This is a genomic window from Sporichthya polymorpha DSM 43042 (assembly GCF_000384115.1).
Lineage (GTDB): Bacteria > Actinomycetota > Actinomycetes > Sporichthyales > Sporichthyaceae > Sporichthya > Sporichthya polymorpha.
The window spans coordinates 1,816,666-1,872,243 of sequence record NZ_KB913029.1 but is presented as its reverse complement, the minus strand read 5'-3'; the positions used below and the strand labels follow the sequence as shown (position 1 = coordinate 1,872,243).

The following is a 55,578-nucleotide window of genomic DNA, read 5'->3' as shown; positions in this document are numbered from 1 at the left end:
AGATCGCCGTATCGAAGGCTCGCGTGTCGCGGCCCCCCTCGGCGCGCGAGGAGCTCACCTTTATCTACGAGAGTCTTCGAATTCCGCTAGACGGGTCATCTCTCCCCAGAGAGTCCGGCTCAGCAGCGGCTCGAAGAAGCTCAGTAGACGTGGGGCGTCTCGCCGGAGTCGCTGACCATCGGCTTGCCCGCCGTGGCCCAGGCGAGCATGCCGCCCGCGACGTTGGTCGCCTGCCGGCCGTTCTGCTGCAGATACGCCGTGACCTGCGCAGATCTGCCGCCGCTCTTGCAGATCACGTAGATCTCGCCGTCGGCGGGAATCTCGTCGAGGCGCTGCGGGACGCTGTTCATCGGGATGTGCACGGCGCTCTCGACGTGGCCGGCGGCCCACTCGACGGGCTCGCGCACGTCGAGCAGATAGGCGTCGGACGGGATGCCGGAGATCTCGATCTCGGGTACTTGTGAGGGCATGTCGGCATTCTTCCGCCGCCCGTCGAAGGGCCCTGCGGCCGGGCCGTCCCGGCTTTGCCTGTTCTTGGAACTTTCCACGCGGAAGCGGCGGAACCGGACACCGTCACTCCGCGTCTCAGGTCCCATGCGGTACGTCAACGTGCTCGCCGCCGCGGCAGCTGTCGTGGTCGGCTTCACCGGCTCCCTCACGGCAGCGCACGCGCTGTCGCTCCCGGAGCCCGCGCCGATCCCGGGCCTGCTCGAGATCATTCCGGCCGGCGAGACGGCCACCGGCACGACGCTGACCGTGACGTACCGGGCCGACGAGAAGGCCGCTCCGGTCGTCATGCAGCTGACGTGCGACCCGACCGGCGGGGACCACCCCCGGGCGGCCGATGCGTGCGCGGCGCTGGCGAAGGCCGAGCAGGGTAGCTCGGACCCGTTCGCGAAGCCCGAGCCCGACCAGATCTGCACCTACATCTACGGCGGTCCGCAGACGGCCCGCGTCGTGGGGAGCTGGAACGGCCAGGGCGTGGACGCGTCGTTCTCGCGGGCCAACGGGTGCGAGATCGCCCGGTGGGACGCGATCGAGCCGGTCCTCTCCCCGACCGCTCCGGCGGCGGGGAAGAAGTGACACCACCGCACGACACAAGACTTCGGCACGCGTCTCGGACCCGGTTCGTGGGGGGCCGGACCGGGACGCGCGCCGAGGAACGGGACCGGGCAGTCCCGTGCACGGGGGATCGGTAAGACGCAACTCGGGGGAAAGACGGCGGCGTAGGTCTACGGGGCCTGCGCCGCCTTTCCGCGTCCGGGTGGCGTCCGGGCGGCCGACGAGGCCGCCGCCACCGCGATCATGAACGCCGATCCGGTGGTCGCGGAGGGCGTCGTTAGGGGCGAGTTGCGCCCGTTTCGTGTGGCTCTGCTCACCGGCCGCGACGGGTGAATTCCGCGCCCGGGGCTCACGTCTGACGTTCGTCCCGCCGATGGGGTCCTTAGTCCCACTCCCCCCGGCGGTGATCTCGTTGCAGTTCGTTCCGAGCCCCACCTCGCGGCGCGCGCCGCGCGTCGCACTCGCGGTCGCGCTGGGCGTCAGCGCGTTCGGTCTGAGCGGCCTGACCCCGGCTGCGGCGGCCGACGCGGGTGAGCCCGCGCCCCCCGGTCCGGTCGTGGGCGCGCCCGCGGACGTCGAGGCGACGCCCATCCCGGGGCAGTGGATCGTGACGACCGAGACCGCCACCGGAACCAAGGCCGCGAAGGCCGCCGCGGACGACCTCGGGGCCGACGTCGGCAAGACGTTCTCGAAGGCCGCCCGCGGCTTCGTCGCCGAGATGTCCGCCGAGGCCGCCGCCGAGCTCGCGCAGGAGCCGAGCGTCGTGACCGTCGAGCCCGACTACCTCGTCCGCGTCGCCGGCACGCAGTCGCCGACCCCGAGCTGGGGCCTGGATCGCATCGACCAGAAGGCACTGCCGCTCAACAGCAGCTACACCTACGGCGCGACCGGCGAGGGCGTGGACGCCTACGTCCTCGACACCGGCCTGCGCGGGAGCCACAGCGACTTCGCCGGACGGGTCGCGTCGGGCTGGACCGCGATCAACGACGGCCGCGGCACCAACGACTGCGACGGCCACGGCACCCACGTCGCCGGCACCATCGGCGGCACCAAGTACGGCGTGGCCAAGCGGGTCACGATCGTCCCGGTGCGGGTCATGAACTGCGACGGTGTCGGCAGCACCTCGGGAATCATCGCCGGCCTCGACTGGGTCGTCGCGCAGATGCAGTCCCGCGGCCGTCCCGCGGTCGCGAACCTCAGCTTGGGCGGCTCGCCGTCCACGTCGCTGGACTCCGCCGTCAACCGCGCCGTCAAGGCGGGCGTGAACGTCGTCGTCGCTGCCGGCAATGACAGCCGCGACGCCTGCGGGGAGTCGCCCGCCCGCGTCCCGAACGCCCTGACGATCGGGGCGACCACGAAGACCGACGCCCGGGCGAGCTTCTCCAACTACGGCTCATGCGTGGACCTCTGGGCGCCGGGCGACCGCATCGTCTCCGCGATCAACTCCGGCGACAGCGCCGCCGCGACCTACTCCGGCACGTCGATGGCCGCGCCGCACGTCGCCGGCGCGGTCGCGCTGTACCTGCAGGGCGCGCCGTCGGCGACCCCGGCGCAGGTCACCAACGCGCTCGTCGGCAACTCGGTCCTCAACGTGCTGAGCGGCCTGCTCGGCTCGACGAACCGCCTGCTGCGGACCGTCCTGGCGACCGACGCCCCGCCGACCTCGACGCCGGTGGAGCCCGCGCCGGCCGACACCCTCACCAACACCCGGATCACGCTGCGGGCCGACAGCACGAAGATCCGCTACGGCAGCCAGGTGACGCTGCGCGGCACGCTGACCGACGCCTCGGGTCGGCGCCTCGGTGGGCGCCCGGTCGTGATCCGCGCCGACGGCCGTGCGATCGGCGAGGTCACCTCGAACTCCGACGGCAGCTTCGGGGCCCGCGTCCGCCCGAGCCGCACGATGGCGTACACGGCCGGCTTCGACGGCGACGACACGTACGCGCCGAGCACGAGCTCTCCGGTGGCCGTCAAGGTCGCCACCGCCGTCCGGGCCCAGGTGAAGAAGAAGCCCAGCCGCTACGGCAAGCTCACGGTCCTCGGCATCGCCGACCCGAAGACCTCGGGTCTGAAGCTGCAGCTCCAGCTGCGCGGCAGCTCCGGCTGGAAGACCGTGGACGCGGCGCGCACCAACTCGCAGGGCAGGGCGACCTTCAAGGTGAAGCTGACCAAGCGTCAGACCTATGCGCTGCGCGTCTTCACGAAGGGCGGCGGTGCGCTGGTCCAGGGCACGAGCCCGACGTTCAAGGTCCGGGTGCGCTGACGCCGCTCAGGTGAGGCCCGGTCTGGTGAGCCGGGCCTGGTGTGCGAGTCCTGGTGAGCCACCGTCACTTCAAGAGCCGGGAGAGCCGCCGGTCCGCCAGCGGCTTCCCGCCCGTCTGACAGGTGGCGCAGTACTGCAGCGAGGAGTCCGCGAAGGACACCTCGCGGACGGTGTCCCCGCAGACCGGGCAGGGCTGCCCGGTCCGGGCATGGACCCGCAGACCGGCCTTCTTCTCCCGCTTGAGCTGACTCGTCTCCAGTCCGTCCGAGCGGGCGATCGCGTCGGCGAGCGTCCCCCGGATCACCGCGTGCAGCGCGGCCACGCCCTCGGCGTCGAGGGAGTTCGCCGGCTTGAACGGCGAGAGCCGGGCGGCGTGCAGCACCTCGTCGGAGTAGGCGTTCCCGATGCCCGCGATCACCGACTGGTCGCGCAGCACGCCCTTGATCTGGGAGCGCCCCGCGGCGGCGAGCAGCTCGCCGAGCTGCTCAGGGGTGAAGTCCTCCGACAGCGGGTCGGGCCCGAGGCGGGCGACGCCGGGCACCTCGGCGGGATCCCGGACGCAGTACGCGGCCAGGCCCTTCTTCGTCCCCGCCTCGGTGAGGTCGAAGCCGTACGCACTGCCGGGCGGGTCGTCGTCGCGCTCGCCGAGGTGAACCCGCAGCGCGAGCGGCCCCTTGCCCGGCTTCGGGGGTGCCGGCGGGAGGTTGTCCCGCCACTGCAGCCAGCCCGCGCGGGCGAGGTGGACGATCAGGTGCAGCTCACCGCCGACCTCGACGTCGAGGAACTTGCCGTGCCGCGCCACCGAGGTGACGAACATGCCGGCCAGGGCAGTGAACGGCGGGTCGTAGGTCTTCAGGACGCTGATCGCGGCCACGTCGACCCGCACCACGGCGCGGCCGACGGCCTCCTCGGTCAGCAGCCGGCGGAGTGACTCGACCTCAGGCAGCTCGGGCACGCGCCCAGTCTGCAAGAACTCGCCCGGATCCGTCGCCCCGCGTCGCTGAACCCCCGCCGTCAGAAAAGGGTGACACCCCCTACTGCGCAGTAAGGGGTGTCACCCTTTCTTGACATCACAGCCGTTCAACAAGGGGCGTCACCCCTTATTGAGTTCGTACGACCACGTCAACAAGGGGTGTCACCCCTTGTTGACCTCGGGCGACCGGTCAGGAAGCGGCCAGGTCGGCGCAGGCGAGCTTCGGCGGCTTCGCCTCGTCCTTCTTGGCGCCGGCGGCGCGCTTGAGGTGGATGACGACCGACTTGGCCTCCGGCCCGGCCTTGACCGGGTTGGTGGTCTCGCCCTTGCCCTTGCCGTTCTTGTTCACGGTCACGGGCAGGTGCAGCTCGTTCGGCGGCATGTCGCCACCGCCCGGCGTGTACTGGTAGTGGGCGCCGCCCGGGTCCTCCGCGTCGCACGAGTCGGCGTGGACGTGGGCGACGTACTTCGCCTTCGGGTCGAGGTTGCTCGCGGAGAGCGAGACCTCGGTGCCCGAGGCAGAGAGCACCATCTCGGCGGTGCCGCCGATCTTCTTCGTGCCCTTCGGGGCGCTCGCGACCTTGGCGAAGGTCCCGGAGAAGGTGCCGTCGGCGATCTCCGGCGTCTCGGCGGTGGCGTCTTCGTCGTCATCGCCGCCACAGCCGGCCAGCACCAGGGCCACGGCGATGGGAAGCGCTGCGAGGTGGATCTTCATGTGGGGGTGTTCCTCTCGGCGGGTTGGTCAGGGCGCGCGTCCTGCCGAGCCCAGGTTTTGCCCCGCACCGCCCGAATTCAACGCTGGCGCGCCGACTGTGGCCGGGTTGTGTCCTTGTGAGCTGCCTGGGTGCTCAGGCCGCCGAGGGGTGGCGGGGACCGCCGGGGTCAGTCGGCCCAGGTCGGAGCGGTGAGGGTGCCGCGCCGGACGCTGACGAGGATGCGCTTCTTGGCGTCCTTGAGGTCCACGGTGAGCAGCTCGGCGCCGTGCTTGGCGTTTCCGTGCAGCCGGGTGACCACGAGCGCGCTGGTGTCGGGCGCGAACGACGGGCCGTTGAACTGCTGGCTCCGGTCGACGACGAACGGGCGGACGTTGCCGAGCACGCCGTAGTAGAGCTCGCCGAGCCAGACCGTGGCACCCTTGGCGTTCCGGGTCACCCACGCCATCGTGAAGCCGTCGGGGGCCACGGCGGGCTGGGCGGCGAACTGCTGCGCGCCCGAGCCGCCGACGAGGCGGTGGACGTTCGTCCCGTCCGCGGCGACGTTCCAGATCGACGAGGAGACCGTGCGGTCCTTGCGCATCTTGGCGCGGGTGAAGACGACCTGCGTGCCGTCCGCCGCCCACGACGGGGAGCTGTCCTCGAAGCCCTTGGGGGTGCGCAGCAGGCGCTTGGCCGGGCCGCCGTTGGCGGGGACGACCAACAGGCCCTTGCGGTCGTCGACGACCAGGGTCTTGCCGTCACGGGACCAGGAGACCGCGCCGGTGCCGGCGCCGAACGTGAGCCGGCGAACCTCGGCCGTGTAGACGTTGATGACGTACAGGTCGGTGACGCCCGCGCGCCGGTTCGCCCGGTCGCTGGAGAAGGCGACCTCGGTGGAGTCGGGTGAGAAGGCCGGTTCGATGTCGTTCGCCGGGCCCTCGGTGAGGTTGATGCCCAGGCTGCCGTCACCGGCGATGACCCGCAGGTCGCCGGGGCCCTGGGCGTTCTTCCCGGCCCGCGCGCCCGTCGAGTAGCGGCTCTCGGAGAAGGCGATGTAGCCGACGACGTCGGCGGAGACGCGCTCGGCGCCCGCGGGCGTCAGCGGTGCGCTCGGCAGCGACGCCGCCGGGCTGGGGGCAAGAGCAAGGGGCACCATCAGCGTCGCGACCAAAGCCGGGACCGCCAGTCGCTTACGCATGAATCCTCCGACGCGGGCGGGACTTGCCCTGTTGGGCGCACCTTAAGCCCGAAGATCGCCCGATAACCACCCGTCCGGGCCAACTGTGAGACGGCTGGTCACATTTCGACGACGAGCGTCACACGTCAGCGGTAATTCGGGTTGTTGCCCGTCGGCATCGTGATGTTGATGCGCTGCCCGTCCCCGAGGAAGAACAGCACCGCGAGCCGCAGGAACTCGTCCTGGGCCCAGAACACCGATCCCGGCACCGGCGCCCCCACCAGGGACTCCCGGAACGTGAGGAAATGTGGCCATCCCTGCGCGACCGCCTGGTCCGGCCCGGGCTCGCGGGGGATCTCCAGCCAGTCGGTGATCCGGTCGCCGAGGCAGTACCGGATGAAGGAGTGCAGCATCGGCCGGCTCATCCCGCCCTGGGCGCCGGCGAGGTCGAGGAGGCCGTGGGCGAGCTTCACGCCCTCGGACGTGGGCGCGAGGACGGGGTCGAGGATCTGCCGCGACTGCCGGCTCGCGGAGTCCCAGGTGCCGGGGATGTACTCGTCGTCGACGCCGAGCACGTGCGCGGTCACCTGCCACAGGTGCAGGAACGCGTCCTCGTCCGCGCTCGTCACCGGGACCTGCCACGCCGTCAGCTTGTTGCGGCTGAAGGTCGCGAGGCTGTGCCAGGTGACGAGGATGTCGGCCTGACTGATCGGCAGATGTTCGGTGGCGCCGGACTTCCAGTGCCCGGATCGCGGGAGCAAGTGACGCACGGCGGCGTGTGTCAGCCGGGTCTTGAGGGCGGTGACGATCATCTGTCCGCTCGGGCCGAACGCGTCGGGCGCGCCGAGGTCGTAGCCGAGCTTCGCGGTCTTGGCGATCCGGTCCTTCAGGTCCGCGCCGCCGGCCGAGTAGTAGACCGCGCGCGCCTCCCGCGGGATCGCGCAGCTCATCATGCCGCTGCCGAGTCCGTAGAGCAGGCCGAGATAGAGGCCGCGCCGCTCGTAGAAGGAGAAGGCCTGCGCGAGCGCCGCCTCGTCGGTCCAGGCCGGGAGTACCCGCGCCCGGTCTAGGAAGGCGCGCAGGTCCCGCGGCAGCCCCGCCGGCAGGGCCTGACCGTTGGTGGTCCAGTCGGCGAGCAGGGCGTTGACCCGCTCGACCTGCCCCCGCGCGAACAGGTCGGCGACGAGCGCGTCCGCCTCCGGGTCCCAGACGCGACGCGGGTCGACACCACGCCCGGCGCCCGCGACGGACGCCTGCGCGCTCCACGTCCACGCGTGGGCGGGCGAGACCAGACCCAGAGCCCCCGCCGCTCCGAGCGCGCCCGCCCCGAGCAGCACCGTTCGACGGTTCAGATCGCCCATGGGTGCCTCCTCGCTCCGCCCCGCGTGATACCTACCCAGTGTCGGGTTGATCCGGCCGGCGCGCACCCCCGTAGCTATAGCTAGTGCGCGACACCGTGGCGCGGCTCGCGCTCGACGATCCCGACGATCCCGACGATCCCGACGATCCCGACGATCCCGACGATCCCGACGATCTAGCAACAACAAGCCCCGGACCTGGAACTAGTTCAGGGGCCGTCTTGCTCACGTGCGCGAGGGGGAGGTCGACGGCGGGGACGCGTCAGGTGACCTGACACGTCCCGTCAACGTGTTAGATTTCGACGAAATACTCAACACGTCGTGGTGATCAGTCAAAGGAACGAACTCGTGCCCTGGAGCGCGGACGTCCCCTACAACGACCTGCCGGAGCTGCCGCCCGCAGGCGTCGACCTCGAACCGAAGCCGGTCCTCAAGGCCACCATCGAGGCGCGCGCCGCGCTGGCGACGCTCGCGCAGGCCGCTCGCCTGCTGCCGAACCCGCACATCCTGATCCACGCCATCGCGCTGCTCGAAGCCCAGGCCAGCTCCGAGATCGAGAACATCGTGACCACGGCCGACGAACTGTTCAAGTACGCCGACTCCGACGGTGGCGACCACGCCACCAAGGAAGCCCTGCGCTATCGGATGGCCTTGTTCGCCGGGGTCGAGTCCCTCCGGACCCGTCCGCTCACGTCCACCACAGCCATCAAGGTCTGCTCCGAACTGCACGGCCGGGAGATGGCCGTGCGGTCAGTGCCGGGAACCCGGATCGCGAACCCGACCACCCGCGAGATCGTCTACGCGCCACCCGAGGGCGCCGACCTCATCCGCGACAAGCTCGCCGCGTGGGAGCAATTCGTCCACGCCCAGGACGACCTGGACCCGCTGGTGCGCATGGCGCTGGCGCACTATCAGTTCGAGGCGATCCACCCGTTCCACGACGGCAACGGCCGGACCGGCCGCGTCCTCAACATCCTCATGCTCATCGAGGCGGGCCTGCTCGATGCGCCGATCCTGTACCTGTCGCGCGCAATCATCGCCCGCAAGAACGACTACTACCGCCTGCTGCGCGCAGTGACGGCCGAGGGCGCCTGGATCGACTGGACGCTCTACATGCTCGACGTCGTCCGTGAATCCGCGACCTCGACGACGCGGAAGATCAGCGCCATCCGAGAGTGCCAGGACGGCATCGCCGAGCGGGCGCGGGCCGCGACGCCCGGTGCCCGGCACGCGCAGTTCCTCGACCTCCTGTTCGAGCAGCCGTACTGCCGCATCGGCACAGTCGTGGATCGTTGCGGTATCTCACGCCAGACCGCCTCCGCCTGGCTGCATGCCCTGGTCCAGGCTGGCCTGCTGCACGAGATCAAGGCCGGCCGCGAGCTGCTCTTCGTCAACGTCGAGCTGCTGGATGTTCTGACCCGGCCGGACTGATCTCTCCCCTCCGGGCGCTAGCGCAAGTTGTTGAAGACCCGCACCAACAAGCCCAACGCGGCGCGTCGCGCAGATCATCGCGAGGAGCCGAACATCTCGGAGACGTGGCTGCGCGATCTTGTCTTGAATCTCCGACGCACCCCCGAGCGGTGACGATGACCGGAACTTGTAACCGCCTGGGCACCAGTCCCTCGAAGTCAGCACTCGTCCTGCTCCTGCGGAAGTGCTGGTCGCGCAAGACCCCACCAGGGATCCCCGCCAGGGCTCGATCGACTTCGCCCGCAAGCGCTTGGCCGCACTACCGTCGGCGCATGTCATTCGACCTCGCGGTTTTGCTACGGCGATTGGCAGCGGCGGACGCCGGGCAACGCGCGCGGGCCGCCGACGAGGTCACCGACGGCCTGACGGGTAGCCGATCCGATTACACCGACGCCGAGGCAGGCGCGCTGATGCGTGCGCTCGCTCGCGCGCGGCTGGATGAGTCGGACCCGACAGCGAGCGAGGCTCAGCTCAACGCTCTGAGTGAGTTGGCCGTCTGGCACGCGCTCCCACTCGACGTCGTGGAGCAGCTCCGAACACTTGATCCGGCCCGGATCCAAGTTGGCGAGCGCCGGCATCTGGGCGACCTCCTGGACGGCGACTGACCGCAGGTGCCAGAAGAGTGCGGCGATCGACCGAGGGCTCACTCAGAGAGGAAACGGCAACCGTGGACCGGCCGTAAGCGCTCCAGTGTTCGGACTCACGACGATCGCCGACGGGCCGCCCTGGAGTAGCTCTGCCTCGCGTGAATCCCTACGGGATCGATCCTGACCACACGGAGCTCGTCGACGGGGAGACGGGGGGGGAGCGCCAGGCCACCCCGGCTGACCCGACAGCCAACAAGTCGATGTCACTAACGAGCAGGAGGAGTTGCGGATCCAAGACGTGAGCGACCTGCCGAACAGCTTCGTAAGCCACGTCGGCGCCCAGGTCCGGAGCGAGGCAGTCCACGACGTACGCCGTGCCGTCTACGACGACGCACAGGTGCCGCGCCAGAAGGCGTCGCGTACACGCCGGAGACGCCACCTAAGCCGCCCGGCGGAAACATTCCGACCCACTCCGGCCCGGCGAACGGTGCCACCTCGACGATCACAGGCGCACCCCACCGGACTGTGAAGTCCGCGCGGACGCGTCCCTCTCGGTCGAAGGCCAAGGTCGGACACGGCCACACGCCATCTGGCGGGAACTCTGGGTTGACCCGCACCCGGTACTCCGGCGCGAATGCTGATGCTTCGAACTCGACGCCGCTGCCCACCGGGCCATCGTGCCCGAAAGGAGGTGTGCGGCTGCCTCCGCGCCGATCTGACGACGCGGCCGAGGCGCCGGCGAGCTTGCCGTTGAGGCGGTCAGCGACTGCCTGTTCAGCAATCAGCAATGGTGGGCATCCGGAGGGTTCGTCCAAGCGGGGCGGTCGCGGCGAAGGCCGATCCGACAACCGCGTCGACCTGGTCGTCAGTGTCGGCAAGCAGGCCGCCGTAGACGTCGATCGTCGTCTGGATCGACTCGTGCCCAAGCCGCTGCTGAATCTTCGGGAGGGGCGTTCCGCCCGCGATCAGCCAGGCGACGTGAGTGTGGCGGAGGTCGTGGAACCGCGGCCGCTTTATCAGCCCGCGGGACCGGGCCAGCGCCACGGCCCGTTGCCACCGGTACTCGTAGAAGACGTTCTGCCGGAGCGGGTCGCCGTTGGTGTCGGCGAAGACGTACGTGTCGGCCGGACGGTCCAGGTAGGGCCCGAGTAGCTGGACCAGAGCCGGGGCGAGGGAGAGCGTCCGGCGCGACCGCTGAGTCTTCGGTGGCCCGATGAACCAGGCGCCCTGGCCGTCCCGCTTCCAGGCCCGCTTGACGGCCAGCAGTCGGCGGTCGGGGTCGATGTCCCCGACCCGTAGCGCGGAGATCTCGCCCCACCGCAGGCCGGTGTGGGCGGCGAGGGTGATCAGGTCCCGGTCCTCCCGGTACGAGACGCCGCACGACGCGATCTCGGCCTGAGATCGCCGCTCGCCCGGCCCGCCCGGCGGGCGCCAGTCGTACGCCGACGAGGCACACATCGCCTCCGCGACAGCATGAACTCCGCCGGCTCCAGGAAGCAGGCGATCGGCTCACCCTCAGCGTCGAAGGCCGAGACGCCACGCGACTGGCAATCGCGGACGCAGACGGGGATCGGCTCGTCGTCGACGTCGGCAATCGCGGCGAAGGTCTCCGCGAGCCGGGCAACCATGGCCTCGCACCGGGCCATCTGGTAGCTCGGCACCGAAGTCCAGGGCCAGGAGGTAACGCGAGGCGACCTCGGAGAAAGACGCTTCCGCGGAAGCGTCCGGCGCGGGCTCGGCGGAGTAGCCGTAGCCGGGCACCCAGCCAGCCGGCCATCGGTTCCCGGCGTCCTCGACGTCGCACTGGAAGCGCAGCGCCTGCCGCTTCGTCCCGAACGTGTCGGATTGCCACGTTCCGTCCTGCGCCAACGGACTTGGTACGCGACACCCTTGCGCCGCTTGCGCTCGACGAGGCTGGCCATCAGGCGGTCCGCCGGAGCAGAGAATCCACACCAATATGTAGGGGCGCAGGGGCACCCAAATCGGGCGCATGGCGGCCGCCTGTTCCCCGAAATGTTCCCCGACGATCTAGCAACAACAAGCCCCTGACCTGTACGTACAGGTCAGGGGCCGGTTTTCACATGTGCGCGAGGGGGGAGTTGAACCACCCAGTACACAACTCGCTGACCAGCGAGGACGACGTTTGTGCAGGTCAGCGCGATTCTACTCGCTCCGCGCAGGTCCGGGTTGCTCCGTCTTCCGACGTCCCAGTGCTCCCCATGGGGAGCAAGAACGATCTTCAGCCGGGTCCTGCGTAGGCTCGCCGGATGGTGGAGCCGGTCGGACTGGAACGTACCGCTGCGCGCGCTCGCGAGCTTCAAGTTCCGACGCGGCGCCACCCCGACGACATCGACCCCAGGCACGAGATCGCCCGGTCGTGGCACCGGTCGGGGGACGACGAGCGGGCGCTGCAGGTCCTCACGGAACTGGCTGCCGACGGCAGCGTGGACGGCGAGTACGCCCAGGTCTCGGCCGTGGAGATCCTCCTCGGTCTGGGCCGCAAGGAGCAGGCGCACGCGCTGCTCGACGAGGTCCGCGCCGCAGGCCCGCGGTATCTGTGCACCGCGCACCACGCCGGGGAGATGTTCGAGGCTAGGGGAGAGCTGGCCGACGCGTTGGCGTGGTTCGACCTCGGAGCCGAGCGCCTCAACCCGGACGACATGGTCGCCCTGTGGTCCTCCGGCGGTACGGCGTCATGGATGCTCGTGCACGGGCGACGGCGAGTGCGAGCGGCGATGGGGCTTCCCGCCGACGAGCTCGACGCGCTGCTCGACCGCGAGCCAGCCGCCGGCGGCCGCCCGCCGCTGGAAATGCTCGCCAAGAACACCGCACCCGACGGGAGCGTGCGCGTGCTGTTCTGGCCGCGTGGGGAACGGGCGGCCGCCGTCGCACGCTTCGGGGAGACCTTCCTGGTCGACGATCCCCGCCGCGAACGCGAGGAGCACGACCTACTCGAAGCGGAACTGCGGGGCCTGTCGCGGCGCGGGGCGGTGTCGATCTTCCTCATCCAGGCGACGATCACCAGCCTCGACGAGTGGCTGACCCGTACCGGCGCGGACCTGGACAAGCCGGGGACGCGGGCGGACTACTTGCACGAGCGGATGGCCAACGCGACGGCGACGCGCTGGCCACCGCCACGCAACGGACCGTGCTGGTGCGAGTCGACGCTCAAGTACAAGAAGTGCTGCGGCAGGGCCTCAGGGGTCTGATCCTCGCCCGGTCGGGCCGGCCCGCTCGTGCAGCTCCATCGCGGCGAAGCGCAGGAGCGGCCGTACATCTAACGGTCTGAACAGCCTCATTCGGACGGGGCATGCAACGCGGCCAAGGCAGCGGTGACCTCGTGGAGGTGGCGCGCGTTGCACGCGGCCCAGCGCTGCTCGTCTGCGTCGAGGTCGGCGAGGAAGGCGTAGCGGGTCCTGACCGTGGCGATCCACTCATCGATCCGGACCGGGGTCGTGAGGTAGCCGATGTCTTCGGTACGGAAGTCCGTCCTGGTCCGTGGCCTGAGCACGTCCGCGGCGGCGATCGGAGGAGTGCCACGCCCGTCGACTATGACGTCGCGGTAGACCTTGAGCACCCAAAGCCGCCGGGTCAGCCCCTCGTCCAGGCTCCCCGCGGAGGCGAACCATTGCAGGTCGTAGAGATCGCGGGCCAGCGACACCCGGCGGAAGCGGGCCAGCTTCTCCGCGACCGCCTCCTCGACCCGGACCACCGGGGTCGGCGCCAGCGTGAAGTCGTAGCGGTCATGGATGGCCAACCGCACCGGGGACACAAGCTGCGGAGCGAGGCTGAGCGGGTGCCGTGCGAGCTCGACCTTGGCGCCGAGCCGGGGACGGCCGAAGGGCGTGTCGACGCGCAGGTCCCCGCGTCGCCCGTCCTCGCCCAGGTTGTCGATCGCGAACGCGAACCCGTCGATCTCGACGCCGTCGAGGGCCTCCAGAGCGGCGAGCGCGAGTTCCTCGTCGGCCGCAGCGAAGTCGAGGTCGGTGGAGAACCTGCCAGCGTTACCCGCCCGAAACTTCCGCAGCGCAGTGCCGCCCTTGAAGACCAGACCTCGCTCGAACAGGCCGGCGCGGTGGAGCAAGTGCAGTGCATGGTCCTGGGCGATGTCCAGCAGCGCGGCGTCGCGGCCGCCTTTAACGCCCTGGTAGTGGCGGACCAGGTGACCCTCGGTGACGCGGGTCATGCGCCGGTCCCGACGGCGAGGTAGGGGTGCAGCGCCGTGTCGTTGACCTGCGCCTCAGAGTCGAACACGCCGGCACCGGCCACCCGAGGGCCGAACCAGACCGCGGACGTCGCCGGGTAGGCGGTGAGGATCGATGAACGGCCTTCGGCGTTGCCTCCCGCACCGAGGAGGTACGCCGCACGTTGCCGGGTCGCGGAACGAGCTCCTGCGAGCAGGCTGATCACGATGTCGGCGTTGACGCGGCCGGCCGCCTCAGGCAGCCACTGCCCGAGTCCCGGCAGGTCTTGATAGGACGAGGGGCGGGTGGCGATGCCGACGATCAGTGCTTCGAGTGTCCAGGTGGGCAGGGAGTCCAGCACCGTACAGCCGGCCACGGGCATGGCGAGTCGAATGAACCGCCACTGGCCCTCCAGCGCCTTGGGTAGAGCACCGGCGGCGTCGAGAGCGACGACCTCGCGCTCGGGGATCCGCTGAGCCAACCCGAGCACCGACGCCGCCGACTCCATCGCCAAGGTCCCGCTCCAACCCGGGTTCACCGCATGCTGGGCGCGGAACTCGATGAACCGGTCCCCCGAACCAAACGCCCCACCTCGCGCCCCGGGCAGGAACTCCCAGACTTCCCGGGTGCGCAGCGGACCGAGCCACCCGCCCTGCTGAAGGTCGTAGGCCATCCGACGGACCGCGGCCTCGTCGGGCTGTTGGCCGTCTTGGCGGAGCAGGGCGGCAAGGCGGTCGAAGGTCACGAGCAGGGCGCCATCGAGTTCGAGTTGCTCGACGACCTCCGCTGCGGACCGTCTGATCGTCCGCGCCACTGTCATTCAACCCCTTAGTTGAGCTGATGCTAGCAAACTAAGGGTCTGAATGACAGTACCTACTGGCCACTCACGTCGAGAAGGTGGCTATCGACAACGTGGGGTTGTCAACGCGAGGAGGTGTCCGAAGACCTCGTTGGCCAGGTCGAGCGCGGTGATGAGATCCAGGACCGGACCGCGGACATCGGGGTGGGCGTCCAGCCAGCCCTGTGCTGTCACATCCGAGGCGAAGAAGCTGACGCTCGCGCAGCAGGTGTCGGCAGCGATGCAGGTCTCGCCGTGCGCCCTCGCGCCGACCAGGACTGCGGACGCGGGCGGGTGGTGGTCGCGCAGCCGGCCGGCCGCGTCCAGGTCGACCCTGACCGGCTCGCCGGTGCTCGGGTCAGCGGCGTGCACGGACGTCGCGCGGCCGAGCATGCGGGCGATCCCGAGCGCGTCGATGGCGCACATGGCGTGCACGCTCGGCCCGCCATCGAGGTGCACCAGGTAGGCCGTTGGTGTGGCCGAGAGGGATAGGCCACGACGATCCGCCCGGCGTCGTCGAGCCGCAGGAAGTCCTCGGCGTGCAGACGCGCCAGGGCGGCCTCGACGTCGACACCGGCCACGGCGAGCGCCGCCGGCGCCGGTGCCCGTCCGGTCGTCGCGAAGGCGCGGAGCATGGCGGACTGGGTCGCCCGCAGCCCGCCCTCGGCAGGTGCGAGCCTGCCCCGGCCGGCGCGGGTCAGCGACGGCGGGAGCCCCGCCGGTGCGCTCACGGCGTGCCCGGACACCCGGGCGCGGCTTCGATCCGCGTGCAGGCGTCCAGCGCCGCGCCGTGGTCGGCGGCCAGCGAGTGCGCCGCGGCGATCAAGGTCGCGACCCGCGGGTCCGCGGCCCGGTAGTAGCTGAACCGGCCCTGGCGGCGGGCCGTGACATAGCCGCAGTCGGCCAGACAGGCCAGGTGGGTCGACACGCGGCTCTGGGCCAGGCCCACGTGCGCCACGCACTCGGTGACGGTGTGCTCGGCGTCGAGCAGGAACTCCAGCAGCCGCAGCCGGGTCGGATCGCCGAGTGCCCGGAAGAACTTCGCCGTGACCTCGACCGCGACGTCCCCGCCCGCTGTCGTCGCCGCCGCAGCTGGCTGCCGCATCCCGGTCCGCCTCTCTCTCGACGTATCTGTCCTGCCGGATACGATACGTATCTGCCTTTGCGGATGCGTGCGTTGCTGACAGGAGTCTCGATGGACGAATGCTGCACCAGCGACCTGGTCGTCATCGGTTCCGGCGGGGCGGCGATGGCTGCGGCGATAGCTGCGCGAGAGGCCGGCAGGAGCGTGACGCTGGTCGAGGCCGGGACGCTCGGCGGGACCTGCGTCAACGTCGGATGCGTCCCGTCCAAGACCCTGCTCGCCGCCGCCGGCGTCCGGCACTCCGCGCTGGCAAACCCGTTCCCCGGCGCGCCCACCCACGCCGGCCCCGTCGACCTCGCAGCTCTCGTCGAGCAGAAGGACGAGCTGGTCGCCCGGCTCCGCCAGGCCAAGTACGCCGACGTTGCCGAGGCCTACGGCGTGCCGGTCCGCTCCGGCGTCGCCCGGTTCATCGGCCCCGACCGGCTCACCGTCGACCGGCAGGTCCTGCCCGCGAAGGCGTACCTGATCGCCACCGGCGCCGCGCCGGCCACACCCGACCTTCCCGGCCTGCACCAGGTGGACTGGCTCACCTCCACCACCGCGATGGAGCTGGCCGAGCTGCCCGAGAGCCTCATTGTGATCGGCGGCGGGTATGTCGGGCTCGAACAGGCGCAGCTGTTCGCCCACCTCGGGAGCAAGGTCACCCTCGTCGGACGGATCGCGCCCACCGCCGAGCCGGAGCTGGCCGCCGTGTTGCGCCAGGTGTTCACCGACGACGGCATCAGCGTCATCGAGGAACACGCCATCTCCGTCGAGCCCGGCAAGCCCCTGACGGTCCTGACACGCTCAGGGCGCCGGGCGAGCGGCGAGCGTCTCCTCGTGGCCACCGGCCGCCGCGCCCGCACCGCGGCCCTCGACCTCGACGCTGCCGCCGTCAAGACCGACGCCGCCGGCTTCATCGAGGTCGACGCCCACCAGCGCACCTCCAACCCCCTCGTGTACGCCGCCGGCGACGTCACCGGTGGCCCGCAGTACGTCTACGTCGCCGCCGCGGCCGGACGCGCCGCCGCGCTCAACGCCGTCGGCGCCGGCGCCCAGCCCGTCAGCGTCGACTACACCGGCCTGCCCGGGGTGATCTTCACCCGGCCCCAGCTCGCCCACGCCGGACTGACCGAGGCCGCCGCCCGCGCCGCCGGCCACGACGTCATCGCCCGCACCCTCGACCTCGCCGACCTGCCGCGCGCCCTAGCCAACCGCGACACCCGCGGAGTCGTGAAGCTCGTCGCCGACGCCGCCACCCGCCGGCTCCTCGGCGCGCACGCCGCCGCCGAGACCGCGGGCGACCTCATGCTCGCCGCCACCTACGCCATCAAAGCCGGGATGACCGTCGAGCAGATCGCCGAGACCTGGGCGCCCTACCTCACCGCGGCCGAAGGCCTGCGCCTGGCCGCGGGCCTGTTCAGCGACAGCGACAAACCGCGATCCTGTTGCGCATGATCGCGAGGACCGACCGGTGACTGACACCGCGGCCGACCCGGCCGCCCCCCTGGCGTGCTGGTGCTGCGGCGCCGAGAAACCCGAAAGCCACCTGCTGCGCCTGGGTGCCCGGCCCGAGGCCGCGGTCTGCGGCGAATGCGCGATCCACCTCCGGCAACGGGCCCGAGCCCTCGGCAACCGGCGGGCAGTCGCCCGCCACCTGCACAACGCGGCCAACCGCTTCCGCGAGGCCGTCATCTCCGCCGGCCTGCACAACCGTCCCGGAATCGGCCCCGCGCTGCGGTGGATCAACCGCCGGTCCCCGTTCTAGCGACCCAAGCAGAGACCCACAGCGCGCCAGCCTCCGGTGGTGGCGCTGACACCGCTGCCGTCAACCAACGACAGCCGGCTGTCGCTGGCCACTGACAACAGCTGTCGTTCCGAGTGACAAACCCATGTCGTTCGACCGTCCCCCTGAACCTCGGTCCGTGTCGAGAGTCTCGTCACCAGGATCCCGATCCCTCACAGTGCCATCCCGCGCCGACATCGCGGAGATCCGTGGCCAAGATCCCGAAGCGCACTCGACGGCACGGAGTGCGACGGTTCGCTCTCGGCGGCTCAGCGGCCCCCGCCGATCCTTCACGAATCAACCGCGGCGGGCGAGCAGCTCAACCAGGTGTCGGGAGCACCGACGGCGGGAGCCAGGTCGAATTGGCTCACGGGCGCTGTGCTCGTCATCGCGGGGCCTGCCTCGCCAGCTGCGACGGGAGGGCGGTCGCGAGCAGAGTTGCCGACTTGCTTGCCACCGGGACGAACCTGCAGGTCACGCGATTGCCAGTCCGCTTGCCGGCAGCGAAATCTCCCCCCGGCGCCGACGCCGGCAAGCACTACGGCAATCGCCCGCGGCGAACCTGAGACCGGGCCCGGCTCCGGGTCTGAGGTCACGAGAGAGGTCGCACCATGACGATCCAGGAGATCGACCCGCATGACCCGGCGGTATCCGCGGCCGAACTTGCGAGTCACCTCGACCGGCTCGTCCGCACGTTGAACTACGCGACCCGGCCGGGTGACTCGCGCCTCGGCGGCGTGCCCGATGCGTACTGCGTCCTCGGAGCGCTGCGCGAGGCGATGTCCAAGTTGCCGCAGGCCTGCCACCAGCTCGCCGCGGCGATCCAGCACAGCCACTCTTCGGGCGAGCTGCGGGCCGTACCGGGCTTCCCGCACGCGGGTGACCCAGGCCAGGCGGTGTGGGTTGCCGCCACAGCGCTCGGCGAGGCAGCGGAGACCTGCGCCGCCGCCGGCGCGGCCTTCGGCCACGCCCAGTCCGCCGTGAGCGGCATCGCCCACGAACGCCCGGACCGCACCCGGACAACGCGCTACCGGACTCGGCCCGCTCCGTCCGGGTCGGCTCAGCGGACGCCGGGCCGAGGGATCGAACGATGACGCGCCTCTACTCGATCACCGAAGCCGCGGAGTTGCTCAACGTGCCTCGGACCTGGCTTCGGGACAAGGTGACGGCTCGGGAGGTCCCTCACACTCGGCTCGGCCGCCACGTCCGCTTCACCGACGCGCACCTCGCCGACATCGTCGCCGCTGGTGAACGTCGAACCGGGCCGGTCGGGCCACCTATCCCCTCGCAGACCGGACGCCTCCGGCGCCGCGCGGTGAGCTAACCACCGCGCGGCACCGAGTCACGAACCGGTCGGTTGCTCCGTACTCCTAGCTACCCGGCCACCGCGAGCACCGCGTTGAAGGCGGCGTCGATGACGGCATCGACCTGGTCGTCGGTGTCGGCGAGGAGGCCGCCGTAGACGTCGATCGTGGTCTGAATCGACTCGTGCCCCAGCCGCTGTTGGATCTTCGGCAAAGGAGTGCCTCCGGCGATCAGCCATGCGACGTGCGTATGGCGGAGGTCATGGAAGCGCGGCGACTTGTCCAGCCCTCGGGTCCGTGCCAGGGCGACGGCACGCTGCCACCGGTGCTCGTAGAAGCTGTTCTGGCGGATCGGCTCGCCGTTGCCGTTGCGGAAGATGTACTCCCGCGCGCTGCGGCCATCCAGGTGGGGCCGAAGCAGCTCGACCAGCGACGAGCTGATCGAGATGGTGCGCCGGGACCGGGCGGTCTTGGGCGGGCCGATCACCCAGTTCAGCTCCCCGTCCCGCTTCCAGGCCCGCTTGACGGACAGGCGTCGGGCGTCCAGGTCGACGTCCCCGACCCGCAGCGCCGAGATCTCGCCCCACCTCAGTCCGGTGTGGACGACCAGAGTGATCAGGTCGCGGTCCTCCCGGAAGGCGACCCCGCAGCGCACGACCTGCGAGGGAGCACGGCGCTCGCCGGGCCCGCCGGGCGGGCGCCAGTCGTAGGCCGACGAGGCACACATCGCCTCGGCGATCAACGCGAACTCGGCCGGCTCCAGGAAGCAGGCGATCGGTTCGCCCTCGGCGTCGTAGGCGGACAGCTTGGGCAGCCGGGTGTCCGCGCACGGGTTCGCGCCGAGCATGCCCTTGCGCACGCCGTAGGCGCAGATCGCGAAAAGCAGGCCGTGGTAATTCGCGATGGTCTTCGCAGCGGAACCGGTGTCGAGCATGTCCCGGACCCAGGTCGCGACCGCCTGATCGTCGATGTCCTCGACCACCGTGAAGTGCTCGCCGAGCCGGCGGACCATCCCGCGGTAGCGGGTCATCTGGTAGCTCGACACCGACGTGCGGGTGTTCAGGTACTGCTCCGCCAGCGCGGCGAACGCGGTCTCGACACCGGGCTCCGCCGCCGCGGATGTCGCCGCGTAGCCGTAGCCGGGCACCCAGCCCTCCGGCCATTGGTTGCCCGCGTCCTCGACGTCGCACTTGAACCGCAGCGCCTTGCGCTTGGTGTCGAAGATGTCCGACTGCCAGGCGCCGTCCTGACGCCATCGCACCTGGTAGGCGACCCCACCCCGCCGGTTCCGCTCGACCAGGAAGGCCATCAGCGGCTCACCCCCCGCAGCTCCGCGTGCCTCTCTGTGCGCGCGAGCGACACGCAGACCGGCTTCGCGGTCCGAAATGGGCGGATTTCGACCGGGGACGGCACCGTGGCGAGTGCTCCCCAAACTGCTCCCCAAAGATCTTGCATGACAAAGCCCCTGACCTATTGGTGCAGGTCAGGGGCCGTGTTCGTACGGTGCGCGAGGGGGGAGTTGAACCCCCACGCCCTTGCGGGCACTGGAACCTGAATCCAGCGCGTCTGCCTATTCCGCCACCCGCGCGTGCAGCGGTGGACAGGCTAACACCTGCCACACACTGTCTGAGCAGGTGATGTCGCAGTCCGGGGTTCCCGCACGGATAGCATCGGTCCTGCACAGTCGCCGATCCGACCTCCCGGACCGGGGTGGCCGGGACACCGCACTCCCGGCCGCGCGTCACCTGACCGGGGGAGTCTCCGCCAGGAGGTGGATGTGGGAGTTCTCCAGCGCTTCGAGCGACGCCTCGAAGGACTGGTGAGCGGGGCCTTCGCCAAGGCGTTCAAGGCCGACGTCCAGCCCGTGGAGATCGCCAGCGCTCTGCAGCGCGAGCTGGACGACCGCGCGGCGATCGTCGGGAAGGGCAACACGATCGTCCCCAACCACTTCGTCGTCGAGCTGTCGCGCCACGACTACGACCGGCTCTCCGTCTACGCCAAGACGCTGTCGGAGGAGCTCGCCGAGGTCGTCCGCGACCACTCGGCCGAGCAGCGCTACCAGCTGCGCGGCGACGTCCAGGTGATCTTCGAGGAGGACCTGGACCTCGACATCGGGGTCCACCGGGTCCGTAGCTCCGTCGTGGCGAGTGTGAAGTCGGTCAACCCGCCGCCGGCGCCGGCTCCCGCCCCGCGACGGGCGGCCCAGCCGCCGGCGGCCCGGCCCGCGCCGTCCCACGCGGCGGCGAAGACGGAGAAGATCGCGCTCGCCCGCGCCGTGGTCCCGTACCTGGAGGTCAACGGCGAGAAGCACCCGCTGGTCCGGCCGGTCACGGTCCTCGGCCGCGGGACGCAGGTCGACCTGCGCATCGACGACGCCGGGGTGTCGCGTCGGCACGCCGAGATCCAGCTCGGGGACGCCCCGATGCTCGTCGACCTCGGGTCCACCAACGGCACGACGCTCGACGGCGCGCCGGTCGGCCGCGCCGAGCTGACCGACGGCGCGCGGATCGGCATGGGCGACACCGTGCTGGTGTTCCGATTGCCGGCCGGGTAAGCCGCCTCCCATGTCCGAACTCACCATCACCGTCATCCGGCTGGGGTTCCTGGCCGTGCTCTGGCTGTTCGTCCTCACCGCCATCTCGGTGATGCGCTCGGACCTGTTCGGGCCCCGCACCGCGAGCGTGCGGCCGGCGCCGGTCCCGGCACCCCGCCCGGCCAAGCCGGTGAAGATCAAACCCAACCGGCGGAACACGCCGTCGAAGCTGGTTGTGACGGCCGGGTCGCTCACCGGGACGACCGTCGCGTTGACGGAGGCGCAGGTGACGTTGGGCCGGGCTCCGGACTCCACGATCGTGCTCGACGACGACTACGCCTCGAACCGGCACGCCCGGCTCTACCCGAGCAACGGCGAGTGGCTGGTCGAGGACCTCGGCTCGACGAACGGGACCTACCTCGACCGTGACCGGGTGACCCAGCCGACGCCGGTCGCCCTCGGCGTGCCGATCCGCATCGGCAAGACCGCGTTCGAGCTGCGCAAATGACCTTCTCCCTGCGCTACGTGGCGCGCTCCGACGTCGGCCTGATCCGTGAGGGCAACGAGGACTCCGGCTACGCCGGGCCGTCGCTGCTCGCCGTCGCGGACGGCATGGGCGGCCACGCCGCCGGCGAGGTGGCCAGCTCGGTCGCGCTCGCGACGCTGGCCACGCTCGAGGACGACGTCCCCAGCACCGAGCTGCTCGACGCCCTCGCCACCGCGGTCAACCAGGCCAACGACGCCATCAACGAGATGGCCGAGCGGCACCCCCAGCTCGACGGCATGGGCACGACGCTCACCGCAATGCTCTGGTCCGGCCGCCGGGTCGGCCTCGTGCACATCGGCGACTCCCGCGCCTATCTGCTGCGCGACGGCGTCCTGCAGCAGATCACCCACGACCACACCTTCGTCCAGCAGCTTCAGGACGAGGGCCGCATCACCGCCGCCGAGGCGGCGGTCCACCCGCAGCGCTCGCTCCTGCTGCGGGCGCTCGACGGCCGCAGCAACCCCGAGCCCGACCTGTCGGTGCGCGAGGTTCACCTCGGCGACCGCTACCTGCTCTGCAGCGACGGGCTCTCCGGCGTCGTGGCGGACTCGGAGATGCAGGTCGCCCTCACCGGCACCACGCTGGAGGAGGCGGCCGAGACCCTGGTCCAGCTGGCCCTGCAGGGCGGCGGGCCGGACAACATCACCTGCATCGTCGCCGATGTCGTCGAGGTGGAGGCCGGGTCCTCCGACCTCCCCGTCGTCGTCGGCGCCGCGGCCGGGCGCCACCGGCCGGAGTCAGGCTCCACGTCGGAAATCGACCTCTCCGCGTTGCCGGACCTGGAGAAAGCGAGCGGCCGCGGCCGGTGGTTCGGGACCCTCTGGGTCCGGTTTCTGATCGTCGGCGTCGTGCTCGCCGTGATCGCCGGCGGCTGGGGCGGCTACGCGTGGTCCCAGAAGCAGTACTACGTCGGCGCGGACGCGGACCGCGTGGCCATCTACAAGGGCCTGTCCCAGCAGATCCTCGGCATCTCGCTGTCGAGCCCGTACGAGCGCCAGGACATCGAGCTGCGTGACCTACCGCCGTACGACCGGGCGGAGGTCGAGGACACGATCTTCGCGGACAACCTCGACGAGGCCCGCAAGGTCGTCGACAACCTGCGCGCCGCCGCGACGGCCTGCCGCACCGCGCGCGCCGAGGCCGAGGCCGAGGCCGCCGCGACCCCCACCCCGAGCCCGGACGACGAGACCGACGAGGAGAGCGAGGCGAGCCCGTCGCCGAGCCCGTCCGCGACGCCGGAGCCCTCGCCGGAGGAGTCCGCGTCGCCCGACCCGTCCGCGGAGGCGACCCAGTCGGCGAGCCCCGGCGCGACCACCCCGCCCGAGATCGGTCAGCCGGTGTCGGACGCCTGCGGTGAGCCGCTGCCCGAGAGGGTGCCGACGGAATGAGCGCCTCGGCACCAGCCGCGTCCCAGGTCCACAGCCGACGGACCACCGAGCTGTTCCTGCTGGCCTTCGCGTGGGGCATCTCCGTCGCGGCGTACGCCAACGCCGGCTACGGCGTCACCGACGAGTGGCCGCCCGGCCTCGCCGGTTATGCCACGACGCTCGGCGCCTACTGCCTGATCGCGCACCTGGCGGTGCGTCAGTTCGCGCGGTACGCCGACCCGATCGTCCTCCCGGCGGTCATGCTCCTGCAGGGCCTCGGGCTCGCGCTGATCTACCGGCTCGACCTGGACGAGAAGAACCCGACCGAGCGTTCCTTCGGCCCGCTCGCCCCCCGCGGCGACTCGGGCATCCAGCTGATCTGGGCGGCGATCGGCATCGCACTGTTCGTCGCGGTGCTCGTGGCGATCCGCGACCACCGGGTGCTGCAGCGGTACACCTACACCGCGGGCGCGGCCGGCCTTGCCCTGCTCGCGCTGCCCGCGCTGCTGCCCGCGCAGTACTCGCAGGTCAACGGCGCCCGGATCTGGGTCCGCTTCTCCGGCTTCTCCATCCAGCCCGGTGAGTTCGCAAAGCTGCTGTTGATCGTGTTCTTCGCCGGCTACCTGGTCGTGAAACGGGACGTGCTGGCGCTCGCCAGCCGCCGGGTGATGGGGATCGACCTGCCCCGCGGCCGCGACCTCGGCCCGATCATCGTGGCCTGGGCCGCGAGCCTGATGATCCTCATCGCCGAGCGCGACCTCGGCAGCTCGCTGCTGTTCTTCGGCGTCTTCGTCGTCCTGCTCTACGTCGCGACCGAGCGCACGTCGTGGCTGCTGTTCGGCGTCGTCATGTTCGTGTCCGGGGCGTACTTCGCCTACGCGAACTTCGGGCACGTGCACCGCCGCGTGGAGATCTGGCTGCACCCGTTCGACCCGGACTACGTCTCGGACGCCTCCTACCAGCTGGTGCAGTCGCTGTTCGGCTTCTCCACCGGCGGGATCCTCGGCACCGGCCTCGGCCAGGGGCGGCCGAACATCGTCCCCTACGCGAACACCGACTTCATCCTCGCGACGGGCGGCGAGGAGCTAGGGCTCACCGGCCTGATGGCGATCATCGTGCTCTACGGCGTGATCGTGCACCGCGGTCTGCGGACGGCGCTGGCGGCCCGGGACTCGTTCGGCAAGCTGCTCGCCGCCGGTCTCGCCGTGATCGTGGCGCTGCAGGTGTTCGTCGTCGTCGGCGGCGTCACCCGGCTGATCCCGCTCACCGGCCTCACCACCCCGTTCCTGTCCTACGGCGGCTCCTCGCTGGTCGCGAACTGGGCGCTGATCGCGCTGATCCTGCGGGTCAGTGACGCCGCCCGCCGGCCCGCGCCGCCGCCCACCCCGTCGACGGAGGCCGAGACGATGGTGGTCAAACCGTGAACCGACCCCTCCGGCGGGTTGCCGCAGCCTGCGGGCTGCTGATGGTCCTGCTGCTGCTGAACCTGAACTTCATCCAGGTCATCAAGGCGGACGAGTACCGCAACGACCCGAAGAACGCGCGGGTGCTGCTCGAGCAGTACGACCGGCAGCGCGGGGCGATCCTGGTCGCCAACGACCCGATCGCGTTCTCCCGCGAGACCGGCGACAAGCTCAAGTACCTGCGCATCTACGCCGACGGCAAGATCTACGCCTTCGCGACCGGCTACTACTCGCACATTTTCGGCCGGTCGGGCATCGAGCGTTCCGAGGACAGCGTGCTCTCGGGCAACGACGACCGGCTGTTCGTCCGGCGGATCGTGGACCTGCTGACGCGGGAGTCCATCCAGGGCGGTTCGGTGAAGCTGACGCTGAACGCCGACGCCCAGAAGGCCGCGTACCGCGGGCTCGACGGGCGCCGCGGCGCGGTCGTCGCGCTCGAGCCGGCGACCGGCCGGATCCTCGCGATGGTCTCGAGCCCGTCGTTCGACCCGAACGACCTCGCCGACCACAACGGCTCGAAGGTGACCAGCGCCTGGCAGCGCTACAACTCCGACGACCAGTCGCCGCTGCTGAACCGGGCGTTCAACCAGACGTATCCGCCGGGGTCGACGTTCAAGCTCGTCACCGCCGCGGCGGCGCTGTCCTCCGGCCGGTACACCCCCAACGGTGAGGTGCCCGGCCCGGCGCGGCTGGACCTGCCGCTGACCAACGTCGACCTGCCGAACTACTTCTCCGGCACCTGCACGCCGGGCAGCCAGACGACGACGATCAAGCGCGCGCTGGAGAAGTCCTGCAACACGACGTTCGGCGCCATCGGCATGGACCTCGGCGACGACGTCCTGCGCAACCAGGCGGAGGCGTTCGGGTTCGGCGAGCGCTACGAGGTGCCGATCCCGGTGGTCGCGAGCATCTTCCCGAACGACATCAACGAGCCACAGACCGCGCAGTCGGCGATCGGCCAGTTCGACGTCCGCGCCACCCCGCTGCAGATGGCGATGGTGGTGGCCGCGATCGCGAACCAGGGCTCGCTGATGAAGCCCTACCTGGTCGAGGAGGTCCGCGCGCCGGATCTCGACGTGCTCTCCCGCACGGACCCCGAGGAGCTCGGCCGCGCCGTGCGTCCCCAGGTGGCGGCCGACCTCGCGTCGATGATGGTCTCCGTCGTCGAGAACGGGACCGGCGGCAACGCCCGCATCTCCGGCGTCCGCGTCGGCGGGAAGACGGGCACCGCACAGGTCGGCAACGGCCGCAACCCGCACGCCTGGTTCGTCGCGTTCGCGCCGGCCGACAACCCGAAGATCGCGATCGCCGTCGTGCTCGAGAACGGCGGCTCGGAGCGCCAGATCGAGGTCGGCGGCAACCTGCTCGCGGCGCCGATCGCTCGCGCGGTCATGGAGGCGATCCTCGGGCGGTGAACACTCCATGACCGGCGAGACCCAGCCGAACAACCGCCCCATGCTGGGCGGGCGGTACCGCTTGGACGAGCGGATCGCCCGGGGCGGCATGGGCGAGGTGTGGCGGGGCACCGACGAGGTCCTCAACCGCAAGGTGGCCGTCAAGGTCTTGCGACCCGAGTACGCCGACGAGGAGATCTTCCTCGAGCGCTTCCGCAGCGAGGCGCGCAACACCGCCGCCCTCGTACACACGGGTATCGCGCAGGTCTACGACTTCGGCCAGGCGCCGGCGGGCGGGGCGAGCGTCCCGTTCATCGTCATGGAGCTCGTGCCGGGCGAGCCGCTCTCCCACATCATCGAGCGCGAGGGCCGCCTCGAGATCGACCGCGCCCTCGAGCTCGTCGCCCAGGCCGCGCAGGCCCTGCAGGTTGCGCACACGGCCGGCGTCATCCACCGCGACATCAAGCCCGCGAACCTGCTCATCACCCCGTCGTGGACGGTCAAGGTCACCGACTTCGGCATCGCCCGCGCCGGGGACGCGCTGCCGCTCACGCGCAGCGGCACGGTGATGGGCACCGCGCACTACCTCGCGCCGGAGCTGATCTCCACCAAGTCCGGGGCCGCGCCCGCCTCCGACGTCTACGCCCTCGGCGTCGTGCTCTACGAGTGCCTGGCCGGCCGTCGGCCGTTCACCGGCGACAACCCGCTCGCGGTCGCGATGGCCCACCTCCACAACGAGCCGCCCCCGATCGAGGGCGTGCCGCCCGCGGTGAACCGCATGGTGGCGACGATCCTCGCGAAGGAGCCCGCCGAGCGCCCGCAGAGCGCCGCGGACCTCGCCCAACGCCTGCTCGCGCTGCGCATCGACCTGGCCAACCCGAAGACCGCCGAGGTCGTCGCCGAGGCGCTCGGCCCCGCCGTCGACCCCGCCGCCGTCGAGGTGGCCGCGGCGCGCTGGACGCGGCGCTCCCGCACCGGCAACCGGTCCGGGCCGGACACGCCGCCGGCGACGCCGCGTCCCGACACCCGGCCCGGGGGCGCCGCACCCGCCCCGGCGGGACCGGGCACTGCCGGATTGGGCACTGCGGAACCGGGCCGCCGCCCCGCGAGCCACCGCTCGCCCGGCCGCCGCCGCAAGCCGCCGACCCCGCTGCTCCGGCGACCGGCCGTGCTCGTGGGCGTCGCCGTGCTGTGCGCGGGCGGGCTGACAGCGCTGTGGCTGACCGACTCGGACTCGCAGACCGCGGTCGTGCCGCCGGTCGCCGGGATCGCGGAGTACGACGCCGGCCAGACGCTCAAGGCCAGCGGGCTGCGGGCCAAGGTGCTGCGCGAGGTGAGCGAGTCGGTGCCCGCGGGCGTGGTGCTCTCGCAGTCGCCGGAGGCCGGGGCCCGGATCTCCACCGGGACCGACGTCGAGCTGCGGGTGTCCTCCGGGCCCCCGAGCGTGCTGGTCGACCCCGCCGACTGGGTGGGCAAGCTCTACCCGGACGTGAAGGCGGCCCTGGAGAGTCGAGGACTGAAGGTGCAGGAGCAGCAGGTCAACGCGGCCGGGGCGACGGGTACGGTAGCCGACGTCACGCCGCACGGCCCGGTACCGGTGGGCGACACCGTCGTCGTGAGCGTCGTGGCGCAACCTCCCACCGTGGGAGCGCGCGCCGCGGGGCTACGTCCCGACGGGTTGCGGGCCGGTGACGACAGGGGAAGGAACGGTCAGTGACAGAGCAGGCTCGGCTCCTCGGCGAGCGGTACGAGCTCGGCGAGGTGCTCGGTCGGGGCGGCATGGCCGAGGTGCGCCTCGGCAAGGACGTCCGGCTCGGGCGCACCGTCGCCGTGAAGACCCTGCGCTCGGACCTGGCGCTGGACTCCACCTTTCAGCAGCGCTTCCGCAAGGAGGCCCAGTCCGCGGCGTCGCTGAACAACCCGGCGATCGTGTCGGTCTACGACACCGGCGAGGACTACGCCGACGGCGTCCCGGTCCCGTACATCGTCATGGAGTACGTCGACGGCCAGACGCTGCGCGAGCTGCTCGCCTCCGGGCGCCGGCTGCTGCCCGAGCGCGCGATGGAGATCGTCGCCGGCGTCCTCACCGCCCTGGACTACAGCCACCAGGCCGGGATCGTGCACCGGGACATCAAGCCCGGCAACGTCATGCTGACCCGCTCCGGCACCGTCAAGGTGATGGACTTCGGCATCGCCCGCGCGATCGCCGACGCCTCCGCGACGATGACCGCGACCGCGGCCGTCATCGGCACCGCGCAGTACCTCTCCCCCGAGCAGGCCAAGGGCGAGAAGGTCGACGCCCGCTCCGACCTGTACTCGGCGGGGTGCCTGCTCTACGAGCTCCTCACCGGCCAGCCGCCGTTCACCGGCGACTCCCCGGTCTCGGTCGCCTACCAGCACGTGCGGGAGAACCCGAAGCCGCCGTCGCTGGTCGACCCCGCGGTCACGCCGCCGATGGACGCGATCGTCCTGAAGTCCCTGGCGAAGAACCCGGAGAACCGGTACCAGTCCGCCGCGGAGATGCGCGAGGACATCGAGCGCGCCCTCGACGGCCGCCCGATCACCGCGCCCGCGGTCATGACCGATGCGGTCACCCAGCAGCTCGTCACCTCCCGCCCGCCGACCGCGGCGATGCCGCCGGTCGCGGCCGGTGACGGCGGCCGTCGCGGCACCCTTGGCTGGGTCCTGCTCCTGCTCGCGGTGATCGCGGTCGCCGTGCTCGGCGTCATCGTCGGCAAGGAGGTCCTGGGCTCGAAGGGCGAGAAGGTCGCCGTCCCGCTGGTCCAGGGGCTGACGCAGGAGCAGGCCGAAGAAACCTTGGAGGCGCGCGGGCTCAAGCCCGTCGTGAGCTTCAAGAACGACCCGAACGTCAGCGAGGGCCGGGTGATCTCGCAGGACCCGGCGGCGTCGTCGACGCTGACCCGGGGGGACGAGGTCACGCTCGTCGTGTCCCAGGGCGAGGTCCGGGCCACCGTGCCCGACGTGGTCGGGTTGCCGCTGGCGGACGCCCGTAAAGCGCTCGAGGCCGCGGACCTGGTTCCGAACAAGGTCACCAGGCGCAACTCCGACCGGCCCAACAACGAGGTCCTCGAGACCAACCCGAAGGCCGGCACCAAGCGCGAGCTCAACAGCCGGGTCGACCTCGTGGTCTCCAACGGCGTCCCGCTCGTCGAGGTCCCGAACGTGGTCGGCCAGCCGTACGCGACCGCGTACGCGACGGTCTCCCAGGCCGGGTTCGTCGTCCCGTCGCCGAGCCAGGAGGTCTCCGACCGGTACCCGCCGGGCTACGTGCTCCGGCAGGTGCCCGAGGGCGGCACGCAGCTGCAGAAGGGCAGCAACGTGACGTTCGTGCTGACGGCCGCGCCCAACGACCCGGGCCCGGAGCCGACGCCGATCCCGCAGGAGACGCCGGTCGTCGAACCGACACCCACACCGCCGGCGGGCGAGACCCCGGCCCCGCCGGCGGTCGAGGGCCGCACCGAGGACGTCGTCGGGCGGACCCAGGACTGACCCGGACGGGAGCTAGCCGGCCTGCGGCGGCGCGACGGGCGCCAGGCCGGCCGAGCGCTCGACCGCGCCCGGATCGCCGCAGCGGGTGAGCCAGTTCGCGAGCATCCGGTGCCCGCCCTCGGTGAGCACCGACTCGGGGTGGAACTGGACGCCCTCGACGTCGATGCCGTCGGCGAGCCCGCGGTGCCGGGCGGCCATCACGACCCCGGTCTCGGTGCGCCCGGTGATCTCCAGGACGTCCGGCACGGTCGGCGGGTCGATCGCCAGCGAGTGGTAGCGCGTCGCGGTGAACGGCGAGGGCAGGCCCTCGAGGACGCCGACCCCGTCGTGGAAGACCGAGCTCGTCTTGCCGTGCAGGAGCTCCAACGCCCGGTTGACCGTCCCGCCGAACGCAACGCCGATCGACTGCAGCCCGAGGCAGACCCCGAACAGCGGGATCCGGGCCTGCGCGCAGTGGCGCACCATCTCGATGCACACGCCTGCGGACTCGGGAGTCCCCGGCCCGGGTGAGATCAGGACGCCGTCGAACCCGGCCGCGTCCTCGACCGTGACGGCGTCGTTGCGCCGCACGTCGCACTCGGCGTCGAGCTGCTGCAGGTACTGGACCAGGTTGAAGACGAAGCTGTCGTAGTTGTCGACGACAAGGATGCGGGCCACCGGCACAGCGTAATTGGCGCGCCTACTGGCCGGCCCCGCCCTCGATCTCGACCTGGTTGAACGGCAGCTTCGGGTCGACCCACGGGAAGACGTGCTCGAAGAGCAGGTACAGCGCCACGAACGCGAGCACGATCGACAGCGCGAGCCGCACGAACCACGGCCCGGGCAGGTGTCGCCACAGCCAGATGTACATCAGCCTCAGGCCTTCTTGGCGGTGTAGGCGAGCTCGGCCGGCAGCGGACCCGGCTTCGGGTAGGCCTTGGTCAGGTGCCCGTACACGATCAGGCGGGTACTCGAACCCCACCGCGGGTTGCAGGTGACCAGCGTGATCAGTTTCTTCGTGGGCTTCACGCCGGGCTGCTCCGGCACCGGCAGGACGACCTCGCCGTAGCTCGGGTCGACGAGCTTCCAGCCCGGGTGCGCCGGGTTCGGGTTCTTCTGCTTGTCGACGACGTAGACGAACCAGTTCGTCCTGGTCTCGACGACCACCTTGTCACCGGGCTGGATCCGGTCCAGGTAGGCGAACGGCTCGCCGTGGGTGGCCCGGTGCGCGGCGACCGCAAAGTTGCCGACGGCGCCGGGCGCCGCGCTCTTCGGGAAGTGGCCGACGCCCTTGGCCAGGTCGTCGAGCTCGACGCCGGAGACGATCGGCTTCTGCCACTTCTTGCCGAGGCGCTCGATGTACATGATGCCGAGCGCGCCGTTCTTGATCGGCTTGCCGGAGACCCACGAGCTACGCAGGTCGTCGCTGATGCCGTCCGCGCGGCGCTCGGCCTCGAGGTTGGTCCAGTAGAGCTGGTAGACGACGAGCAGCAGCAGGATCACGCCGAACGTGATCATCAGCTCGCCGGTGCTGCGGACGGCGACGCGGAACGGCGACGGCTTGCGCCGCGGCGGCGGCGGGCCCTGGGGCGCGGCCTCGCCCATCGAACTCACTGCTCGTCCACCTCCGCGTAGCGCAGGTCCAGTGAGCCGCTGTACGCGGGGACCGTGATGCGCGCGTGCCTATCCACTTTCCACCCCAGACCATAAGCGTCCACGTACTCGCGGTAGTTCGAAACGGCCACAGACTCAGCCAACGCCTTGGAGAGGGCCGTCACATCCCCCACCGCGGTGACGGAGTAAGGGGGCGAGTACACGCGGTCCTGGAGGATCAGGACATTTCCGACGCACCGGACGGCGCTGGTCGAGATGATCCGCTGGTCCATCAGCTTGATGCCGACCGCGCCGCCGGCCCACAGGGCGTTCACCACGGCCTGCAGGTCCTGCTGGTGGACGACCAGGTCGTCGGCGGTCGGCTCGGGCAGGCCGGGGTAGGCACGGTCGATCGCCCCGGGCGGGGCGTCGTCGAGGGTGACGGTGATCCCGGCGCCGGCCACCGGGGTGAGGCCGGCGGCGGGGGCGATCGCGTCGCCCTCCTTGCGGACCTGCTGGACCAGCGGGTCCTGCGCCTGCACGGAGAGGCGCTCGACTTGGCGCCGCAGGCGGTTGCCGGTCGTGGCCGCCCGGTCGTTGCGCTCCTGCGCGGCCTGGATCAGGTCCACCAGCCGGGTGTTCTCGCCCGAACGCAGGTTCGTCCCGCGGGCCGTCGTGCCGGTGATGGCGAACAACAGGCCCGCGATCGCGAGGACGACGGGAACGGCAAGTCGCCAGCCGGAGCGGGCCATGCGGTTACGCTAGCCGACGACTGACCCCGATGACTGAGCCGACGACTCAGCCCGTCGAACTGCACCGCACGTCAAGCGTCCACCGGGAGTGCTCCTCATGCCGAAGTCGCGGATCCGTAAGAAGGACAAGCCCGCGCCGGAGCCGAAGCCGGCGAGCCTCGGCCCGAGCGCGCCGTGGGTCGCGCCCCTCATGCTCGGCCTGTTCCTGTTCGGGCTGATCTGGATCGTTGTGTACTACGTCTCGAACGGCGACTACCCGATCGGCAGCCTCGACAACTACAACCTGCTCGTGGGCTTCGGCTTCATCACCGGCGGGTTCATCACCTCGACCCAGTGGCGCTGACCCGGGCGCTAGGCGCCCGGTTCGCCCGAATTACACCCGTGTAGTTCTCCACACCCGTTGTCCCCAATGTGGACAACCAGCGGTGCGGACGTCGGGGCGCCCAAGTTGAAGAACAGCCCCTCGCGAATCTGGTCCTCCAGCCGCTCCGTGCGCAGTTGGACGGCGACCAGGCAGACGCCGACCAGGACCAGGCACCCGGCCGCCTGCCACCACACCCGGTTGCGGGCCGGGGCGTAGAGGAACAGCGCCCCGAGCAGGGCGCCCGTGATCAGCCCGCCGACGTGCCCGCGCCAGTCGATGTTCTCGATGACGAAGCCGGGCAACAGGATGAAGGCCAGGAAGATCAACGTGCTGGACGGATTAGCCCGAACCTGACGGTCGACGACGAGCAGGGCTCCGATCAGGCCGAACACCGCGCCCGAGGCACCGATGGAGCCGTCGAAGACCCCGAGGAACAGATAGGACAACGTCGAGCCGCCGAGCGCGCACAGCACGTAGGTGACCAGGTATCGGACGGGGCCGAGCAGCAGCTCCAGCGGGCGACCGAACAGCCACAACGCGAACATGTTGAACGCGATGTGGAGCGGCGCCTCGTGCACGAATGCCACGGTGATCAACCGGTGCCAGCCGCCCTGGGCCACCCCGTCGTCGTCGCCGGAGAACGGGCGCAGGGACAGTTGGTTCAGCAGTTGGTCCGAACCCTGGACGGCGAAGAAGATGAGAACGTTGACGACGATGATCGACATCGTCACGAAGGCGCCGTTGTTGCCGCTGCGCACCGGGGCGCCGGCGACGGTCCGCGGCTCCCGGACGCCCTTGTTGCCCGCCGAGACGCACTCGGGGCACTGGAACCCGACGGCCGCGGAGATCATGTCGTCCGGGCAGATGTACCGCTCGCAGCGGCCGCAGCGGACGTACGTCTCCCGGCCGGGGTGCCGATAACAGACCGGAGTCTCGCCGGATCCCGTGCCTTCGGTCATCTCAGGCCTGACGGCGCTCGACGATGACCTTCTCGATCACGACGTCGGTGAGCGGCCGGTCGCGTTCGCCGGTGTCGACGGCGGCGATCGCCTCGACGACGTCCCGGCTGTCGATGTCGGCAACCTCGCCGAAGATCGTGTGCTTCATCGTCAGCCACGGGGTCGGGGCCACGGTGATGAAGAACTGGGAACCGTTCGTCGCGGGGCCGGCGTTCGCCATCGCGAGCAGGTACGGCCGGTCGAACAGCAGCTCGGAGTGGAACTCGTCCTTGAAGGTGTAACCCGGGCCGCCGGTGCCGATCCCGAGGGGGTCCCCGCCCTGGATCATGAACCCGGCGATGACGCGGTGGAAGATCGTGCCGTTGAACAGCGGCTCCGTGCTCTTGGTGCCGGTCCGGGGATCGGTCCACTCCCGGATGCCCTGCGCGAGCTCGGTGAAGTTCTTCACGGTCATCGGCGCGTGGTCCGGGAACAGCCGGACCGTGATGTCCCCCAGGGACGTGTGCAGGGTGGCGAACAGCTCCTCGGCCACGGAATCCCTCTCGTCGATCGAACACCTACCGCCGACGCAGCATCCTTGCACGCGGTCCGCCGGGAACCCGGAGGCGGTTGCAACCCGCCCGACCGGGAAGGATTCGACTACGAACGCCTCCGGACGAAGGAGAGAATCCGATGCACCGGCCCTCTGCACGGGCGGTCCGTCGCACCGCCACCGGCCTCTCGGAGCAGGTGCTTCCCCACCTGAACTCGGCCAAGGACACCCTGGTCGAGGACGTCCTGCCCAAGGTCAAGGACAGCGGGGTCGACCTCGCCGCCCGGGCCGGCCTGATGTCGCCGCCGAAGCAGCGCCACCCCTGGCGCGCGGCGGCGATCGTGGGTGCCGTCGCCGTCGCCGCCTACGCCGCCTGGAACGCCTGGAAGCTTCCGCACGCCAGTGACGACTGGGCGCATGCCGACACCGCGGCCCCCGCCGGTTCCCGGCCCTCGGCCGATGTTCCGGCGTAGGCGGCCTAGCAAGCCGAAGGGCCGGCCCGCGAACGGACCGGCCCCGACAGACGCGTGAGCCCCGGGTCCCCCTGGACCGGGGCTCACGCCTCGTTGTGCTTCAGTTCCACTTCCAGTTCATGTCGCCCCCCTGAGACCTCCGGTCAGTCGGACTGGCGCACCGCGCGGCGCAGACCGAGGCCCGCACCCACCAGCAGCAGACCCGCCACACCGAAGCTCGCCGCGCCCGAGGCACCGGTCGCCGGCAGCGCCTCCGGGTGCTCCTCGAAGGTTCCCTCGACCGCGTCGTCCTCCTCGGCGACCTGGTCGTCGGTCTCCTCCGCCGGCGCGCCCGAGCCGGTGCCGTCACCGTCGCCCACCGGCGTCCCCGGGGTCACGACCGTGTCGACCGTCGGGTCCGGGTCGGTGCCGGGGTCCGTCGTGCCGGGGTCCGTCGTGCCGGGGTCGGTCGTGCCCGGGTCCGTCGTGCCCGGGTCCGTCGTGCCCGGGTCCGTCGTGCCTGGGTCCGTCGTGCCCGGGTCCGTCGTGCCCGGGTCACCGCTGGTGCCGGGGTCCGTCGTGCCGGGGTCCGTCGTGCCCGGGTCGGTCGTGCCCGGGTCCGTCGTCCCGGGGTCCGTCGTGCCCGGGTCCGTCGAGCCCGGGCACTCGACCTTGAAGACCTTTTCCTTGTTGGTCTCCCCGTCGAGGACCGTCGCCTTGTAGTGGCCGTCGGGGAGGTTGATGACGTCCGAGGACCACGAACCGGTCGCGTTGGCAACCACAGAACCGGTGAGGACCGGGTCGCTCTTGAACGGCGCGCCGAGGACGATCGAGTACGTCAGGCTTTCGGCCGCGTCGAAGCCGTCGCCCACGATGGTGAACGCGCAGACCTTCGGCTCGTTGCTGTTGTCGGTGTCGGCCGTGCCCACCCCGTGGATCTTGATCGTGCCCGACGCCTTCGCGGCGACGGCAGCGCCCGCGGAGGTCAGGGACAGCACCACGAGACCCGCAGCCACGCCGGCACCGGCGGTGGCGCGCGCGATCTGGGAACGGGTGCGGCGGGTGTGCTTCATCGGCTCTTGTCTCGGCTTTCTCGACGTGCGACGGGTACGTCCCGTCCGGCAGTACGTGTTGGAGTCGGAAGCGTCGGATTTGGTTCCGCGAAAGGGACAAGTCGGGACGTAGGTCCCGTCACCGCGGGCCCAACGGCGGGGCGGGAGCGGACCAACGTCCGGCGGGGCGGGGCCGACGTCGTCGGTGGCGGCCGTTACCGTCGCGAGCGTGACCCTGACCGTGCCCGCCGGCGTGCCGGACGGCCCCCTCGACGGTGCCGACTCCGCCGCCCACCGGAAGGCCCGTGGCGCGTTCTTCACCCCCGCGGCGTTGTGCGACTACGTCGTGGCGTGGGCCGTGCGGTCCGGGGCCGACCGGGTGCTCGAGCCGAGCTGCGGCGAGGCGGCGTTCCTGCTCGCCGCCGCCCGGCGGCTGGAGGGTCTCGGTGCGGGCACGCCGGACCTGTCCGGACACGAGCTCCACGAAGCCAGCGCCCGCGCGGCCGAGGCCGTCCTGACCGACGCCGGGCACCGGGCCGACATCGCCGTGGGCGATTTCCTCGACACCCCCGCCCAGCCGCGATTCGACGCCGTCGTCGGCAATCCGCCGTACGTCCGCTACCAGGCCTTCGCCGGCCCCGCGCGGGCGACCGGGCGCCGCGCCGCCCTCAGCGCCGGGGTGTCGCTGACGCGCCTGGCGTCGTCGTGGGCGGCGTTCACCGTGCACGCCGCCGAGTTCCTGCGACCCGGCGGCCGCCTCGGTCTGGTGCTGCCGGCCGAGCTGCTCAGCGTCAACTACGCCGCCGAGGTCCGCAGCTTCCTGATGCGCCGCTTCGGGCGGGTCCGTCTGGTGCTGTTCACCGAGCGGGTCTTCCCCGGTGTGATGGCGGAGGTCGTCCTGCTCCTCGCCGAGGGCGAAGGTCCGGCGTCGCACTGCGAGCTGCTGCAGGTGCAGGATCTGGACGAGCTCGCCGCGGCCGCCGGCGCGGAGACCACGTGGGCCCCGCCCGCGTCATCGGCGAAGTGGACCCCCGCCCTGCTGCCCGGGCGCGCCCGCGACCTGTACGCCGACCTGACCGCCGGGTCTGCCTTCGACACCCTGCACGACTGGGGCGAGACGACCCTCGGCGCCGTGACCGGCAACAACCGCTGGTTCGCTCTGACCCCTCGTCAGGTCGAAGAGCTCGCGCTGGCCGAGAGCGACCTCGTCCCGATCTCCCCGCCCGGCAGCCGCCACCTGCGGGGGCCGGCGTTCACCACGGCGGCCTGGCGCGCGCTCGGCGAGGCGGGCGCCCGGACTTGGTTGTTCCGCCCGGCGGGCGAACCCTCACCGGCCGCCGCGGCCTACATCGCCGCGGGCGAACGGGAGGGCGTCCCGACCGCGTACAAGTGCCGGGTGCGCCAGCCGTGGTGGCGCGTGCCGCTGGTGCCCCCGGCCGATCTCCTGCTGACGTACATGAACGCCGACCACCCGCACCTGACCGGCAACCGGGCGCGGGTGCACCACCTCAACAGCGTCCACGGCGTGTACCTGCGGCCCGGCCGGCGCCGCCTCGGCACGGACCTGTTGCCGCTGGCGGCGCTGAACACGCTCACACTGATCGGCGCCGAGACCGTCGGCCGGGCGTACGGCGGTGGCGTCCTCAAGCTCGAGCCGCGCGAGGCGGACGCGCTGCCGGTCCCGTCGGCGGAGCTCGTCGCGGCGGCGGCGCCGGCGCTGCGCGCGCTGCGGCCGACCGTCGAACGTCTGCTGGCGAGCGGTCGGCGACCGGAGGCGACGCAGCTGGTCGACGCCGCGCTGCTCGGCGACGCCGCCGGTGTCCCCCCGGCCGATCTGGCCGCCCTGGTGACGGCCCGTCAGGTCCTCGCCGCCCGCCGGGCCGCGCGCAGCCGGGGAGCCTCGTCGTGAAGGACGGGCTGAGCGCGCTCGAGCCGCTGCTCGCCGCGCGCCGCCACAGCGATCCCTGGCAGCACGACCGCGACAAGCCGCCGGTCTACGCGCCGGACTTCGAGCTGCTCGAGCAGCTGCTCTCGGTCCCGGTCCGTGAAGGCTCGGCGCCGTCGACCGGCCGGTTCGCCCTCGCCGTCGACGCCTGGCTCGCCCACGAGCTGCGGCGCGCCGGATTCGGCGCCGACGAGGTCTGGCCCCGGGCCGGGCAGCCGCGCATCCTGCCCCGCGAGGTCGCCGAGCTGCTGAACCGGCTGCCGGTGAAGCTCGCCGACGAACTGCGCGAGCGCATCCTCAAGATGCCCTCGATCGCGCCGACCTCGGCGCGGGTGCTCGGGCGGGCGTACGAGAAGCAGGTCGACGTCCTCATCTCCCGCTGGGACCGCGGCCCCGAACTGCTGATCAGCACGAAGAGCCAGGTGTCCGGGTTCGGCAAGAACCTGCCGAACCGGTTCGAGGAGGCGTACGGCGACGCCGGCAACCTGCGCGCCCGTTATCCGCTCGCCGCCGTCGGGTTCTTCTTCGTCCAGCGCGCCACGGTGCTGCGGACCGAGCCGGACGCCTTCGAGCGCACGGTGGACATGATGCGCAAACTTCGCGACCTGCCCGTCGGGGTCGGGGCGGGGAACGGGTACACCGCGACCGGTCTGGTCCTCGTCGACTGGGACGCCGCCGACAGCCACGTTCGCATCGTGCACGAGGCCGTGCCCGAGGACGTCGCCGCTCCGCAGTTCCTCGCGCGCATGGTCGACGCCGTGCTCGCCGTCACACCGATCCAGCATCACGTCGCGGTGCGCGGACTTCGCGAACGGCGCACTCTGCGCATTCGCGAGGACGAGGGCGCCCTCGATCTCGACTTCGACTGAAAGTCGAACTCAAGTTCACGGCGTGTCGCGACGACATCTGCTGCGAGTCCTCACCCGCCAGCAGTTCGGAGCCCCCTCATGAGCGGACGTACCTGGTCGCGAGCAGCCGTCCTTGCGCTCGCCCTTGCTCTGCCCGCCGTCCCGGCGGGAACCTCCGCGGCGACGGCCGGCCCGACCGGCGCCGTCCACGTCGCCAAGCACGGTGACGATGACCGCAAGCCCGGCGAGTCCGGCCGGGACAAGTCCGACCGCGGCAAGTCCGACGGCAAGGGCAAGAAGAAGCAGAAGGGCAAGGACAAGAAGGACAAGAAGCCCCGGGCGAAGGCGAAGTTCAACCTGGGCGGACGCCTGACCGCGGTGGACGCCGAGGCGGGGACCGTCACCTTCCGCGTGCACGGCGGCAAGCTGAAGGCGGTCCGTGGCCAGGAGCTCACGGTCACCGTCGCCGACGGAGCCCGGGTCCGCCGCAACGACGCCGCCGCGTCCCTGACGGACTTCCAGCCCGGGGACAAGGTGCGCGCGAAGGGCGTCCGCGCCGGAGACGCGTGGACCGCGAACCGGGTGCAGGCCGAGGCGCCCGGATTCGCCGACGACCACGGCAGCGACGACGACTGACGCCCGCTGCTCCCGCCGATGACGCGGCCGGATCGCCGGCCACCCGCTCACGTTCGCTGACCGCAGCCGGGCCCTCCCCTGCGGCCAGGAGGGATGTTTCCGCATGCGCTCCCGTACGACCGCACTCCGCCTTTCCGCCCTGGCTGTAGCCCTCTCCGCCGCCGTCGGTGTCTCCTCGCCGACCGCCGACGCCGCGATGCCGAAGAGCCGGCTCACCGGCCCCGCGATCGAGGCGCCCGCCAGCTACCAGGCGCAGTTCCTGTGCAAGAAGAACATGCAACCGGGGGTGAAGGCGTTCCGCACGATGGTGCTCAAGAACTACAAGGGCACCCGCTCGGCCAGCGAGGTCCGGTCGTGCTCGTCGAGCCACACCAGCGAGCACGCCGACGGCCGTGCCTGGGACTGGGGCGTGCGCGTCTGGAACAAGAAGGAACGCAAGAAGGCGGAGAGCCTGCTCAACTGGCTGCTCAAGCCCGATCAGTTCGGCAACGAGTTCGCGAACGCCCGCCGCCTCGGGGTCATGTACATCATCTGGAACAAGAAGATGTGGCGCTCCTACTCCGGTGAGTGGGGCCCGTACTCCTGCTCCGGCAAGACGTCCTGCCACCAGGACCACGTCCACTTCTCGTTCGGCTGGGCCGGCGCGTACAAGAAGACCTCGTTCTGGACCGGCAACGTCGCGAGCGAGATGGGTCCGCCGCTGCCGCTCTACGACAGCCTCACCAAGCCGTGGCGGTTCAAGGTCAAGGCGAACCAAGGTCAGAAGTACGGCGGCAAGCTCCTCGGCAACGGGCTGCTGTACACGGTGACCGCGTCCGGCACCTGGCGCCACGGGCCGAAGGACTTCCAGGTGGCCGACGCGGCCTGCCAGAAGACCAAGAGTGGCCAATGGGTCCGCAAGGAGGGCCTGCGCCTGTCCAACGTCTGGAACCTCACCCCGACGGTGCCGTCGCTGAACGGCTGCAACACCGTCAACCACACCTACACCGCGACGCTGACGCCCCGCGGCACCGACGCGATCCGGTACTCGCTCACCGACGGCACCCCGAAGAACAACAGCGGTGCGGTCGACGTGACGATCCGTCGGATCGTCGCCCTGCCCGACCCCGAGCCCGGGGACGGCGGGGGCGGCGACGGGGACGGCGGGGACGACGACGACTGGTGGTGGCGGCGCTAGGGCAGTCGGCCCAGGTACTCCTCGTCGGTGACCGGGTCCCCCCAGACCGTGTAGACCCCGTCGTGGTCGCCGATCTGGACGGCGATGTGGGTCATAAATGTGTCGGGGCCGGCGCCGTGCCAGTGCCACACGCCGGGTCGGACGTCGACGGAGTCGCCGTTGCGGATCTCCCGCACCGGGCCGCCGCGGTCCTGCGTGCGGCCGACGCCGTCGACCACGTGCAGCGCCTGGCCGGCCGGGTGACTGTGCCAGTGCGTGCGCGCACCGGGCGCGAAGCGGACCTTGAGCATCGCGATCGATCCGGGGGTGTTGTCGCCGGCCACGAGCGAGTCGACGAAGACGTCGCCCCGGAACCAGGACTCGGGACCGCGGGCGGTCGAGCCGCTGGGGGCGTTGTAGGGACTGGTCATGTCCGGACGCTACCCCCGTCGGGGCCGGTGACGGGCCCGTGACAGCTCAGTGCTCGCGGAAGCCGCCGAGGAACCGGCGGAACACGCCGCCCTCGCGCCGCAGCGGGGGCGCGGGCGGCGGGGCCGTCTTGCGCTGGGTCGCGATGGGCTTGTCGTAGTCGGTGCGGGCGATCGCATCGAGAATCTGGTCGTCGGTGAAGTCCTCGGAACCGTCGATCTTCGGGACGAACCCGACCAACATCCCGTTCCGCATCACCTGGGCCTCCAGGCCGGCGGTGCCGTCGGTGTCCCAGTTCGCCTCGCGGCCGTCGGGCAGGTTGATCCGGATGCCGTAGCCGTACCGCCCCGTGGAGCTGATGTGCATCTGCGCGTTGATGCCGCGCTCCCGAAGCTGGTCCACCATCCGGCGCGCGTTGTTCTCCTCCACATCTTCACATTAGCCAGCCGCGGCCGTTCGGGTCGCGCCACGATGAACGAGATGTGGATCGGGATGTGGATCGGGATGTGGATCGGGATGCAACGGAATCGGCCCTCCCCGGCGTAGTAAGGGCACGACCCGCCGACCGGAAGGCCCCACGGATGAAAGTTGATCGGCGCGACGAGGAGTTCCGGGCGTACGTGCAGAACCGCCGTCCCGCCCTGGTCCGGACCGCCACCCTGCTGGCCGCGGGGGACGGCCACCTGGCCGAGGACCTCGTCCAGATCGCGCTCACCAAGCTCTACGTCGCCTGGCCGCGTGTGCGGCCGATGACCCGCGACGCGTACCTGCACCGCACGCTCGTCCACGCCGTGATCGACGAGAGCCGACGGCGCAAGCGGCGCCCGGAGAGCCTGACCGACGCGCTCCCCGAGTACCCGGCGCCCGCTGACCCCGAACTCGCGGACTCCCGGATACAGGTCGCGCTCGCCGCCCTGCCCGCACGCATGCGGGCCGCCGTGGTCCTCGTGCACTGGATGGACCTGGATGCCGAGACCGCGGCCGCCGCCATGGGCTGCCGCGCCGGCACCGTCAAGAGCCAGGCGTCCCGGGGGGTCGCCAAGCTCCGCGAACTTCTCGAACCCCACTTTCTTCCTGCCGGAGGATCCCGATGAACCAGCCCCACTCCGAACTGCGTTCGATGCTCGACTCCGTGGCCGGCCCCCCGCGCCCGGCGCGCGAGGCCGACGTCGCCGGTGACCTGACCCGTGGTCACTCGGCGCTGCGCCGCCGTCGCCTCACGCTCGTCACCAACGGCACCCTCGCCCTCGCAGTCGTCGGCGGCCTCGTCGTCGCGAGCACGGGCGCGTTCGACGGCTCCTCGACCCCCGCTTCGCCCGCCGTCGCGGCGCCGGCGGTGGAGCTCGGCACCGACACCACCTCCGCGATCCAGTTCGTGGCGTACTCCGGCCGGCAGCCCGAGGGCTTCTCGGTCGAGACGATCCCGGACGGCTGGAAGCTGCAGGGCGTCAACGAGTACGTGCTGCTGGTCGTCCCGCCGTCCGGCGCCGACCCCTCGCTCGACGTGTTCAAGGGCAAGATCGCGGTCATGCTCGAGTCGCAGGACGCGTCGGGTCCGTACGAGGGCAGCGAGATCGCCGTCGGCGACCGCACGGGCGTCCTGAGCCGGATGGGCGACGGCTACGGCCAGCTGCACTGGACCGACGCGAAGGGCAACAACCTCGTCGTCCAGTGGCCCGACACCCGGGAGTTCACCGACGAGCAGATGGCTGCCTTCGCCGCCGGCGTCACCGTCACGGGCGACGCCAAGGCCGGCCGCGGCTGACCTCCGCAACGCGAAGGGCCCCTGGGGATTACCCAGGGGCCCTTCTCCTGACGCTACGTCAGTTCTGATCGGACTTCGGCAGATCAGCTGTGGACGTCGTACCGGTCGAGGTCCATGACCTTGCTCCACGCGGCGGCGAAGTCCTTGGCGAACTTCTCCTTCGCGTCGTTCTGGCCGTAGATCTCAGCGGTGGCGCGCAGGATCGAGTTGCCGCCGAAGACGAGGTCGGCCGCGGTGGCCTCCCACTTGACCTCACCGGTCTGGTAGTTCTTTCCCTCGTAGACGCCCTCGGCCGTGCCGGTCGACCACACCGTGTCCGGGTCGAGCAGGTTGACGAAGAAGTCGTTGCTCAGGACACCGACGCGGTCGGTGAGGACACCGAGCTTCGAGCCGCGGTAGTTCGCACCGAGCACGCGCAGACCGCCGAGGAGGACGCTCATCTCCGGGGCGGAGAGGCTGAGCATGAACGCCTTGTCGAGCAGGCGGGTCTCCGCGCCGACCTTGTCGCCCGCGCGCTGGTAGTTGCGGAACCCGTCCGACTTCGGCTCGAGCACCTCGAAGGACTCGACGTCGGTCATGTCCTGGGTGGCGTCGGTGCGGCCCGGGGTGAACGGCACCGTGATGTTCACGCCGCCGTCCTTGGCCGCCTTCTCCACCGCAGCGGTGCCGGCGAGGACGACCAGGTCGGCGAACGAGACCTTGGCGTTGCTGGTCGCGTTGAACTCGGACTGGATCTCCTCGAGGCGGGCGAGAACCTTGGCCAGCTCGCTCGGGTCGTTGACCTCCCAGTTGCGCTGCGGCTCGAGGCGGATGCGACCGCCGTTCGCGCCACCGCGCTTGTCCGTCCGGCGGAAGCTGGACGCCGCGGCCCACGCCGTCGAGACGAGCTGCGAGATCGACAGGCCGGAGCCGAGGACCATCTCCTTCAGCGCTGCGATCTCCGCGTCGCCGATGAGGGCGCCCTCCTGCGCCGGAACCGGGTCCTGCCAGATCTGCGCCGGCGGGACCCACGGGCCCTTCAGGCGCGAGACCGGGCCCATGTCGCGGTGGAGCAGCTTGTACCAGGCGCGTGCGAAGGCGTCGGCGAACTCCTGCGGGTTGTCCTTGAACCGGCGGGAGATCGCGTCGAACTCCGGGTCCATCCGGAGCGCCATGTCGGCCGTCGTCATCATCGGCGCGTGCTTGATGTTCGGGTCGTGCGCGTCCGGCACGGTCCCGTCACCGGTGTTGCCGACCGGCTTCCACTGGTGGGCGCCGGCCGGGCTCTTCGTGAGCTCCCACTCGTACTTGTAGAGCGTCTCGAAGAAGCTGTTGTCCCACTGCGTCGGCGTCGGCGTCCACGCGCCCTCGATGCCGGAGGTGAAGGCGTCGCGGCCCTTGCCGGTGCCGTTGTTGTTCTTCCAGCCGAGACCCATGCTGTGGATCGGGCAACCCTCGGGCTCCGGGCCGATGAGGTCGGGGTTCCCGTTGCCGTGCGCCTTGCCGAAGGTGTGGCCACCGGCGACGAGAGCGACGGTCTCCTCGCTGTTCATCGCCATGCGGCTGAAGGTGAGGCGGATGTCGTGCGCCGAGGCGAGCGGGTCGGGCTTGCCGGCCGGGCCCTCCGGGTTGACGTAGATCAGACCCATGGAGACGTTGCCGAACGGGTCCTCCGGCATGTCGAGCGGGCCGTCGCCGCTGTAGCGCTCGTCGCCGAGCCAGGTGTCCTCCGGGCCCCAGTTGACCTCCTCGGGCTCGTACACGTCCGGACGACCGAACGCGAAGCCGAAGGTCTCAAAGCCCATGTCCTCCATGGCGACGTTGCCGGCGAGCACCAGCAGGTCGGCCCAGGAGAGCGCGTTGCCGTACTTCTGCTTCACCGGCCAGAGCAGACGGCGGGCCTTGTCCAGGTTGCCGTTGTCCGGCCAGGAGTTGAGCGGCGCGAAGCGCTGCTGACCGCCACCGGCGCCACCGCGGCCGTCCTCGATGCGGTACGTCCCCGCGGCGTGCCACGTCATGCGGATGAACAGCGGGCCGTAGTGGCCGTAGTCCGCGGGCCACCAGTCCTTCGAGTCGTGCATCACGGCGATGACGTCGCGCTTGACCGCCTCGTAGTCGAGGCTCTCGACCGCCTTGGCGTAGTCGAAGTCCTCACCCAGCGGGTTGGACGCCGGCGAGTTCGTGTGCAGCACCGACAGGTCGATCTGGTCGGGCCACCAGTCCTTGTTGGTGCGGGGCCTGGCCGTCTTCGGGGTCGGTGAGGCCAACTTCGGGTTTTCCGACTCAGACACGAGGGTCCTTCTTCCTTTGTGTTTCCGGGCGATGAGCGGTCGTGTTTCGAGCTCAGTTCGTGGTGCCGGAGGAACTCCGGCGTGCGTCGGGTGCGCACGTGGGGCAGAGGCCCCAGTAGATGACCTCGGCCTCGTCGAGGACGAAGCCGTGGTCGTCCGACGCGGTGAGGCAGGGAGTCTCCCCCACCGCGCAGTCGACGTCGGCGACGGTGCCGCAGGAGCGGCAGACGACATGGTGGTGGTTGTCCCCCACCCGCGACTCGTAGCGCGCCACGGAGCCGGCCGGTTGGATCCGCCGGACGAGCCCGGCATCGGTCAGCGTGTGGAGCGAGTCGTACACGGCCTGGTGCGAGACATCGGGGAGCTCGACCCGGACCGCGCGAATGATCGAATCGGTGTCGGCGTGCGGGTGGGCGCACACCGCGCGCAGCACGGCCACCCGAGGTCGGGTGACGCGGAGCGTGGCCTCGCGCAGCATCTGGGGGAAGTCCAAGATCGTCGCCACGTGGCCGAGTCTTGTCGCTTTTCTTGAAACAGTCAAGAATTCTCCGCGCGGCGCGGCCGACCTCACACCGTCCCGTCGGTCGGTCCGATTTGGCAGGATCGGATCCGTGACGACGCCTTCCGCACTCCACGTCGACCGCGGTGGGTCCGGCGCCCCCACCCTCCTTCTGCTGCACGGCATGGGAGGGTCCGCCGCCCTGTGGAACCCGCTGGCCGAACACCTCGCGAAGGTCTGGCCCGGGTCGTGGGTCGCCCCCGACCTGCCCGGCCACGGCCGCTCGGGTCCGGACCCCGCGGGCGAGTACACCTATGAGTCCCTCGCGGCTGCCGCGGCCGGCGTCCTCGACCCCGGTGCCCGGGTCGCCGTCCTGGGTCACTCGCTCGGCGGCGCGATCGGGCTCGCGCTCGCGGCCGGCGACTTCGGTGTCACCGTGACCGGCGTCGTCGGCGTCGGGATCAAGGTGCGCTGGAGCGAGCAGGAACTCGCGGGCGCGCAGGCATTCGCCGCCCGCGGGGCGCAGGTGTGCGCGACGCGGGACGAGGCGGCCGAGCGCGCGGTGAAGGCCGCGGGCGTCGCGGGACTGTTCCCCCTCGAGGCGCCGGAGGTCGACTCCCTGGTCCACCAGGTCCGCGACGCCTGGCGGCTCGGGTTCGACCTGCGTGTGCTGACGGTCGGCGCCCCCGACATGACGGGGTGGCTGGCGACCACGGCGGCCCGGGGAATTCCCGCCACGCTCGCCGCCGGCGAGGGCGATCCGATGTCCCCACGGGAGCACCTGGCGGAGCTCGTCGCGGAGCCGGTCATCCTGTCCGGACTGGGGCACAGCGCCCACGTGGCCGACCCGACGGCCCTGCTCCCGCTCGTGGAACGCCTGACCGGGAGCTGAACAGCGGGGCGGGGCGGGATACACCCCCCTCCACACGGGTACGTTCCGCGGCATGGTCCTGCCGAGTGTCGTCGTGGTCGACGACGCACCCGAGGTGCGCGCTCTGGTACGGACCGTGCTCGAGGTGTCGGACCGGTTGACGGTCGTCGGCGAGGCGGCGGACGGTGCCGCGGCGGTGAGCGTCGTGGCCGAACTGCAACCGGATCTCGTCCTCCTCGACGTCTCCATGCCGCGGATGGACGGACTCCAGGCCCTTCCCAGGATCCGGGAGGTTTGCCCCACCAGCCGCGTGGTCATGTTCACGGGGTTTGCCGAACAAGGTCTGGCCGATCGCGCCCGTGCCCTCGGCGCGATCGCCTTCCTCGAGAAGTCCGCGTCCCCGACCGACTTGGTGGAGACCTTGCTCGATGCGGTGTCCACCGGTCCGCTGCCGGTCTCCCCCTCCTTCGCGGCGCGGGCCGAGCGACTCGACGCCGCCGTCCTCACCGAGCATCTCGAGCGGTTCCGCGAGGTCTTCGAGGACGCTGCGATCGGTATGGCGACGATGACGCTGAGTGGGCATCTCGTGCGGGTGAACGGGACGCTCGCCGACCTCGTCGGTCGCCCGGTGGAGGACCTCGTCGGACTGCGGTACGACACCCTCGCCGGTGCGGACCTCGCCGCCGAACCCCTGCGCCGGATCCTGAACGGCGAGGACGTCGTCCGCGTCGAGCACGACCTGGTCGGCGGCGAGCGCAGTGTCGTCGCCACGTTCGTCAGCGTGCGCGACTCTCAAAGCCGCCCGCTGTACGTATTCCTTCAGATGCAGGACGTCACCGCGCAGCGCGGGACGGAGGAGGAACTGCGCCGCAGCGAAGAGCGCTTCCGGCTCCTCGTCGACGCCGTGCAGGACTACGCGATCTTCATGCTCACCACCGACGGCATCATCGCGAGCTGGAACGTCGGGGCGCAGCGGATCAAGGGGTACACCGCCGAGGAGATCGTCGGCCGGCACTTCCGGACCTTCTACCCGCGGGAACAACAGGAGTCGCAGCACCCCGAACGCGAGCTCGAGTGGGCGATCCGCGACGGACGCTACGAGGAGGAGGGCTGGCGCCTCCGGAAGGACGGCTCCCGCTTCTGGGCGAACGTCGTCATCACCGCGGTGCACGACGCCGACGGCCGGCACATCGGCTTCACCAAGGTGACGCGAGACATGACGGAGCGTCAGGAGATGCTGAACAACCTCGCGTCGATGAACCGGAAGCTGAAAACCGCCGCCGACCAGCAGGCCGACTTCCTGGCCGTCACGGCTCATGAGCTCCGCACGCCGGTCAGCGTGCTCGGTGGGTCGGCGAAGCTGCTGTCCGAGCACTTCGACGAGCTCGCCGAGACCGACCGCGCGGAGCTCTTCGAATCCATGGGGAGCAGCGCGCTGCGGCTGCGACGTCTGCTCGACGACCTGCTCACCGCGTCGAGGCTGCAGTCGGGCACCGTCGAGTTCCGGGTCAGCACGACCGAGCTCGCGCCGCTGCTCGCCGCCGCTGTCTCCCGCGCCCAGGGCTCGAACCCGGGTGCGCGCATCACCATGGCCGTCCCGCCGGACCTCGTCGTCGACGTGGACACCGACCGCATCGCCCAGGCGGTTGACAACCTCATCGACAACGCTGTGCGGCACGGGAAGCCCCCCGTGCAGGTGACGGCCGTGGCCACCGCGGACGGCGTCGAGATCTGTGTGAGCGACGCCGGGGCCGGGGTCCCCACCGCGCAGCGGACGCAGCTGTTCCAACGGTTCGCCACCGGTCAGCGTCGCACCGGGACGGGTCTCGGTCTGTTCATCGTGCGGGAACTGGCCCGGGCCCATGGGGGCGAGGCGCGGTACGAGCCGCCGACCGCGGACCGGCCGTCCGGGGCCTTCGTCCTCGCACTCCCCCGCGCCGACGGTCCCCCGCCCGCCGGTCCCGACGCGGCAGAACTTCTGGCCGAGGCGGAGCGGCCGAGCGCGTGAACCTTTCTGAAACGCCCTCACTCATCCGGGTCGTCCTGGTCGACGACGCCCCGGACATTCGGCGGCTGTTGCGGATCTCCCTTCGCACGCACGGCGGATTCGAGGTCGTGGGTGAGGCGGACAACGGCACCGAGGCGGTGGCGCTCGCCCGCTCGCTGCGGCCGGACGTCGTCGTGCTCGACCTCGGACTGCCGGACATCGCCGGCCAGGAGGTGCTGATCCAGATCCGGGCCTCGGTCCCGGAGACCAAGGTCGTCATCTTCTCCGGGCTCGAGACCGTCGATCGGGCCTGGCTCGTCGAGCACGCGGCCGGCTTCGTCCTCAAGCACACCGACCTCGAGTACCTGATCAAGCTGCTGGAATCGGTCGGCCGCCAGGAGTCGCGTCGGCAGGCGCAGTTCCCCCTCGAGCCGCAGCTGCGCTGCGTCGCGGCCGCGCGGCGGTTCCTGTTCCAGACACTGACCGACTGGGAGGTCACCGAGCTCTACGGGGACTCGGTGATCGTGGTCAGCGAACTCGTCACGAACGCGATCACGCACGCCCCGTCGCCGGGGGAGCTCCGCCTCTCGCTGCTGCCGGACGTGCTGCGCGTCGCGGTCACCGACGCAGGCACGGGCGCACCCGAACCCCGGCACGCGAGTTCGACCCGCGAGGGCGGCCGCGGCCTGTACCTGGTCAACGCGCTGACCTCGGCGTGGGGCATGGAGCCGCTGCCCGACGGCGGCAAGGTGGTCTGGGCCGAGGTGACCCGCGACGCGGTGGTGCCGGAGCCGTGAGCGGATCAGAGCATCTGTCGGCGCTCGAGACCGCCGAGCTCCTCGAGGAACTGACGGCGAGCAACGCCCGCTTCGCCCAGATCGCGCGGACGCTGCAGCGGAGCCTGCTGCCCCCGGTGCTCCCGACGCCGGAGGGGCTGGACCTGTGCGGGGTGTTCCACCCGTCGCGGGAGGGCCAGGACGTCAGCGGCGACTTCTACGACGTCTTCGGGGTCGGCCGCGGTGATGATCTCGTCCTGGCGCTGGGCGACGTGTGCGGCAAGGGCGCGGAGGCGGCGGCGATCACCTCGATCGCCCGCCACACGATCCGCGCGGTCGCGCCCGACCTGCGGTCACCCGTGCAGATCCTCCGGCGCCTGAACGACACGATGCTCGGCCACGACATCGACGAGCGGTTCTGCACGGTGGTTGTCGCCCGAGTGACCCGCATTGTCGACGGGGTCCGCCTGACGGTATGCACCGCGGGTCACCTCCAGCCCTTCGTGGTTCGGGCGGACGGGACCATCGAGCGTGTCGGCCTGCCGGGGTCGCTGCTCGGGCTGTTCGCCGACATCCGGTTGTTGGAGGAGACCGTCCAGCTGCGGCGCGGCGACATGATCGTCGCGTTCACCGACGGGGTCACCGAGGCGCGCGACGGCGACGAGCAGTTCGGCGAACGGCGAACCGAGGAGATCCTCGCGGCATCTGCCGGTCTGTCGGCGACCGAGACGGCGGGCATCCTGCTCGACGAGGTCCTGCGCTTCGCCGGCACGAGCGCTCGGGACGACATCGCGATCCTCGCGCTGCGCGTCCCGCCGAGCTGATCCCAGCCCTGACGTGACGTCAGGTCTCGTAGGCCTCCATCGGGCCCCCGACCTCGATGCCACGGTGTGTGATCCGGTAGCGGCGCACCTCGGGCTCGTGCGCGCTCGCGCGCGTCTTCAGCACGGTGACAGCGCGCTTGATCTTCGACTCCGCCCGCACGTACTGCAGCAGAATCACGTTGTCGCTCATGTTGGAGACACCGAGCTCGGAGAGCCGGTTGAGGTGGAACAGGTCCGGCACCTCCATCGTCAGGAAGACGCTGACGCCGCGGGTCGCACACCGCTGGACGAAGGAGTAGACGTACTCGCGGAACCGGATGGGATCGGGCGAGGCGTGGGCGAGGTCGCCCAGGCTGTCCACCATCAGCCGGCTGACACCGGTCCGCTCGACGGTGTCCAACACCGTGTGGACCCACTCGTCGACGTAGAGGTCGACCGACGAGCGGTAGAGCACCTCGATCTGAGGGTGTGACAGATCCCAGCCGAATCCGGATGCGGCGCGCGCGAGCTGCGTCGGGTTCTCCTGCAGCGTGGCGATCAGGCCGCGTTCGCCGGCGTCGGCGCCGGCGACGATGAAGCTCAGGCCGAGCACCGTCTTGCCGACACCCGACGGCCCGGCGGCGAGTGTCGAGGAGCCGGGCCAGTAGCCGCCGGTCATCGAGTCGAGCACCGAGATGCCGGAGGTCAGGCGCTCGGCGCTGACTTCGTACTCCGCCCGGTCCGGCACGTCGGCCAGGCGGGGGAAGACGTGCAGGCCGTCGGCCGACAGGCGGTAGCCGTGCTGGCCCGACATGAAGTCGCTGCCCCGCAGCTTCATGACCTGCAGCATCCGCATCTGGCGCTCGGAGGTCATGGATGACGTGAGCGAGATGATCGCGTCGGCGACCGCGAATTCGGGTTCGCGGCTGATCTCTTCCGCGTTGTACTCCCCGACCCACAGCGCGGCGGCGCCGGTCGCGGAGAGCCGGGCCGCGATGTCGTGCAGGAACCAACGGAAGTCACTGGGCTCCTGCGCGAACGCGTGCAGCGCCTTGAAGCTGTCGATGACGATCAGCGCGGGCCGGTGCTGGGCGATCACCGCCTCGAGCCGCTCGACGAACGCCGGCAGCCCGCGCTCGTCGAGCACCCCGCCGAGGTCCTCGTAGAAGGCGTACTTGCCGATGGCGTCCTCGTCGAAGAACGACAGGCTTCGGCCGTAGCGGAGGATTTTCTCCATCGGCTCGGAGACCGTGGAGACGTAGAGCGAGGGGCGTTCCGGAGTCGCGTTCGCGAACACGATCTGCTGGGCGAGGAGCGTCTTCCCCGTCCCCGGATCCCCGGTGATCATCGTCAGCGCGTCGTTCCAGATGCCCCCACCGAGCACCTGGTCCAACCGGGGATGGCCACTGGACAGTCGTGCGGACACCGCGTTCCTCCCGTCCTCGCCCCGCGACCCTAGCGGCCCGCGCGGCCCGCCGGGGGACCTGAGGGTGGTGGAGACGGGGGGACTTGAACCCCTAACCCCGGCTTGGCGTCAGGCCGGCCACACGACCTCGAGGATCTCGACGCACCGCTGCTGTTCCAGGATCAGGTAGACGGCGAACCCGGCGCTGGTCTGCTCGACCCGGTACACCTAGCCTCGACATTTCGCGTGTGAGCGGTTGAGTTCGGCGCGTTAAACACGGAAGTGCCTGTCTGGCACGGGATTCTGGGCTTGTCGAAGGTCCAAGATCGCCGAGCCGGAAGGCACTCCGTAGGTGAAGGGTAGCCGGGTTCGTTCTGTGCCCCGTGTTGAGGCTGGCGGCGAGTCGCTGATCTCTTCAGCGGGTGGGGCGTTGCTTTTGAAGACCGCGGTGGTCAGCGGCTTGGCCGGTGCCCTGTCCCGGGGGTTGGCGCCGTGGCGGGCGCACCGGGCGGTGCACGACCCAGGCAAGACGGTGCTCGATCTGGTGGTCGCGATCGCGTTGGGTGGGGACTGTCTGGCCGATCTGGCGTTGGTGCGCGCGCAGCCGGAGCTGTTCGGCCCGGTGGCTTCGGACCCGACGGTCAGCCGACTTATCGAAACCCTGGCCGCAGATCCGGACACGGCCAAAGCCACACTCGGCGCGATCCGTGCCGCCCGCGCGCAGGCCCGGGCGTGGGTGTGGTCACGGGTCGATCCGTGGGCTGGTCAGGACCGCCCGGTGCTGGATCTGGACGCCACGCTGGTCGGGGCGCATTCGGAGAAGGAAGGAGCGGCGCCGACCTTCAAGCGCGGGTTCGGGTTCCACCCGCTCCTGGCCTTCGCCGATCACGGCCCGACCGGAACCGGCGAGCCGTTGGCCGCGCTGCTGCGCCCCGGCAGTGCGAATGCCAACAACGCCGCCGATCAGATCGCAGTCCTCGATGCCGCACTCGCCCAACTGCCCGAAGCGGTGCGGGGCGGGGTGCTGGTGCGCGCCGATAGCGCGGGCGGGGTCAAGGACTTGCTGAACCACGTGCATGAGCTCGGCCTGGAGTTCTCGGTCGGGATCGCCGCCCGTCAACCGGTGCTCGATGCCCTCGCGGTCCTACCACGCCAGGCTTGGCGCGCCGCCCTCGATGCTGACGGGTGCCCGCGCCCGGGCGCGCAGGTCGCCGAACTGACCCGCTGGCTGCCGGCCTCCTTCACCGGATGGCCGCCCGGCATGCGGGTGATCGCCCGTCGCGAGGAGCCCCACGTCGGTGCGCAGCTGCGGATCACCGACGCGGACGGCTGGCGCATCACTGTGTTCGCCACCAACACCCGCGGCTCTCGTCTGGCCGATCTCGAAGTCCGACACCGGTTACGGGCCCGGGCCGAGGACCGCGTCCGGACGCTGAAAGACACCGGCGCCACCAACCTGCCCTTGCACTCGTTCACCAAGAACGAGCTCTGGCTCGAACTCGCCCAGCTGGCCACCGAGCTGTTGGTCTGGACCCAGCTGCTGGCCTGGCCCACCCACGCGGCCCGCCGCTGGGAACCCAAACGTCTTCGACTACGCCTGCTCAGCGTCGCCGCCCGCGTGATCACCACCGGCCGTCGGCGCACCCTGCGCCTGAACTCCCGATGGCCCTGGGCCGATCTGATCACCGGCGGCCACCAACGACTGACCGCCCTGACCTGAACCCAGATCCCGTCGCGACGAACACCCCGGAGAACCGGCGAACACAACGCCGGCGGACAACAGTGCCCAGGACTCCGACCAACGCCATCGACTACCCGCTCGCTGGGAACCGGCTGGTCACGAAAGATCGAGGCTAGGACGGCGGGTAGCGACGGGCTTCGGTCACCGCGACCGGTTCGTCCTCGGGCGTGGACAACTCGGCATGTGGCTCTTGGCCAGATGACGTTGCGGCCGGATCGCCGCCCCACCGACCACCGTCGATGAGTTCACCGAGGCCGTGATGCTCCGAGACGAGGTACCTGGCTAACCCGGCGCCGGCGAAGACGTACAGCCGGACCGCGCCGTTTGGATTGTCAGGGTTGGAGGGCCGCCCGCTCCACGGTGCCGTCTGCAGTACCACCCGCAATTCGGCGAACGCGTTCAGCGCCTCGACTGGCAATGCGTCGATCTGCTCTTGGACGTCATTGCCGACGTCAACCCGGTGCACCGGCAGCGCTACAGCCGCGCCTCGGTAACCGCGACCGGCTCATCCTCCGGTGGCACGACGCCGGTCAGGAGCTCGGCGGCACGGCGAACGACCCGGCGATGTTCAGCGGGATCGCGGGTGACCCAAGAGCGCAACCGCCAGTTCTCCACTGCGTCCATCACCGGAGCCAGGTCCAGCGACTCGGCGGCCTGGTCGAGGGCAGCGCGGTAATCGCGGTCGAAGGCGTCGCGGTACTCCGGATGTCCGGGACTCGCCCACGAACACGTTGCGCGACGAATCTGGACTACCTCGATGGTCCATCAGATCTTGATGCCTAGGTGTGTTCGATCTTGGCTTCTTCAGCCTGCGAAGCAGGCTGTCCGTTCCGTCACCGGATGTGAACGGACGTGGGGACGCCGATGCGACGGCGGGGCTCGGTGCTGGCCGATGTCGTCGACCCCGCTCTCTTCTGCGACCGCACCCAGCCCGGCCGCCCCAACGTTCAGGAGGCGACCCAAGAGGCGGGTGCGCGGGTCTTCCCGGGCGTGAGCGAAGCGAGCCCCGCGCCGGCCGGCTCCGCCACCCGGAGTTGGGTTCGTCGGGGCCGCGTCAAGGACGCGCGACGATCACCTGGTCAACCCGGGAAAGGCCACCTGCCCACTTCTGCGCGGACGGCTCGATGTAGCCGGCAATCCGGAGCGCGCACCGGTGGCTTTCGACGAGGTTCATCGTGTGGATGGGCTCGTAGTGCGCGATCCGATTCCTCAGGGCGTGAAGCGCGACGACATCGTTGCGCAGCACATGGCGACGACCATCGGGAAGATGCGGAAAGGCGGGCCGGAGCTGCGGCCAGAGCTGCGCCTGGTGTCGGCGCTCGAGCAGAAATCGCCAAAACCCAAACGGGAGCTCCGCGATGATCCGCCCCTCGGTTTCCGTGGCGCGGAGCCGGGATCGCGCCTTCGCGACGTCGAGCACCGCCTGAGGTGACAGGCCGGTTGCGGGGTGGTCGAACCACGCGCCGGGACGCCCAGCGCGTCGATGCCACGCAGCGAGCCGGGCGTGGATGGTGTTCCGGAGCAGCACCTCGATTACACCGATGAGCTCGTAGAACGCGCCGGCCACGGCGATGTTCCACTCGTACAGCGCGAGGGCCGCGTCGTGGTCGCCTGCCGCCCTCAGGTACGGGCGGAACCGCTCGACGGAGCACCAGCGGGCGATCTCCACAGCGCTGGGCCGGTCGTTTGACAATGCGCTCAACGGCGATCATCCTCGTTGGTGAAGACCCCGGAACGATCCCTGCGCTTGCGCACATCACCGGGGTTACTGCTTTTGTCCGGGCCACTTTGGACGTTCCATCCGACTACCGAGAATCTCCGCCGCTCGTCGGTCGGACTCCGCAACAAAGGCCGCGTAGACCCGCAGGGTCGTGACACCTCCGTCGCCGAGTAGTGGCGCAGGGCGTGGAGGTGGGTGTTTATCCCGAGGCCGGCGCACATGCGCGAGTACCGGTGGGTGACGCCGCTGGGGTCGTACGGCTCCGACTGATCAGGCTTGTACGAGAAGAGGTACGACTCGTCCAATGCGTCCAACCGAAGTTCAATCGCTTGGACGTCCCAGGGGGCCCGGTGTTCCTGGAGCACCTCATCGTCTCCGCGTCCAACGCAATCCGGCGCATCCGGTGGGTCTTGGTGTCCTTCTCGATAACCCGGCTGCCCACTTTCACGATGCCGCGGCGGACGACCAGGGTCTCGGTGTCGAAGTCGACGTCGGACCACTTCAGCGCGAGCAGCTCGCCGCGACGCAGCCCGGTCACCATCACCAGCCACACGAGGGTGCCCCAGTCGACGTCGACCTCCCAGGCCGCCGCGAGGATCCGGGCGGCCTGCTCGGAGGTCGGCGGGTTCGGCTGCGGCGCGGGCACCCGTGGCTTCTTGGCCACCGAGGCCGGGTTGGTCGCAATCCAGCCCCACCGCACCGCGGCCGCGAGGGTGCCGCTGATGATGAAGTGGATCCGGTTGATCGTCGCGTTGGCCATCGGCCGGCACGAGTGCGGCGGGCAGGACCGCACCACGCAACCCGCCGAAGCACAGGAATGCTCGACCCCGGCCGACAGCCGGCCCGGGGGCCGCTTGTGCAGGGTGACCTCGCACTCATGTTCGCCGGCCACCCGGTGGTCGCGGCGTTCCTCCCCGGGCCGGCAATGCGCCCCGGCAAAGCCGGAGGTCGGCGTCGAAGCGCTCCAGCAGCCGCGGGGTCAGCCTCGAGAGCGGCACGTCGCCGAGTACGGGCCCGATGTGGTTGCGGACGTAGGCCTCGTACGAGCGACGCGTCGTCTCTTCGAGCTCCTGGACCTGGAGCCACTCGGCCAGGGCGACCGAGAACGAACCGTTGGTCCGGGCGATCCGGTCGGCGTCACGCTCGGCGCGCATCCGGTTCAGCGCCTTGCGTGCCAGGGCCTGGGTCGGGTGCGTCTCGATCGCGGAGCGCCGGCGACCGGTCAGCGGGGTCGGCGTCGTTGACAAACAACGAGGCCTGCCACGAGTTCCCGCGCCTGCGCAGGGAGCGTTCGGGGCGGCGAGGCTGCGAGGAGGCCGACATGGCCGGGACCGTAACACGCAGTCAGACTCGCAGTCCGTAATTTTTTTACGGGTACTGCGAACTACGTTCCCGCAGGTGAACCGTGGT

Annotated in this window: 56 protein-coding genes, 1 tRNA gene and 1 pseudogene; 29 read left to right on the top strand and 29 right to left on the bottom strand. The window is 70.8% G+C overall.

The window, feature by feature from the left end:
* Positions 1–140: 140 nt before the first annotated feature.
* Positions 141–470 carry a rhodanese-like domain-containing protein gene (locus SPOPO_RS0109210; protein WP_019874495.1) on the bottom strand — a complete coding sequence of 110 codons (330 nt, stop codon included), beginning with the start codon at positions 468–470 and terminating at the stop codon, positions 141–143.
* 124 nt (positions 471–594) lie between these two features.
* Here SPOPO_RS0109210 and SPOPO_RS28620 point away from each other — a divergent pair, with 124 nt between their 5' ends.
* Together SPOPO_RS28620 and SPOPO_RS28615 are read left to right on the top strand one after the other, a co-directional pair.
* Complete coding sequence (locus SPOPO_RS28620) at positions 595–1,083, top strand: SSI family serine proteinase inhibitor (protein ID WP_019874494.1); 489 nt, start codon at positions 595–597, stop codon at positions 1,081–1,083.
* A 391-nt stretch (positions 1,084–1,474) separates the two neighbouring features.
* Positions 1,475–3,325: a S8 family serine peptidase gene (locus SPOPO_RS28615; RefSeq protein WP_211210875.1), complete on the top strand. Its 1,851-nt coding sequence runs from the start codon at positions 1,475–1,477 to the stop codon at positions 3,323–3,325.
* A gap of 64 nt (positions 3,326–3,389) precedes the next feature.
* Here the strand turns inward: SPOPO_RS28615 and SPOPO_RS0109195 are convergent, their stop codons facing one another.
* The 4 genes from SPOPO_RS0109195 to SPOPO_RS0109180 all read right to left on the bottom strand — a co-directional run bounded on the left by SPOPO_RS0109195 (position 3,390) and on the right by SPOPO_RS0109180 (position 7,531).
* Positions 3,390–4,280 (bottom strand): Fpg/Nei family DNA glycosylase, encoded by an 891-nt coding sequence (locus SPOPO_RS0109195; RefSeq protein WP_019874492.1) that lies wholly within the window; start codon positions 4,278–4,280, stop codon positions 3,390–3,392.
* A gap of 208 nt (positions 4,281–4,488) precedes the next feature.
* Positions 4,489–5,013 carry a hypothetical protein gene (locus SPOPO_RS0109190; RefSeq protein ID WP_019874491.1) on the bottom strand — a complete coding sequence of 175 codons (525 nt, stop codon included), beginning with the start codon at positions 5,011–5,013 and terminating at the stop codon, positions 4,489–4,491.
* Between the two features lie 167 nt (positions 5,014–5,180).
* Positions 5,181–6,191 carry a TolB family protein gene (locus SPOPO_RS0109185; protein WP_084670953.1) on the bottom strand — a complete coding sequence of 337 codons (1,011 nt, stop codon included), beginning with the start codon at positions 6,189–6,191 and terminating at the stop codon, positions 5,181–5,183.
* Between the two features lie 125 nt (positions 6,192–6,316).
* A complete protein-coding gene (locus SPOPO_RS0109180; RefSeq protein WP_019874489.1) occupies positions 6,317–7,531 on the bottom strand; it encodes an oxygenase MpaB family protein in 1,215 nt (404 codons plus the stop codon).
* Positions 7,532–7,876: 345 nt separating this feature from the next.
* On the opposite strand from SPOPO_RS0109180, the gene SPOPO_RS0109175 reads away from it, so the two are divergent.
* Together SPOPO_RS0109175 and SPOPO_RS0109170 are read left to right on the top strand one after the other, a co-directional pair.
* On the top strand, positions 7,877–8,959 hold the full coding sequence (locus SPOPO_RS0109175; RefSeq protein ID WP_019874488.1) for a Fic family protein: 1,083 nt from the start codon (positions 7,877–7,879) through the stop codon (positions 8,957–8,959).
* 311 nt (positions 8,960–9,270) lie between these two features.
* Positions 9,271–9,603, top strand: coding sequence for a hypothetical protein (locus SPOPO_RS0109170; RefSeq protein ID WP_019874487.1), 333 nt, complete (start codon positions 9,271–9,273; stop codon positions 9,601–9,603).
* 756 nt (positions 9,604–10,359) lie between these two features.
* Here SPOPO_RS0109170 and SPOPO_RS28610 read toward each other — a convergent pair.
* A complete protein-coding gene (locus tag SPOPO_RS28610) occupies positions 10,360–11,043 on the bottom strand; it encodes a site-specific integrase (protein WP_019874485.1) in 684 nt (227 codons plus the stop codon).
* Positions 11,044–11,852: 809 nt separating this feature from the next.
* On the opposite strand from SPOPO_RS28610, the gene SPOPO_RS0109150 reads away from it, so the two are divergent.
* Positions 11,853–12,794 carry an SEC-C domain-containing protein gene (locus tag SPOPO_RS0109150; RefSeq protein ID WP_019874483.1) on the top strand — a complete coding sequence of 314 codons (942 nt, stop codon included), beginning with the start codon at positions 11,853–11,855 and terminating at the stop codon, positions 12,792–12,794.
* An 86-nt stretch (positions 12,795–12,880) separates the two neighbouring features.
* On the opposite strand, the gene SPOPO_RS0109145 is transcribed toward SPOPO_RS0109150, so the two are convergent.
* From SPOPO_RS0109145 to SPOPO_RS0109130, 4 genes and pseudogenes are all read right to left on the bottom strand, one after another.
* Positions 12,881–13,771: a nucleotidyl transferase AbiEii/AbiGii toxin family protein gene (locus SPOPO_RS0109145; RefSeq protein ID WP_019874482.1), complete on the bottom strand. Its 891-nt coding sequence runs from the start codon at positions 13,769–13,771 to the stop codon at positions 12,881–12,883.
* The gene (locus tag SPOPO_RS0109140) at positions 13,768–14,589 is read right to left on the bottom strand and encodes a type IV toxin-antitoxin system AbiEi family antitoxin (protein ID WP_084670951.1); all 822 of its coding nucleotides are present in this window, start codon (positions 14,587–14,589) and stop codon (positions 13,768–13,770) included. Before SPOPO_RS0109140 ends, SPOPO_RS0109145 begins: the two co-directional genes overlap by 4 nt.
* Before the next feature lie 81 nt (positions 14,590–14,670).
* A pseudogene (locus SPOPO_RS32585) lies at positions 14,671–15,081 on the bottom strand (alkylmercury lyase family protein); the annotation flags it as partial.
* A gap of 253 nt (positions 15,082–15,334) precedes the next feature.
* Positions 15,335–15,712, bottom strand: a complete 378-nt coding sequence (locus SPOPO_RS0109130; protein ID WP_019874479.1) for an ArsR/SmtB family transcription factor — start codon at positions 15,710–15,712, stop codon at positions 15,335–15,337.
* 90 nt (positions 15,713–15,802) lie between these two features.
* Here SPOPO_RS0109130 and merA point away from each other — a divergent pair, with 90 nt between their 5' ends.
* The 4 genes from merA to SPOPO_RS36030 all read left to right on the top strand — a co-directional run bounded on the left by merA (position 15,803) and on the right by SPOPO_RS36030 (position 18,840).
* Positions 15,803–17,188 carry a mercury(II) reductase gene (merA, locus tag SPOPO_RS0109125; RefSeq protein ID WP_019874478.1) on the top strand — a complete coding sequence of 462 codons (1,386 nt, stop codon included), beginning with the start codon at positions 15,803–15,805 and terminating at the stop codon, positions 17,186–17,188.
* A 16-nt stretch (positions 17,189–17,204) separates the two neighbouring features.
* Positions 17,205–17,498 carry a hypothetical protein gene (locus SPOPO_RS0109120; protein WP_019874477.1) on the top strand — a complete coding sequence of 98 codons (294 nt, stop codon included), beginning with the start codon at positions 17,205–17,207 and terminating at the stop codon, positions 17,496–17,498.
* A gap of 629 nt (positions 17,499–18,127) precedes the next feature.
* Complete coding sequence (locus SPOPO_RS0109115) at positions 18,128–18,610, top strand: hypothetical protein (RefSeq protein ID WP_019874476.1); 483 nt, start codon at positions 18,128–18,130, stop codon at positions 18,608–18,610.
* Positions 18,607–18,840, top strand: a complete 234-nt coding sequence (locus tag SPOPO_RS36030; protein WP_019874475.1) for an excisionase family DNA-binding protein — start codon at positions 18,607–18,609, stop codon at positions 18,838–18,840. Before SPOPO_RS0109115 ends, SPOPO_RS36030 begins: the two co-directional genes overlap by 4 nt.
* A 50-nt stretch (positions 18,841–18,890) precedes the next feature.
* Here SPOPO_RS36030 and SPOPO_RS0109105 read toward each other — a convergent pair whose 3' ends face one another.
* Positions 18,891–20,129, bottom strand: coding sequence for a tyrosine-type recombinase/integrase (locus tag SPOPO_RS0109105; RefSeq protein ID WP_019874474.1), 1,239 nt, complete (start codon positions 20,127–20,129; stop codon positions 18,891–18,893).
* Positions 20,130–20,324: 195 nt separating this feature from the next.
* A tRNA-Leu gene (locus SPOPO_RS0109100) sits at positions 20,325–20,408 on the bottom strand.
* A 189-nt stretch (positions 20,409–20,597) separates the two neighbouring features.
* Between SPOPO_RS0109100 and SPOPO_RS0109095 the strand changes: the two genes are divergently transcribed.
* Genes SPOPO_RS0109095 through pknB form a run of 7 tightly spaced genes read left to right on the top strand, consistent with a single transcriptional unit; the run spans position 20,598 to position 29,634 of the window.
* The gene (locus SPOPO_RS0109095; protein ID WP_019874473.1) at positions 20,598–21,374 is read left to right on the top strand and encodes an FHA domain-containing protein; all 777 of its coding nucleotides are present in this window, start codon (positions 20,598–20,600) and stop codon (positions 21,372–21,374) included.
* A gap of 10 nt (positions 21,375–21,384) precedes the next feature.
* Positions 21,385–21,861 carry an FHA domain-containing protein FhaB/FipA gene (locus SPOPO_RS0109090; protein ID WP_019874472.1) on the top strand — a complete coding sequence of 159 codons (477 nt, stop codon included), beginning with the start codon at positions 21,385–21,387 and terminating at the stop codon, positions 21,859–21,861.
* A complete protein-coding gene (locus SPOPO_RS0109085) occupies positions 21,858–23,288 on the top strand; it encodes a PP2C family protein-serine/threonine phosphatase (RefSeq protein ID WP_019874471.1) in 1,431 nt (476 codons plus the stop codon). Before SPOPO_RS0109090 ends, SPOPO_RS0109085 begins: the two co-directional genes overlap by 4 nt.
* Positions 23,285–24,691, top strand: coding sequence for an FtsW/RodA/SpoVE family cell cycle protein (locus SPOPO_RS0109080; protein WP_019874470.1), 1,407 nt, complete (start codon positions 23,285–23,287; stop codon positions 24,689–24,691). The genes SPOPO_RS0109085 and SPOPO_RS0109080 overlap by 4 nt, the downstream gene beginning before the upstream one ends.
* The gene (locus tag SPOPO_RS0109075; protein WP_019874469.1) at positions 24,688–26,145 is read left to right on the top strand and encodes a peptidoglycan D,D-transpeptidase FtsI family protein; all 1,458 of its coding nucleotides are present in this window, start codon (positions 24,688–24,690) and stop codon (positions 26,143–26,145) included. The genes SPOPO_RS0109080 and SPOPO_RS0109075 overlap by 4 nt, the downstream gene beginning before the upstream one ends.
* 7 nt (positions 26,146–26,152) lie before the next feature.
* Positions 26,153–27,841, top strand: coding sequence for a protein kinase domain-containing protein (locus SPOPO_RS32580; RefSeq protein ID WP_051098339.1), 1,689 nt, complete (start codon positions 26,153–26,155; stop codon positions 27,839–27,841).
* Entirely contained in the window at positions 27,838–29,634 is a 1,797-nt protein-coding gene (gene pknB / locus SPOPO_RS0109065) for a Stk1 family PASTA domain-containing Ser/Thr kinase (RefSeq protein ID WP_019874468.1), read from the top strand. The genes SPOPO_RS32580 and pknB overlap by 4 nt, the downstream gene beginning before the upstream one ends.
* Positions 29,635–29,646: 12 nt before the next feature.
* Here pknB and SPOPO_RS0109060 read toward each other — a convergent pair whose 3' ends face one another.
* Genes SPOPO_RS0109060 through SPOPO_RS0109045 form a run of 4 tightly spaced genes read right to left on the bottom strand, consistent with a single transcriptional unit; the run spans position 29,647 to position 31,958 of the window.
* A complete protein-coding gene (locus SPOPO_RS0109060; RefSeq protein WP_019874467.1) occupies positions 29,647–30,297 on the bottom strand; it encodes an aminodeoxychorismate/anthranilate synthase component II in 651 nt (216 codons plus the stop codon).
* A 16-nt stretch (positions 30,298–30,313) separates the two neighbouring features.
* Complete coding sequence (locus SPOPO_RS34775; protein WP_019874466.1) at positions 30,314–30,484, bottom strand: hypothetical protein; 171 nt, start codon at positions 30,482–30,484, stop codon at positions 30,314–30,316.
* Positions 30,485–30,489: 5 nt separating this feature from the next.
* Positions 30,490–31,218, bottom strand: coding sequence for a class E sortase (locus SPOPO_RS28585; RefSeq protein ID WP_019874465.1), 729 nt, complete (start codon positions 31,216–31,218; stop codon positions 30,490–30,492).
* 5 nt (positions 31,219–31,223) lie between these two features.
* Complete coding sequence (locus tag SPOPO_RS0109045; RefSeq protein WP_019874464.1) at positions 31,224–31,958, bottom strand: DUF881 domain-containing protein; 735 nt, start codon at positions 31,956–31,958, stop codon at positions 31,224–31,226.
* 97 nt (positions 31,959–32,055) lie between these two features.
* On the opposite strand from SPOPO_RS0109045, the gene SPOPO_RS0109040 reads away from it, so the two are divergent.
* Entirely contained in the window at positions 32,056–32,301 is a 246-nt protein-coding gene (locus tag SPOPO_RS0109040) for a cell division protein CrgA (protein ID WP_019874463.1), read from the top strand.
* Positions 32,302–32,309: 8 nt separating this feature from the next.
* Here SPOPO_RS0109040 and SPOPO_RS28580 read toward each other — a convergent pair whose 3' ends face one another.
* Positions 32,310–33,281 carry a rhomboid family intramembrane serine protease gene (locus SPOPO_RS28580; protein WP_019874462.1) on the bottom strand — a complete coding sequence of 324 codons (972 nt, stop codon included), beginning with the start codon at positions 33,279–33,281 and terminating at the stop codon, positions 32,310–32,312.
* 1 nt (position 33,282) lies between these two features.
* Positions 33,283–33,813: a peptidylprolyl isomerase gene (locus tag SPOPO_RS0109030; RefSeq protein ID WP_019874461.1), complete on the bottom strand. Its 531-nt coding sequence runs from the start codon at positions 33,811–33,813 to the stop codon at positions 33,283–33,285.
* A 140-nt stretch (positions 33,814–33,953) separates the two neighbouring features.
* On the opposite strand from SPOPO_RS0109030, the gene SPOPO_RS0109025 reads away from it, so the two are divergent.
* Positions 33,954–34,286, top strand: a complete 333-nt coding sequence (locus SPOPO_RS0109025) for a hypothetical protein (RefSeq protein ID WP_019874460.1) — start codon at positions 33,954–33,956, stop codon at positions 34,284–34,286.
* A 143-nt stretch (positions 34,287–34,429) separates the two neighbouring features.
* Here SPOPO_RS0109025 and SPOPO_RS35115 read toward each other — a convergent pair whose 3' ends face one another.
* On the bottom strand, positions 34,430–35,338 hold the full coding sequence (locus SPOPO_RS35115) for an LPXTG cell wall anchor domain-containing protein (RefSeq protein WP_019874459.1): 909 nt from the start codon (positions 35,336–35,338) through the stop codon (positions 34,430–34,432).
* A 208-nt stretch (positions 35,339–35,546) separates the two neighbouring features.
* Here SPOPO_RS35115 and SPOPO_RS0109015 point away from each other — a divergent pair, with 208 nt between their 5' ends.
* From SPOPO_RS0109015 to SPOPO_RS0109000, 4 genes are all read left to right on the top strand, one after another.
* Positions 35,547–37,226 carry an N-6 DNA methylase gene (locus SPOPO_RS0109015; protein ID WP_211210874.1) on the top strand — a complete coding sequence of 560 codons (1,680 nt, stop codon included), beginning with the start codon at positions 35,547–35,549 and terminating at the stop codon, positions 37,224–37,226.
* Positions 37,223–38,131 (top strand): hypothetical protein, encoded by a 909-nt coding sequence (locus tag SPOPO_RS0109010; protein WP_019874457.1) that lies wholly within the window; start codon positions 37,223–37,225, stop codon positions 38,129–38,131. Before SPOPO_RS0109015 ends, SPOPO_RS0109010 begins: the two co-directional genes overlap by 4 nt.
* A gap of 78 nt (positions 38,132–38,209) precedes the next feature.
* Entirely contained in the window at positions 38,210–38,746 is a 537-nt protein-coding gene (locus SPOPO_RS0109005; RefSeq protein WP_019874456.1) for a hypothetical protein, read from the top strand.
* A 103-nt stretch (positions 38,747–38,849) separates the two neighbouring features.
* A complete protein-coding gene (locus SPOPO_RS0109000) occupies positions 38,850–39,923 on the top strand; it encodes a VldE C-terminal domain-containing protein (RefSeq protein WP_019874455.1) in 1,074 nt (357 codons plus the stop codon).
* Here SPOPO_RS0109000 and SPOPO_RS0108995 read toward each other — a convergent pair.
* Both SPOPO_RS0108995 and SPOPO_RS0108990 read right to left on the bottom strand, forming a co-directional pair.
* On the bottom strand, positions 39,920–40,333 hold the full coding sequence (locus SPOPO_RS0108995) for a (R)-mandelonitrile lyase (protein WP_019874454.1): 414 nt from the start codon (positions 40,331–40,333) through the stop codon (positions 39,920–39,922). The genes SPOPO_RS0109000 and SPOPO_RS0108995 overlap by 4 nt on opposite strands.
* A gap of 46 nt (positions 40,334–40,379) precedes the next feature.
* On the bottom strand, positions 40,380–40,760 hold the full coding sequence (locus SPOPO_RS0108990) for a hypothetical protein (protein ID WP_019874453.1): 381 nt from the start codon (positions 40,758–40,760) through the stop codon (positions 40,380–40,382).
* Positions 40,761–40,912: 152 nt separating this feature from the next.
* Here SPOPO_RS0108990 and SPOPO_RS0108985 point away from each other — a divergent pair, with 152 nt between their 5' ends.
* A complete protein-coding gene (locus SPOPO_RS0108985) occupies positions 40,913–41,425 on the top strand; it encodes a SigE family RNA polymerase sigma factor (protein WP_019874452.1) in 513 nt (170 codons plus the stop codon).
* Positions 41,422–42,096 (top strand): hypothetical protein, encoded by a 675-nt coding sequence (locus SPOPO_RS0108980; RefSeq protein WP_019874451.1) that lies wholly within the window; start codon positions 41,422–41,424, stop codon positions 42,094–42,096. Before SPOPO_RS0108985 ends, SPOPO_RS0108980 begins: the two co-directional genes overlap by 4 nt.
* A gap of 83 nt (positions 42,097–42,179) precedes the next feature.
* Here SPOPO_RS0108980 and katG read toward each other — a convergent pair whose 3' ends face one another.
* Positions 42,180–44,366, bottom strand: a complete 2,187-nt coding sequence (katG, locus tag SPOPO_RS0108975; protein ID WP_019874450.1) for a catalase/peroxidase HPI — start codon at positions 44,364–44,366, stop codon at positions 42,180–42,182.
* Between the two features lie 52 nt (positions 44,367–44,418).
* Positions 44,419–44,871, bottom strand: coding sequence for a Fur family transcriptional regulator (locus tag SPOPO_RS0108970; protein WP_019874449.1), 453 nt, complete (start codon positions 44,869–44,871; stop codon positions 44,419–44,421).
* Positions 44,872–44,977: 106 nt separating this feature from the next.
* Between SPOPO_RS0108970 and SPOPO_RS0108965 the strand changes: the two genes are divergently transcribed.
* From SPOPO_RS0108965 to SPOPO_RS28560, 4 genes are read left to right on the top strand one after another with little or no spacing between them, the layout of a single operon-like run.
* Complete coding sequence (locus tag SPOPO_RS0108965; protein WP_019874448.1) at positions 44,978–45,757, top strand: alpha/beta fold hydrolase; 780 nt, start codon at positions 44,978–44,980, stop codon at positions 45,755–45,757.
* 52 nt (positions 45,758–45,809) lie between these two features.
* Positions 45,810–47,744 carry a PAS domain S-box protein gene (locus SPOPO_RS32575; protein ID WP_019874447.1) on the top strand — a complete coding sequence of 645 codons (1,935 nt, stop codon included), beginning with the start codon at positions 45,810–45,812 and terminating at the stop codon, positions 47,742–47,744.
* A complete protein-coding gene (locus tag SPOPO_RS32570) occupies positions 47,741–48,520 on the top strand; it encodes a response regulator (RefSeq protein WP_019874446.1) in 780 nt (259 codons plus the stop codon). Before SPOPO_RS32575 ends, SPOPO_RS32570 begins: the two co-directional genes overlap by 4 nt.
* On the top strand, positions 48,517–49,323 hold the full coding sequence (locus tag SPOPO_RS28560) for a PP2C family protein-serine/threonine phosphatase (protein ID WP_019874445.1): 807 nt from the start codon (positions 48,517–48,519) through the stop codon (positions 49,321–49,323). Before SPOPO_RS32570 ends, SPOPO_RS28560 begins: the two co-directional genes overlap by 4 nt.
* 19 nt (positions 49,324–49,342) lie before the next feature.
* Here SPOPO_RS28560 and SPOPO_RS0108945 read toward each other — a convergent pair whose 3' ends face one another.
* Entirely contained in the window at positions 49,343–50,728 is a 1,386-nt protein-coding gene (locus SPOPO_RS0108945) for a DUF7125 family protein (protein WP_028984632.1), read from the bottom strand.
* Between the two features lie 331 nt (positions 50,729–51,059).
* On the opposite strand from SPOPO_RS0108945, the gene SPOPO_RS0108935 reads away from it, so the two are divergent.
* Entirely contained in the window at positions 51,060–52,427 is a 1,368-nt protein-coding gene (locus tag SPOPO_RS0108935) for an IS1380 family transposase (RefSeq protein WP_028984655.1), read from the top strand.
* A 133-nt stretch (positions 52,428–52,560) separates the two neighbouring features.
* Here the strand turns inward: SPOPO_RS0108935 and SPOPO_RS34305 are convergent, their stop codons facing one another.
* From SPOPO_RS34305 to SPOPO_RS35105, 5 genes are all read right to left on the bottom strand, one after another.
* Positions 52,561–52,914, bottom strand: a complete 354-nt coding sequence (locus tag SPOPO_RS34305) for a hypothetical protein (RefSeq protein WP_156869725.1) — start codon at positions 52,912–52,914, stop codon at positions 52,561–52,563.
* An 8-nt stretch (positions 52,915–52,922) separates the two neighbouring features.
* Positions 52,923–53,192 carry a DUF6247 family protein gene (locus SPOPO_RS36145; protein ID WP_425424154.1) on the bottom strand — a complete coding sequence of 90 codons (270 nt, stop codon included), beginning with the start codon at positions 53,190–53,192 and terminating at the stop codon, positions 52,923–52,925.
* Positions 53,193–53,502: 310 nt separating this feature from the next.
* Positions 53,503–54,150, bottom strand: coding sequence for a hypothetical protein (locus tag SPOPO_RS28555; RefSeq protein ID WP_051098337.1), 648 nt, complete (start codon positions 54,148–54,150; stop codon positions 53,503–53,505).
* A 217-nt stretch (positions 54,151–54,367) separates the two neighbouring features.
* Positions 54,368–54,928, bottom strand: a complete 561-nt coding sequence (locus SPOPO_RS35110) for a site-specific integrase (protein ID WP_211210873.1) — start codon at positions 54,926–54,928, stop codon at positions 54,368–54,370.
* A gap of 115 nt (positions 54,929–55,043) precedes the next feature.
* Complete coding sequence (locus SPOPO_RS35105) at positions 55,044–55,415, bottom strand: tyrosine-type recombinase/integrase (protein WP_051098333.1); 372 nt, start codon at positions 55,413–55,415, stop codon at positions 55,044–55,046.
* Positions 55,416–55,578 lie beyond the last annotated feature (163 nt).

Excerpts from the sequence above, each read along its gene's own strand:
- SPOPO_RS32580 (WP_051098339.1), top strand. The coding sequence starts at position 26,153 with ATGACCGGCGAGACCCAGCCGAACAACCGCCCCATGCTGGGCGGGCGG.
- SPOPO_RS34775 (WP_019874466.1), bottom strand. The coding sequence starts at position 30,484 with ATGTACATCTGGCTGTGGCGACACCTGCCCGGGCCGTGGTTCGTGCGG.
- SPOPO_RS0109190 (WP_019874491.1), bottom strand. The coding sequence starts at position 5,013 with ATGAAGATCCACCTCGCAGCGCTTCCCATCGCCGTGGCCCTGGTGCTG.
- SPOPO_RS0109045 (WP_019874464.1), bottom strand. The coding sequence starts at position 31,958 with ATGGCCCGCTCCGGCTGGCGACTTGCCGTTCCCGTCGTCCTCGCGATC.
- SPOPO_RS0109130 (WP_019874479.1), bottom strand. The coding sequence starts at position 15,712 with ATGCGGCAGCCAGCTGCGGCGGCGACGACAGCGGGCGGGGACGTCGCG.
- SPOPO_RS0108985 (WP_019874452.1), top strand. The coding sequence starts at position 40,913 with ATGAAAGTTGATCGGCGCGACGAGGAGTTCCGGGCGTACGTGCAGAAC.
- SPOPO_RS0109085 (WP_019874471.1), top strand. The coding sequence starts at position 21,858 with ATGACCTTCTCCCTGCGCTACGTGGCGCGCTCCGACGTCGGCCTGATC.
- SPOPO_RS0109210 (WP_019874495.1), bottom strand. The coding sequence starts at position 470 with ATGCCCTCACAAGTACCCGAGATCGAGATCTCCGGCATCCCGTCCGAC.
- SPOPO_RS0109170 (WP_019874487.1), top strand. The coding sequence starts at position 9,271 with ATGTCATTCGACCTCGCGGTTTTGCTACGGCGATTGGCAGCGGCGGAC.
- SPOPO_RS0109025 (WP_019874460.1), top strand. The coding sequence starts at position 33,954 with ATGCACCGGCCCTCTGCACGGGCGGTCCGTCGCACCGCCACCGGCCTC.
- SPOPO_RS35110 (WP_211210873.1), bottom strand. The coding sequence starts at position 54,928 with ATGGCCAACGCGACGATCAACCGGATCCACTTCATCATCAGCGGCACC.
- SPOPO_RS0108995 (WP_019874454.1), bottom strand. The coding sequence starts at position 40,333 with ATGACCAGTCCCTACAACGCCCCCAGCGGCTCGACCGCCCGCGGTCCC.
- SPOPO_RS0109090 (WP_019874472.1), top strand. The coding sequence starts at position 21,385 with ATGTCCGAACTCACCATCACCGTCATCCGGCTGGGGTTCCTGGCCGTG.
- SPOPO_RS28585 (WP_019874465.1), bottom strand. The coding sequence starts at position 31,218 with ATGGGCGAGGCCGCGCCCCAGGGCCCGCCGCCGCCGCGGCGCAAGCCG.
- merA (WP_019874478.1), top strand. The coding sequence starts at position 15,803 with ATGGACGAATGCTGCACCAGCGACCTGGTCGTCATCGGTTCCGGCGGG.
- SPOPO_RS0109180 (WP_019874489.1), bottom strand. The coding sequence starts at position 7,531 with ATGGGCGATCTGAACCGTCGAACGGTGCTGCTCGGGGCGGGCGCGCTC.
- SPOPO_RS0108980 (WP_019874451.1), top strand. The coding sequence starts at position 41,422 with ATGAACCAGCCCCACTCCGAACTGCGTTCGATGCTCGACTCCGTGGCC.
- SPOPO_RS32575 (WP_019874447.1), top strand. The coding sequence starts at position 45,810 with ATGGTCCTGCCGAGTGTCGTCGTGGTCGACGACGCACCCGAGGTGCGC.
- SPOPO_RS0109115 (WP_019874476.1), top strand. The coding sequence starts at position 18,128 with ATGACGATCCAGGAGATCGACCCGCATGACCCGGCGGTATCCGCGGCC.
- SPOPO_RS0109080 (WP_019874470.1), top strand. The coding sequence starts at position 23,285 with ATGAGCGCCTCGGCACCAGCCGCGTCCCAGGTCCACAGCCGACGGACC.
- SPOPO_RS0109145 (WP_019874482.1), bottom strand. The coding sequence starts at position 13,771 with ATGACCCGCGTCACCGAGGGTCACCTGGTCCGCCACTACCAGGGCGTT.
- SPOPO_RS0109105 (WP_019874474.1), bottom strand. The coding sequence starts at position 20,129 with ATGGCCTTCCTGGTCGAGCGGAACCGGCGGGGTGGGGTCGCCTACCAG.
- SPOPO_RS0109000 (WP_019874455.1), top strand. The coding sequence starts at position 38,850 with ATGCGCTCCCGTACGACCGCACTCCGCCTTTCCGCCCTGGCTGTAGCC.
- SPOPO_RS0109140 (WP_084670951.1), bottom strand. The coding sequence starts at position 14,589 with ATGACAGTGGCGCGGACGATCAGACGGTCCGCAGCGGAGGTCGTCGAG.
- SPOPO_RS28620 (WP_019874494.1), top strand. The coding sequence starts at position 595 with ATGCGGTACGTCAACGTGCTCGCCGCCGCGGCAGCTGTCGTGGTCGGC.
- SPOPO_RS0109150 (WP_019874483.1), top strand. The coding sequence starts at position 11,853 with ATGGTGGAGCCGGTCGGACTGGAACGTACCGCTGCGCGCGCTCGCGAG.
- SPOPO_RS28580 (WP_019874462.1), bottom strand. The coding sequence starts at position 33,281 with ATGACCGAAGGCACGGGATCCGGCGAGACTCCGGTCTGTTATCGGCAC.
- SPOPO_RS28610 (WP_019874485.1), bottom strand. The coding sequence starts at position 11,043 with ATGTGTGCCTCGTCGGCGTACGACTGGCGCCCGCCGGGCGGGCCGGGC.
- SPOPO_RS0109040 (WP_019874463.1), top strand. The coding sequence starts at position 32,056 with ATGCCGAAGTCGCGGATCCGTAAGAAGGACAAGCCCGCGCCGGAGCCG.
- SPOPO_RS0109005 (WP_019874456.1), top strand. The coding sequence starts at position 38,210 with ATGAGCGGACGTACCTGGTCGCGAGCAGCCGTCCTTGCGCTCGCCCTT.
- SPOPO_RS36030 (WP_019874475.1), top strand. The coding sequence starts at position 18,607 with ATGACGCGCCTCTACTCGATCACCGAAGCCGCGGAGTTGCTCAACGTG.
- SPOPO_RS35115 (WP_019874459.1), bottom strand. The coding sequence starts at position 35,338 with ATGAAGCACACCCGCCGCACCCGTTCCCAGATCGCGCGCGCCACCGCC.
- SPOPO_RS0109185 (WP_084670953.1), bottom strand. The coding sequence starts at position 6,191 with ATGCGTAAGCGACTGGCGGTCCCGGCTTTGGTCGCGACGCTGATGGTG.